This window comes from Caulobacter sp. P1_D6 (assembly GCF_056406095.1).
Genome location: NZ_JBFUAW010000047.1, coordinates 1 through 52777, shown reverse-complemented (window position 1 = coordinate 52777; position 52777 = coordinate 1). Strand labels below are relative to the sequence as shown.

59 protein-coding genes and 1 tRNA gene are annotated in these 52777 nt (G+C 69.1%); 28 read left to right on the top strand and 32 right to left on the bottom strand.

Annotation, left to right across the window (positions count from 1 at the left end; translation table 11 throughout):
* Nucleotides 1-366 precede the first annotated feature (366 nt).
* Nucleotides 367-1800 carry an alpha/beta fold hydrolase gene (locus tag AC1DYP_RS21945; RefSeq protein ID WP_477048113.1) on the bottom strand — a complete coding sequence of 478 codons (1434 nt, stop codon included), beginning with the start codon at nt 1798-1800 and terminating at the stop codon, nt 367-369.
* Between the two features lie 161 nt (nt 1801-1961).
* Here AC1DYP_RS21945 and AC1DYP_RS21940 point away from each other — a divergent pair, with 161 nt between their 5' ends.
* Genes AC1DYP_RS21940 through AC1DYP_RS21930 form a run of 3 tightly spaced genes read left to right on the top strand, consistent with a single transcriptional unit; the run spans nt 1962 to nt 4160 of the window.
* Nucleotides 1962-3170 (top strand): acyltransferase family protein, encoded by a 1209-nt coding sequence (locus AC1DYP_RS21940; protein ID WP_477048112.1) that lies wholly within the window; start codon nt 1962-1964, stop codon nt 3168-3170.
* A 35-nt stretch (nt 3171-3205) separates the two neighbouring features.
* Nucleotides 3206-3841 carry a hypothetical protein gene (locus tag AC1DYP_RS21935; protein ID WP_477048111.1) on the top strand — a complete coding sequence of 212 codons (636 nt, stop codon included), beginning with the start codon at nt 3206-3208 and terminating at the stop codon, nt 3839-3841.
* Between the two features lie 7 nt (nt 3842-3848).
* Entirely contained in the window at nt 3849-4160 is a 312-nt protein-coding gene (locus AC1DYP_RS21930) for a winged helix-turn-helix domain-containing protein (RefSeq protein WP_477048110.1), read from the top strand.
* On the opposite strand, the gene gluQRS is transcribed toward AC1DYP_RS21930, so the two are convergent.
* Both gluQRS and AC1DYP_RS21920 read right to left on the bottom strand, forming a co-directional pair.
* Nucleotides 4157-5011, bottom strand: coding sequence for a tRNA glutamyl-Q(34) synthetase GluQRS (gluQRS, locus tag AC1DYP_RS21925; RefSeq protein WP_477048109.1), 855 nt, complete (start codon nt 5009-5011; stop codon nt 4157-4159). The genes AC1DYP_RS21930 and gluQRS overlap by 4 nt on opposite strands.
* 6 nt (nt 5012-5017) lie before the next feature.
* On the bottom strand, nt 5018-5641 hold the full coding sequence (locus AC1DYP_RS21920) for a TetR/AcrR family transcriptional regulator (protein ID WP_477048116.1): 624 nt from the start codon (nt 5639-5641) through the stop codon (nt 5018-5020).
* A gap of 532 nt (nt 5642-6173) precedes the next feature.
* Between AC1DYP_RS21920 and greA the strand changes: the two genes are divergently transcribed.
* Nucleotides 6174-6653, top strand: a complete 480-nt coding sequence (gene greA, locus AC1DYP_RS21915; protein WP_477048108.1) for a transcription elongation factor GreA — start codon at nt 6174-6176, stop codon at nt 6651-6653.
* 2 nt (nt 6654-6655) lie between these two features.
* Here the strand turns inward: greA and AC1DYP_RS21910 are convergent, their stop codons facing one another.
* A complete protein-coding gene (locus AC1DYP_RS21910) occupies nt 6656-7495 on the bottom strand; it encodes a TolB family protein (protein ID WP_477048107.1) in 840 nt (279 codons plus the stop codon).
* A gap of 239 nt (nt 7496-7734) precedes the next feature.
* Here AC1DYP_RS21910 and AC1DYP_RS21905 point away from each other — a divergent pair, with 239 nt between their 5' ends.
* The 3 genes from AC1DYP_RS21905 (at nt 7735) to AC1DYP_RS21895 (ending at nt 8934) form a co-directional block, all read left to right on the top strand.
* A complete protein-coding gene (locus AC1DYP_RS21905; RefSeq protein ID WP_089930049.1) occupies nt 7735-8298 on the top strand; it encodes an HNH endonuclease in 564 nt (187 codons plus the stop codon).
* Between the two features lie 116 nt (nt 8299-8414).
* Nucleotides 8415-8576 carry a hypothetical protein gene (locus tag AC1DYP_RS21900; RefSeq protein WP_477048106.1) on the top strand — a complete coding sequence of 54 codons (162 nt, stop codon included), beginning with the start codon at nt 8415-8417 and terminating at the stop codon, nt 8574-8576.
* Between the two features lie 73 nt (nt 8577-8649).
* On the top strand, nt 8650-8934 hold the full coding sequence (locus AC1DYP_RS21895) for a hypothetical protein (protein WP_477048105.1): 285 nt from the start codon (nt 8650-8652) through the stop codon (nt 8932-8934).
* A gap of 63 nt (nt 8935-8997) precedes the next feature.
* On the opposite strand, the gene AC1DYP_RS21890 is transcribed toward AC1DYP_RS21895, so the two are convergent.
* The 5 genes from AC1DYP_RS21890 to AC1DYP_RS21870 all read right to left on the bottom strand — a co-directional run bounded on the left by AC1DYP_RS21890 (nt 8998) and on the right by AC1DYP_RS21870 (nt 13318).
* Nucleotides 8998-9531: a VanZ family protein gene (locus AC1DYP_RS21890; RefSeq protein ID WP_477035990.1), complete on the bottom strand. Its 534-nt coding sequence runs from the start codon at nt 9529-9531 to the stop codon at nt 8998-9000.
* A 131-nt stretch (nt 9532-9662) separates the two neighbouring features.
* Nucleotides 9663-11468, bottom strand: a complete 1806-nt coding sequence (locus AC1DYP_RS21885) for a M1 family metallopeptidase (protein WP_477048104.1) — start codon at nt 11466-11468, stop codon at nt 9663-9665.
* Nucleotides 11469-11581: 113 nt separating this feature from the next.
* Nucleotides 11582-12142, bottom strand: coding sequence for a demethoxyubiquinone hydroxylase family protein (locus AC1DYP_RS21880; RefSeq protein ID WP_477048103.1), 561 nt, complete (start codon nt 12140-12142; stop codon nt 11582-11584).
* 1 nt (nt 12143) lies between these two features.
* Entirely contained in the window at nt 12144-12716 is a 573-nt protein-coding gene (locus AC1DYP_RS21875) for a disulfide bond formation protein B (protein WP_477048102.1), read from the bottom strand.
* Nucleotides 12713-13318: a YqaA family protein gene (locus tag AC1DYP_RS21870; RefSeq protein ID WP_477035986.1), complete on the bottom strand. Its 606-nt coding sequence runs from the start codon at nt 13316-13318 to the stop codon at nt 12713-12715. The genes AC1DYP_RS21875 and AC1DYP_RS21870 overlap by 4 nt, the downstream gene beginning before the upstream one ends.
* A 159-nt stretch (nt 13319-13477) precedes the next feature.
* Between AC1DYP_RS21870 and AC1DYP_RS21865 the strand changes: the two genes are divergently transcribed.
* Together AC1DYP_RS21865 and AC1DYP_RS21860 are read left to right on the top strand one after the other, a co-directional pair.
* The gene (locus tag AC1DYP_RS21865) at nt 13478-13732 is read left to right on the top strand and encodes a DUF3297 family protein (protein ID WP_007664089.1); all 255 of its coding nucleotides are present in this window, start codon (nt 13478-13480) and stop codon (nt 13730-13732) included.
* Nucleotides 13733-13736: 4 nt separating this feature from the next.
* Nucleotides 13737-14159, top strand: a complete 423-nt coding sequence (locus tag AC1DYP_RS21860; protein ID WP_477035985.1) for a hypothetical protein — start codon at nt 13737-13739, stop codon at nt 14157-14159.
* Between the two features lie 60 nt (nt 14160-14219).
* Here the strand turns inward: AC1DYP_RS21860 and AC1DYP_RS21855 are convergent, their stop codons facing one another.
* Complete coding sequence (locus tag AC1DYP_RS21855; protein ID WP_018112967.1) at nt 14220-14402, bottom strand: DUF3606 domain-containing protein; 183 nt, start codon at nt 14400-14402, stop codon at nt 14220-14222.
* Nucleotides 14403-14509: 107 nt separating this feature from the next.
* Between AC1DYP_RS21855 and AC1DYP_RS21850 the strand changes: the two genes are divergently transcribed.
* From AC1DYP_RS21850 to AC1DYP_RS21840, 3 genes are all read left to right on the top strand, one after another.
* Nucleotides 14510-14755, top strand: coding sequence for a hypothetical protein (locus AC1DYP_RS21850; RefSeq protein ID WP_477048115.1), 246 nt, complete (start codon nt 14510-14512; stop codon nt 14753-14755).
* Between the two features lie 73 nt (nt 14756-14828).
* A complete protein-coding gene (locus AC1DYP_RS21845) occupies nt 14829-15593 on the top strand; it encodes a hypothetical protein (RefSeq protein WP_477048101.1) in 765 nt (254 codons plus the stop codon).
* 214 nt (nt 15594-15807) lie between these two features.
* Nucleotides 15808-16317 carry a MarR family winged helix-turn-helix transcriptional regulator gene (locus AC1DYP_RS21840; RefSeq protein WP_477035983.1) on the top strand — a complete coding sequence of 170 codons (510 nt, stop codon included), beginning with the start codon at nt 15808-15810 and terminating at the stop codon, nt 16315-16317.
* Nucleotides 16318-16323: 6 nt separating this feature from the next.
* Here AC1DYP_RS21840 and AC1DYP_RS21835 read toward each other — a convergent pair whose 3' ends face one another.
* Nucleotides 16324-17337, bottom strand: coding sequence for a P1 family peptidase (locus AC1DYP_RS21835; protein ID WP_477048100.1), 1014 nt, complete (start codon nt 17335-17337; stop codon nt 16324-16326).
* 166 nt (nt 17338-17503) lie between these two features.
* Between AC1DYP_RS21835 and AC1DYP_RS21830 the strand changes: the two genes are divergently transcribed.
* Nucleotides 17504-17588, top strand: a tRNA-Leu gene (locus AC1DYP_RS21830).
* Between the two features lie 13 nt (nt 17589-17601).
* On the opposite strand, the gene AC1DYP_RS21825 is transcribed toward AC1DYP_RS21830, so the two are convergent.
* The 5 genes from AC1DYP_RS21825 to kduI all read right to left on the bottom strand — a co-directional run bounded on the left by AC1DYP_RS21825 (nt 17602) and on the right by kduI (nt 21807).
* A complete protein-coding gene (locus tag AC1DYP_RS21825; RefSeq protein WP_477035981.1) occupies nt 17602-17769 on the bottom strand; it encodes a hypothetical protein in 168 nt (55 codons plus the stop codon).
* A gap of 63 nt (nt 17770-17832) precedes the next feature.
* Nucleotides 17833-18783 (bottom strand): DUF4861 family protein, encoded by a 951-nt coding sequence (locus tag AC1DYP_RS21820; protein WP_477048099.1) that lies wholly within the window; start codon nt 18781-18783, stop codon nt 17833-17835.
* Nucleotides 18784-18812: 29 nt separating this feature from the next.
* Nucleotides 18813-19574, bottom strand: a complete 762-nt coding sequence (locus tag AC1DYP_RS21815) for a FadR/GntR family transcriptional regulator (RefSeq protein ID WP_477048098.1) — start codon at nt 19572-19574, stop codon at nt 18813-18815.
* A gap of 122 nt (nt 19575-19696) precedes the next feature.
* Nucleotides 19697-20902, bottom strand: coding sequence for a glycoside hydrolase family 88/105 protein (locus tag AC1DYP_RS21810; RefSeq protein WP_477048097.1), 1206 nt, complete (start codon nt 20900-20902; stop codon nt 19697-19699).
* 62 nt (nt 20903-20964) lie between these two features.
* Nucleotides 20965-21807, bottom strand: a complete 843-nt coding sequence (kduI, locus tag AC1DYP_RS21805; protein WP_477048096.1) for a 5-dehydro-4-deoxy-D-glucuronate isomerase — start codon at nt 21805-21807, stop codon at nt 20965-20967.
* Between the two features lie 395 nt (nt 21808-22202).
* Between kduI and AC1DYP_RS21800 the strand changes: the two genes are divergently transcribed.
* Nucleotides 22203-24587: a TonB-dependent receptor gene (locus AC1DYP_RS21800; RefSeq protein ID WP_477048095.1), complete on the top strand. Its 2385-nt coding sequence runs from the start codon at nt 22203-22205 to the stop codon at nt 24585-24587.
* Nucleotides 24588-24733: 146 nt separating this feature from the next.
* Nucleotides 24734-27019, top strand: a complete 2286-nt coding sequence (locus AC1DYP_RS21795; RefSeq protein WP_477048094.1) for a transglycosylase domain-containing protein — start codon at nt 24734-24736, stop codon at nt 27017-27019.
* 30 nt (nt 27020-27049) lie between these two features.
* On the opposite strand, the gene AC1DYP_RS21790 is transcribed toward AC1DYP_RS21795, so the two are convergent.
* From AC1DYP_RS21790 to AC1DYP_RS21770, 5 genes are all read right to left on the bottom strand, one after another.
* Nucleotides 27050-27418 (bottom strand): YciI family protein, encoded by a 369-nt coding sequence (locus tag AC1DYP_RS21790; RefSeq protein WP_477048093.1) that lies wholly within the window; start codon nt 27416-27418, stop codon nt 27050-27052.
* A 102-nt stretch (nt 27419-27520) separates the two neighbouring features.
* Nucleotides 27521-28225 (bottom strand): FadR/GntR family transcriptional regulator, encoded by a 705-nt coding sequence (locus AC1DYP_RS21785; protein ID WP_477048114.1) that lies wholly within the window; start codon nt 28223-28225, stop codon nt 27521-27523.
* Nucleotides 28226-28333: 108 nt separating this feature from the next.
* Complete coding sequence (locus AC1DYP_RS21780; protein WP_477048092.1) at nt 28334-29905, bottom strand: DHA2 family efflux MFS transporter permease subunit; 1572 nt, start codon at nt 29903-29905, stop codon at nt 28334-28336.
* Between the two features lie 36 nt (nt 29906-29941).
* Nucleotides 29942-31069 (bottom strand): EmrA/EmrK family multidrug efflux transporter periplasmic adaptor subunit, encoded by a 1128-nt coding sequence (locus tag AC1DYP_RS21775; protein WP_477048091.1) that lies wholly within the window; start codon nt 31067-31069, stop codon nt 29942-29944.
* A 57-nt stretch (nt 31070-31126) separates the two neighbouring features.
* Nucleotides 31127-32608 (bottom strand): efflux transporter outer membrane subunit, encoded by a 1482-nt coding sequence (locus tag AC1DYP_RS21770; protein WP_477048090.1) that lies wholly within the window; start codon nt 32606-32608, stop codon nt 31127-31129.
* 101 nt (nt 32609-32709) lie between these two features.
* Here AC1DYP_RS21770 and AC1DYP_RS21765 point away from each other — a divergent pair, with 101 nt between their 5' ends.
* From AC1DYP_RS21765 to AC1DYP_RS21755, 3 genes are all read left to right on the top strand, one after another.
* Nucleotides 32710-33333: a TetR/AcrR family transcriptional regulator gene (locus AC1DYP_RS21765; protein ID WP_477035969.1), complete on the top strand. Its 624-nt coding sequence runs from the start codon at nt 32710-32712 to the stop codon at nt 33331-33333.
* Between the two features lie 92 nt (nt 33334-33425).
* On the top strand, nt 33426-34055 hold the full coding sequence (gene upp, locus AC1DYP_RS21760; protein WP_477035968.1) for a uracil phosphoribosyltransferase: 630 nt from the start codon (nt 33426-33428) through the stop codon (nt 34053-34055).
* A gap of 54 nt (nt 34056-34109) precedes the next feature.
* Complete coding sequence (locus AC1DYP_RS21755) at nt 34110-34490, top strand: response regulator (protein ID WP_477048089.1); 381 nt, start codon at nt 34110-34112, stop codon at nt 34488-34490.
* 8 nt (nt 34491-34498) lie between these two features.
* Here AC1DYP_RS21755 and AC1DYP_RS21750 read toward each other — a convergent pair whose 3' ends face one another.
* The 4 genes from AC1DYP_RS21750 to AC1DYP_RS21735 all read right to left on the bottom strand — a co-directional run bounded on the left by AC1DYP_RS21750 (nt 34499) and on the right by AC1DYP_RS21735 (nt 37952).
* Nucleotides 34499-35950 (bottom strand): M6 family metalloprotease domain-containing protein, encoded by a 1452-nt coding sequence (locus AC1DYP_RS21750; RefSeq protein ID WP_477048088.1) that lies wholly within the window; start codon nt 35948-35950, stop codon nt 34499-34501.
* An 87-nt stretch (nt 35951-36037) separates the two neighbouring features.
* The gene (locus tag AC1DYP_RS21745; RefSeq protein WP_477048087.1) at nt 36038-36691 is read right to left on the bottom strand and encodes a hypothetical protein; all 654 of its coding nucleotides are present in this window, start codon (nt 36689-36691) and stop codon (nt 36038-36040) included.
* 65 nt (nt 36692-36756) lie between these two features.
* Nucleotides 36757-37713 carry a KpsF/GutQ family sugar-phosphate isomerase gene (locus AC1DYP_RS21740; protein ID WP_477048086.1) on the bottom strand — a complete coding sequence of 319 codons (957 nt, stop codon included), beginning with the start codon at nt 37711-37713 and terminating at the stop codon, nt 36757-36759.
* Nucleotides 37710-37952 carry a hypothetical protein gene (locus AC1DYP_RS21735; RefSeq protein WP_477048085.1) on the bottom strand — a complete coding sequence of 81 codons (243 nt, stop codon included), beginning with the start codon at nt 37950-37952 and terminating at the stop codon, nt 37710-37712. The genes AC1DYP_RS21740 and AC1DYP_RS21735 overlap by 4 nt, the downstream gene beginning before the upstream one ends.
* 122 nt (nt 37953-38074) lie before the next feature.
* Here AC1DYP_RS21735 and gpmA point away from each other — a divergent pair, with 122 nt between their 5' ends.
* The 3 genes from gpmA to AC1DYP_RS21720 all read left to right on the top strand — a co-directional run bounded on the left by gpmA (nt 38075) and on the right by AC1DYP_RS21720 (nt 41587).
* Nucleotides 38075-38785, top strand: coding sequence for a 2,3-diphosphoglycerate-dependent phosphoglycerate mutase (gpmA, locus tag AC1DYP_RS21730; RefSeq protein ID WP_477048084.1), 711 nt, complete (start codon nt 38075-38077; stop codon nt 38783-38785).
* A 123-nt stretch (nt 38786-38908) separates the two neighbouring features.
* A complete protein-coding gene (locus AC1DYP_RS21725; RefSeq protein ID WP_477035961.1) occupies nt 38909-40168 on the top strand; it encodes a pentapeptide repeat-containing protein in 1260 nt (419 codons plus the stop codon).
* A 156-nt stretch (nt 40169-40324) separates the two neighbouring features.
* On the top strand, nt 40325-41587 hold the full coding sequence (locus AC1DYP_RS21720) for a pentapeptide repeat-containing protein (protein WP_477048083.1): 1263 nt from the start codon (nt 40325-40327) through the stop codon (nt 41585-41587).
* Between the two features lie 127 nt (nt 41588-41714).
* Here AC1DYP_RS21720 and AC1DYP_RS21715 read toward each other — a convergent pair whose 3' ends face one another.
* Entirely contained in the window at nt 41715-42182 is a 468-nt protein-coding gene (locus AC1DYP_RS21715) for an Hsp20 family protein (protein WP_477035959.1), read from the bottom strand.
* Between the two features lie 241 nt (nt 42183-42423).
* Here AC1DYP_RS21715 and AC1DYP_RS21710 point away from each other — a divergent pair, with 241 nt between their 5' ends.
* The 6 genes from AC1DYP_RS21710 (at nt 42424) to AC1DYP_RS21685 (ending at nt 46681) form a co-directional block, all read left to right on the top strand.
* Complete coding sequence (locus tag AC1DYP_RS21710; protein WP_477048082.1) at nt 42424-43266, top strand: class I SAM-dependent methyltransferase; 843 nt, start codon at nt 42424-42426, stop codon at nt 43264-43266.
* 93 nt (nt 43267-43359) lie between these two features.
* Nucleotides 43360-44262, top strand: a complete 903-nt coding sequence (locus AC1DYP_RS21705; protein WP_477048081.1) for a class I SAM-dependent methyltransferase — start codon at nt 43360-43362, stop codon at nt 44260-44262.
* Nucleotides 44259-44933: a hypothetical protein gene (locus tag AC1DYP_RS21700; protein ID WP_477048080.1), complete on the top strand. Its 675-nt coding sequence runs from the start codon at nt 44259-44261 to the stop codon at nt 44931-44933. The genes AC1DYP_RS21705 and AC1DYP_RS21700 overlap by 4 nt, the downstream gene beginning before the upstream one ends.
* A gap of 90 nt (nt 44934-45023) precedes the next feature.
* Nucleotides 45024-45332 (top strand): SCP2 sterol-binding domain-containing protein, encoded by a 309-nt coding sequence (locus AC1DYP_RS21695; RefSeq protein WP_477035955.1) that lies wholly within the window; start codon nt 45024-45026, stop codon nt 45330-45332.
* A 3-nt stretch (nt 45333-45335) separates the two neighbouring features.
* Entirely contained in the window at nt 45336-46307 is a 972-nt protein-coding gene (locus tag AC1DYP_RS21690) for an alpha/beta hydrolase (RefSeq protein ID WP_477048079.1), read from the top strand.
* Complete coding sequence (locus AC1DYP_RS21685) at nt 46304-46681, top strand: hypothetical protein (protein WP_477048078.1); 378 nt, start codon at nt 46304-46306, stop codon at nt 46679-46681. The genes AC1DYP_RS21690 and AC1DYP_RS21685 overlap by 4 nt, the downstream gene beginning before the upstream one ends.
* A 7-nt stretch (nt 46682-46688) precedes the next feature.
* Here the strand turns inward: AC1DYP_RS21685 and hisN are convergent, their stop codons facing one another.
* Both hisN and AC1DYP_RS21675 read right to left on the bottom strand, forming a co-directional pair.
* On the bottom strand, nt 46689-47525 hold the full coding sequence (gene hisN, locus AC1DYP_RS21680) for a histidinol-phosphatase (protein WP_477048077.1): 837 nt from the start codon (nt 47523-47525) through the stop codon (nt 46689-46691).
* Between the two features lie 55 nt (nt 47526-47580).
* Nucleotides 47581-47964, bottom strand: a complete 384-nt coding sequence (locus tag AC1DYP_RS21675) for a helix-turn-helix domain-containing protein (protein WP_477035951.1) — start codon at nt 47962-47964, stop codon at nt 47581-47583.
* Between the two features lie 139 nt (nt 47965-48103).
* Between AC1DYP_RS21675 and AC1DYP_RS21670 the strand changes: the two genes are divergently transcribed.
* A complete protein-coding gene (locus AC1DYP_RS21670) occupies nt 48104-49030 on the top strand; it encodes a lysophospholipid acyltransferase family protein (RefSeq protein WP_477035950.1) in 927 nt (308 codons plus the stop codon).
* 1 nt (nt 49031) lies between these two features.
* On the opposite strand, the gene AC1DYP_RS21665 is transcribed toward AC1DYP_RS21670, so the two are convergent.
* The 4 genes from AC1DYP_RS21665 to xseA form a co-directional block, all read right to left on the bottom strand.
* Nucleotides 49032-49535, bottom strand: a complete 504-nt coding sequence (locus AC1DYP_RS21665) for a response regulator (protein ID WP_477035949.1) — start codon at nt 49533-49535, stop codon at nt 49032-49034.
* Nucleotides 49536-49637: 102 nt separating this feature from the next.
* On the bottom strand, nt 49638-50378 hold the full coding sequence (locus AC1DYP_RS21660) for a M23 family metallopeptidase (RefSeq protein ID WP_477048076.1): 741 nt from the start codon (nt 50376-50378) through the stop codon (nt 49638-49640).
* 122 nt (nt 50379-50500) lie between these two features.
* Nucleotides 50501-50722: a DUF2093 domain-containing protein gene (locus AC1DYP_RS21655; protein WP_477035947.1), complete on the bottom strand. Its 222-nt coding sequence runs from the start codon at nt 50720-50722 to the stop codon at nt 50501-50503.
* A gap of 56 nt (nt 50723-50778) precedes the next feature.
* On the bottom strand, nt 50779-52368 hold the full coding sequence (gene xseA / locus AC1DYP_RS21650) for an exodeoxyribonuclease VII large subunit (protein ID WP_477048075.1): 1590 nt from the start codon (nt 52366-52368) through the stop codon (nt 50779-50781).
* Nucleotides 52369-52777: the final 409 nt, after the last annotated feature.

Below are 52777 nucleotides of genomic sequence, written 5' to 3'. Positions count from 1 at the left end.
CCATTGGCCCGCGCCCTCGGCGGCTGGTCCCCTCGGAAACGACAGGGAYCGGGTCCGGCTAAGCCTCAACAGGGCTGCCCACCGGATGCTGGCGGATAACGATGGCGCGGAGCGATCGGCTTCGTCGAAACGGTATTCATTCAAAGAWCTCCGGACGTCGTCCGGCGCTCCGCGACCCTTTCCGTTATCTCACAGCCAGATTGGCGTGGGATCACACCCACTTGCCCCCACCTGACCGCTTCGCGGTCTGTCCGCCCCCGTAGGGGGCGGAGGAGAACGCGCGCCCTCTTCCCCCTATGGGGGAAGACGACCGCGAAGCGGTCCGTAGGGGGCAAGTGGTCGCCACAACAGCGTCTCAGGAGGCCCCTAATCCAGATCGAACACGAACTTGTCGTGCTCCGGATGCAGGCAGCTCTGGTCGATCGGCGCGGTCGGATCCGCCAGGAAGCCGCGGATCATCCTGCGGGCGCAGGCGCTGCCGCGCGAGACGCCGTGGGTGGTGTTGGGGATGATCGTCAGCTGGCCCTTGGGGAAGCGGCCGACGGCCGCCTTGGCCACGGCCGGCGGGCAGCCGGGATCGATCTCGGCGGCCAGGAACAGGGTGGGGATCGAACTGGAGACCGGCTGGGCCTCGACCGGGTCGGGCGCGCCGACGTCGTAGGCCTTGCAGACGGTGAAGTAGCGGCCCATCGAGGCCTCGAGCAGGCGCGAGACCGGGTCGCGCTGGGCGCCCTTGCGCATGGCCGCCTCGCTCTCGAACGGGAACTCCTCCTTGCACAGGTGGGTCAGGTGCTGGGCCTCGTTGTAGCCGCTGCGGTCGGCCATCTGCTCGGCCAGGGCGGTCATGTCGCCGGCCGCGAACTTGGCGACGGTGGCGGGCAGGGCGCGGGCGTCGGGGCCGCTATAGGCCGCGTCCATCAGGAAGCCGCCCAGGTCGTCGGCGGTGTAGACCTTGCCGCCGATGGTCTGAGGGGCGGCCAGCAGCTTGGTCGCCACCGCGTCGAGATCGGCGCCCGGATGCGGATACTTGGCGTTGCAGGCGGCGTCCTCGGCGCAGCGCTTGAAGATCACCTTCACCGCGTCCGAGACCATTTCCGGCCCGCCCTCGGCCCACTTGGCCTCCGGCGTCCAGGGCGAGTCCAGCACCACGGCGCGAACGCCGGTCGGGTCGTGCTTGACCACGGCCAGGGCGATGCGGGTGCCGTACGATACGCCGAACAGGTCGATCTGCTTCAGGCCCAGGGTCTTGCGCAGGTCCTGGATGTCCTTGACCACCTCAACCGCGTTGTAGCGCGACAGGTCGACGCCGGAATCCTTCAGGCGCTGGGCGCAGGCGACCAGTTGCTGGGCGGCCGCGTCGTTCAGCGGGCCGGCGTCGTTCAGGGCCACGCCGCCGCAGTCGAGGATCGGCGAGGCCACCCCGCCGCCGCGCTGGTCGAAATAGATCCAGTCCTGGTCGACGGCCACCAGTTCGCGGGCCGGGCCGCGCAAGCTGCGGGCCACGTTCTCGACCACCCCGCCGCCGGGACCGCCGTGCAGATAGACCACCGGCGGCAGGCCGGCCTTGGGCGCGCTGGCCTTGACGATGGTCACCGGGATGGCGCCGCGCCGCGTGCTGGTTCCGCCCCGGATCTCGTCGACGACCAGGGTCCCGCACTGGATCTTGTTGCTGACGCCCGAATAGTCGCCGGCGCACGGGCCGGGCGTGAACTTCGGCTCGGCGGCTTGCGCGCCGGTCGCCGCCAGGGCTCCCGCCGCCAGTCCCATCGTGAGGCCGGCCGCCAGCATCCATCCGCGCATCGTCGTCTCCATGGCGATCGTCGCCTCCGGTCATGCTTAGAGCCGCCGGCGATCGATCCGCAAGAGCGGCCGATCGAGCTGTTTCGATATCGGCGTTCGTCAACTAGTTTACAAAGCAAACCAGTTGATACATGGTCCAGCCATCGCAACGGAGCCCGGCCATGCACGCGCCTCTCAAATCAATCGACGTCACCGCCTCGGCGGAACGCAACGCGCCGATCGGCGCCGTGCGGGCCTTCCTGACCCTGCTGGTCGTCGCCCATCACGCGGTGCTGACCTACCATCCGTACGCGCCGCCTCCGAAAGGCTTCACCGAGCCGCCGATCCTGTGGACGGCGTTCCCGGTGGTGGACCCGCAGAAGTTCGCGGGCTTCGGCCTGCTGACCCTGGTCAACGACATCTTCTTCATGTCGCTGATGTTCCTGGTTTCCGGCCTGTTCGTCGCCGAGAGCCTCAAGGCCAAGGGGGCGGGCGGGTTCCTGAAGGGCAGGGCGCTGCGGTTGGGCGTTCCGTTCGTGGTCGGCGCGGGGCTGCTGGCCCCGCTGGCCTACTTCCCCGCCTGGCTGCAGGCGGGCGGGGCGCCGTCGCTGTTCGCCTATGCGCAAGCCTGGACCAGCCTGCCGTTCTGGCCCAGCGGTCCTGCCTGGTTCCTGTGGGTGCTGCTGGCGTTCGGCGTGGTCGCCGCGGCCCTGGACGGCCTGTTTCCCCGCCTAATCCCGGCGCTGGGCCGCTGGACGCAGGGGGCCGCGCGCCGGCCGGGCCGTGCGTTCCTGATCCTCGTCGCGGCCAGCGCCCTGGCCTATGTGCCGCTGAACATGGTCCTGCCGTTCGGCCACTGGACAACCGAGGGGCCGTTCCTGATCCAGACCGGGCGGGCGGCGCACTACCTGGTCTATTTCCTGGCCGGCCTGGCGTTCGGCGCGGCGGGCGTGGGCCAAGGGCTGACCGACCCGCAAGGCCTGTTGGCCCGGCGCTGGTGGGCCTGGCTGATCCCGCCGGTCCCGGCGGTGATCGCGGCCGTGGCGACCTTCATTGTCGCCTTCTCGCCCAATCCGCCGCCCAAGCCGGTGCTGGACGTGGTCGGCGGCCTGGCCTTCGTCCTGGCCTGCGCCACCCTGTCGTTCTCGGTGCTGGCGGTGTTCCTGCGCTTCGTGCGCAAGACCGGTCCGGTCGGACGCAGCCTGCAGGCCAACGCCTACGGCATGTACCTGACCCATTACATCTTCACCGCCTGGCTGGGCTGGCTGCTGCTGCCCCAGGCCTGGGGCGGGCTGGCCAAGGGCGTGGTGGTGATCGCCGGGGCGGTGATCCTCAGCTGGCTGACGACGATGGCGCTGCGCCGCATGCCGCTGTTGGGACGAATCCTGTGAACGGCCATGATGCGGCGCTGAAGGGGACCTTGCCCATGAACGACAAGATCAAGTCGGTCCAGGACGACCTGGCCTTCCTGCGGACCGTCGCCGAGGGCGGCGGCGGCGGGATGGGCGTGGCCGGCAGCGCGCTCTACGGCTCGGCCGGGGTGCTCTACGGCATCCAGTGCCTGAGCTACTACCTCCAGGAGATCGGGCTCATCCACCTGTCGCCGATCGCCAACATCATCATGGCCTGGGCGCCAACCTTGATCTTCCTGGTGCTGATGACGATCGTGATCATCATCGACCGGAAGCGGCCGGCGGTCGGGGTCACCAGCAAAGCGATCAATTCCGCCTTCGCCGGAGCGGGCATAGCGAACCTGGCCCTGGTCCTGGTCTTCGCCAGCGCCGCCGCGCGCCACCAGGACTTCCACTACTGGCTGTTCCACCCGGCCGTGGTCTTCGTGCTGCAGGGCGCGGTCTGGTACGTGATCTTCATGCTGCGCAGGCGGTCGTGGATGGCGGTGGTGGCCGTCGGCTGGCTGGTCTCGGGCGTGGCGCTGGGCATGCTGATCGAGCGCGGGGACCTGTATCTGCTGATCGCCACCGCCAGTCTCTTCCTGCTGATGGGGGTTCCGGGCTTCGGGATGATGCGCCAAGCCCAGCGCCAAGCGGCCCGGCCGGCCTGAGGCGAGCGTGACCGGCAAGTTCGACATCAGCGGGTTGGACGACGTCATCCACGGCCGCGTGCGGCTGGGGATCGTCGCCTACCTGGCCAGCGCCGAGGTGGCGGACTTCACCGAGCTGAAGGACATGCTGGAGGTGACCCAGGGCAACCTGTCGGTCCACCTGCGCAAGCTGGAGGACGCCGGCTATGTGGCGATCGACAAGAGCTTCGTCGGCCGCAAGCCCCTGACCCGGGTCCGCCTGACGGACACCGGCCGCGAGGCTTTCGGCGCCTATCTGCGGGCGATGGGACAGCTGGTCGAGCAGGCGGGGGGCGGCTAGAGGCCCATCTCCGTCCGCAGCCGCTCCGGCGTCATGCCCGCCGCCCGAAGCTCCCGCAGCGTCTGGGCTTTGTCGCGCTTGGCGTAGCGCTTGCCGTCGGGACCGACCAGCAGGCGGTGGTGGCGATAGGTCGGGGTCGGCAGGTCCAGCAGGGCCTGCAGCAGGCGCTGGATGTGGGCGGCCTCGAACAGGTCCTGGCCGCGGATCACGTGGGTGATTCCTTGCAGGGCGTCGTCCAGCACCACGGCCAGGTGGTAGGCCACCCCGACGTCCTTGCGGGCCAGGACGATGTCGCCGGCGGTCTCGGGGCGGGCCTGGATCAGGCCTGTCTCGCCGTCGGGGCCCGCACCCTCCTCGACGAAGTGTAGGTTCTCGAAGCCGCCCAGCGCCCCACGGGCCGCGTCCAGCGACAGCCGCCAGGCGAAGGCCTCGCCGCGTTCCAGCCGCGCGGCCTCCTCGACGGGATGCAGCGGGCCGCCGACGAAGGGCTGGGCCGGCTCGTGCGGCGCGCGGCCGATGTCCAGCTCCTTGCGGGTGCGGAAGCAGCGATAGACCAGGCCCTTCTCGCGCAGCACGTCGACGGCCCGGTGATAGTCGGTCAGGTGCTCGGACTGGCGGCGGACCGGTTGCTCCCACTCCAGGCCCAGCCAGGCCAGGTCCTCCAGGATCGCGGTCTCGAATTCCGGCCGGCTGCGGGTGGCGTCGATGTCCTCGATCCGCAGCACGAACCGGCCGTCTGCGGCCCCATTCTTGGAGTTTTTGGCGGCGTCGAAAGCGGTCAGGGCCGAGAAGGCGTGGCCGCGATGCAGGTGGCCGGTCGGGGAAGGGGCGAAGCGGGTGGCGAAGTTCAAGCGGACCTAGGCCTGATCGAGCTTGGCGAACATGCCCAGGTGTTCGAACACGCCGCGCAGGAAGGCTTCCTCGCCGCCCAGCGCTTCCTTCAGCGGCTCGAACTGCTTGAAGCTGATCATCTCGGCCAGGCCGTGGCCGGCGCACCAGGCGGCGATGGTCGCCAACTCCAGGTCGATCGGCGTGGCCGTCCCGCCGCTGCGCTCGTCGATGGTGTTGCGCACCTGGCAGTAGGCGCCTTCTTCCTTCATCTGCTCGGGCAGGGCGTCCTTGTCGCGCGAGCAGTCGTACATCACGCGATAGAGGGCGGGATTGTCGCGGGCGAAGCAGACATAGGCCACGCCCAGGCTGGTCATCCGCTCCTTGCTGTCGGCTGCCTTGGTTCGGGCCTCGGTCAAGGCGACGTCCAAGGCGGCCCAGCCTTCGTGGGCGACGGCGTCCAGCAGTTCGCCCTTGTCCTTGAAATGGTGATAGGGCGCGGCCGGGCTGACGCCCGCTTCCCGCGCCACGGCCCGCAGCGAAAGCGCGGCCGGGCCCTCGGTTTCGAGGATGCGCCGAGCGGCCTCGACCAGGGCGCGGCTGAGGTCGCCATGGTGGTAGGGGCGGGCTTCGGAGGAGGCGGTCTGTGTCATCTCGGACACTGTAACCGTTCCTGTTCAAAAATCCATCCTAACGGCGTAAAGATTCATCTTGACGCCGTTTAGATCGATGCTATCTAAGCACTGTCCAGATCGGGCTCGGTCTGGACCGGGGAAGCGGCCCTTGATGGCCGCGCTCCGCAACCAGAACTCAAGGACGTGTGTGATGACCAATACCTTCTTCGCCTTCGAAACCGCTCTCGACCGCATGGCCGTCGGCTTCTTCCTGGCCGCCGCCGTCGGCGTCGCCGCCGCCCTGATCGGCGTGGCGATCTAAAGCCCGGCGGCGTTCGTGGCCGACGGGGCCGGCGGATCCCCACGTCGTCCCGCCGACGCGATCGCCCCCAGTCCGGTCCGCCGGACCCTTGTCTGAAGTGTTCGAAGCCGCCCGCGCGTGATCGCCGGCGGCTTTTGCATGTCTTGATCCCGCCGCCATGCGCGCCTAGGTCGGATGCTCCCGAGGCGGAACATCCCACGACGGGCCGGATTTCCCAGACATGACCCTTCCTTCTCCAAGGACGCAGCCATGAGCGTCGCCTTCACCAAGGAAGGCGACAGCGAGGCGTTCGCCGCCGATCTGCTGGACCGTCCGATCTCGCCGCACCCGAATCTGGTCACGCCGGAGGGGCTGGCCCAGATCGAGGCGGCCTTGGCGCAAGCGCGCGCCGCCTACAGCGCCGCCCAGGCCGGCGGCGACGTGGCCCAGGACCGCACCGCCATGGCCCGCGCCACCCGCGACCTGCGCTACTGGTCCGCCCGCCGCGCCAGCGCCCAGCTGCGCGAGCGCGATGGGTCCGTCGAGGGTCTGCAGTTCGGCGGGACCGTGACCTTCGATCGCGAGGACGGCCGCCGCCAGACCTTCCGCATCGTCGGCGAGGACGAGGCCGATCCGACCCAGGGTTCGGTCTCCTACGTCTCGCCGGTGGCCCGGGCCCTGCTGGGCAAGGGCGTGGGCGACACCGCCATGGTGGCCGGCGGCGAGGTCGAGATCGTCGCCATCGACTGAGGTCAGGGCGCCGGAACCTCGAAGATGTCCATCCGGCCCGGACCCAGGGTCGGGCAATAGGCCGAGTAGAACAGCACGCCCGGTCGTTTGGGATCGACGGCCGGCCCGTTGTTGATCGCCTCGGAACAGTTGACCGGCGGGGCCAGGGCTTTGCGCGGGCCGAAGCGTCCGTCGTCGCCGCGCCTGGCGCTGTGCAGGGTCACCCGGGTCTCGGCCTTCAGGTCGCCCGAGGCGAACACCAGGGTGCGGCCGTCGGCCAGCAAGGCCGCGTCGAAGTCGTCCAGCGGGCCGTTGACCTCGGGCCCGAGGCCGCGAACCGGGGCGTCGCCCATGAGGTCGCCTTCGAACAGGTCCTGCCTGCCCAACCCGCCATGGCCGTCGGACGAGAAGATCAGTTTCCCGTCGGCGGTCGGGGAGGGCGCCCACTCGTCGCCGGGGGTGTTGAAGCGCGGGCCCAGGTTGCGCGGCGTTGCGAAAGCCCCGGTCGGCGGGTCGCGATCCACGGCGTAGAGGTCGTCGCCGCCCTGGCCGCCCGGGCGGTTGGAGAAGAAATAGACCGTGCGGCCGTCAGGCGAGAAAGCCGGGTCGAAATCGTTGTCGGGGCCGTCGAACGACACGGGTTCAGGCTTGGACCACCCCGCGCCGTCGCGGCAGGTCTGCAGGATGCGCCAGGGCGTCTTCGGCGCGCCGATCGAGCCCCAGAGCACGCAGCGGCCGTCGGGACTGAAGGCGGGGCGGACCTCGGTGTCGGCCGAATCGACAATCCCGGGGAGCAGGGGGACGGGCGGTCCGGCCGCCAGGAATCCGGCCAGGGCGATCACGGCGAAGACGGGCGTCGGCATGGCGAAAGCTCTCGAATGTCCGTCGTCGACCATAGCCGCGATAGTTCATGCGCCAAGTGCAAGGATGTCTTGGTTCTGTCGTCGAGTTGGCTCATCTTTTTCATGCGTTCGGGAATGAATGGCGATTCCTGAGAATGCGTAGGAAGGAGGCCCGTCTTCAGTCCGACCGCGTATCCGCTTCATAGGGGCCTGTTCGGCCCACATCGTCGTGGGAGCCCCCAGGGTTCCCGAGGGAGGACCTGATGCAGGTGCTGTCCCGCCCCCCGTCCGGCATGCCGGCGCTCGTCCTCAACGCCGATTATCGGCCCCTGAGCTACTACCCGCTGTCCCTCTGGCCCTGGCAGGAGGTGATCAAGGCGGTGTTCCTGGAACGAGTGGACGTGGTCTCGACCTACGACCACGTGGTGCATTCGCCCTCGTTCGAGATGAAGCTGCCCAGCGTGGTGTCGCTGAAGCAGTACGTGCCGCAGGATCGTCCGCCGGCCTTCACCCGCTTCAACCTGTTCCTGCGCGATGGGTTCTCCTGCCAGTACTGCGGTTCGCCCGACGAGCTGACCTTCGACCACGTGATCCCCCGCTCGCGCGGCGGCCGGACCACCTGGGAGAACATCGTCACGGCCTGCGCGCCCTGCAATCTGCACAAGGGCGGCCGCACGCCGCGCGAGGCGGGCATGCATCCGTTCCACACCGCGCGCCGCCCCAGCATGCACGAACTGCAGGACCGCGGCCGCCGGTTCCCGCCGGGACACCTGCACGCCAGCTGGTTGGACTACCTCTACTGGGACATCGAACTGGAAGCCTAGAACGCGACGAAGCCGAGTCGCGAAAATGTCCAGAAAACAAAGCCTTGTGGCTATGCTTGCATCGACTCGCCGCTGGGCGGACCCAAAGGACGGGGGCCGTCCAGCGGGAGGGTTCGATGCTTGCCAATCTTTCGACGCCTTCAAGGCCTTCGGTGTTTTCCAGTCCGACGCTTCACGAGCACGGACGCGCGCTGAGCGTCAAACGCCGGCTGCGGTGGCTGATGGCCGCCATGACGCTGGCCAATGTGGTCCTCTGGTCCATCGTGTTCGGGCTCTGACGGCGCAACCTGGGCGCCGGCTCAAGGGTTCTATCCCCCGACGTCCCTCCGGGACGACGAACGGGAGAGACCCATGATCTTTGGCCATAAAAAAGAAGAAACCGGCCGCCACTTCACGCACGGCACCAGCGCCTCGACGGCCGACATGGCCTGCGACGGCAAGGTCCGGCACGAGGACAAGCATTTCGACGCGCCGCATTCGCGCGAAGCCGAGAGGCCGCTGGCCGACGGCGAAAAGCACGATCAGCTGGCCGAGAAGCTGGAATGCTCGGAAAGCCGCCAGGAAGCCCTGCTGGACGAGGGCCTGGAGGAAAGCTTCCCGGGCAGCGACCCGGTCAGCGTCAAGCGTATTACTTGACGGGTTTATTTGGAGCGTGACGGTCGCCGAAACCGGCGTCCACTTTCGGCTGTCACGCTCTAGTCAGGCCTGGCGCGGAAAGCGTCGGGCCGCCCGGCTGGCGAAGCTGGCCGGGCGCTCGGCCTCCGGCGTTTCGGCCGGCGAGGGGAAGACGGCCTGGATCACCGGCGCCAGGCGGCGGGCGCCGCGGCGGCGATCCTGGGCGGCGATGTCGGCGAAGGTCGCCGAGCCGCGCTGACGCGCTAGGGCCCGGAGATTTTCGATATGGCTAGCCAGATAGACGACGCCCACGCCGGCGGCGTCGGCCGCCAGGTCGCTGATCGTGCCACTGCGGTCGGGGGTGAACAGCTGGGCCACCTCGACGCCGGCGCCCAGCAGCACGGCCGCCAGGGCCAGATCGTTGCGGCGCATGCGGGGGAAGGCCAGGAACGAGACGGCGACGAGGCCGCCGAAGGCGATGGCGTGGGCGGCCTCGTCGCTCAGGCCGAACGCCTGCTCCAGACCCTGCCAGGGGCCCAGCATCAGCGCCGCGGCGGTCAGGGCGCCGACCACCAGAACGGCGCGGGCGGTGGTCACGACATGGTTCGGCGTCAGCATGGGCTTCCTGGCTCGCGATGAGCTGAAAGCCTTACGGCGCCTTGGCCTACAAGCCGTGAAGGAACAGGGTCAACGGAAGATGACCAGGGCCCCGCCGCCCCCGGAAACCGGGGCGGCGGAGCGTCAGGCGGTTATTTTTTCTTCGCCGGGGCGGTGGTCGCCTTCTTGGAGTCCTCGGCCTTCTTGGCGGCTTCGTCGGCGGCCTTCTTCCAGACCGCGTAGTCCTCCAGATAGGGCTGGCGGCGCAGGATCTTGGACGCCGGGTCGACGATCACCGGCACGGCGTCGCCCACCTTGATGCGGCCGGTGTTGTCGGTCATCGGCGCGGTGACGATCTTGTCGCCGACCTTGACCTCGACCGGCATCGGGAAGGCCTTGCCCGAGGGCGTCTTCCAGCTCAGCACCAGGTCGTCGCCGTCGCGCGTGGTCCGCAGCTCCGGCAGCTTGGCCTGGTAGAAATAGGCGTCGAAGAACCACTGGTAATCCTTGCCCGTCACGTCGTTGACGATCCGGATGAACTCCTTGGTGGTCGCGTAGCGCGGCGCGAAATTGCCGGGCTTGGGGTCGGGGCGGCCGTAGACCAGGGTGCGCACTGACTTGAAGAACGCCTCGTCGCCGATCGTCGCGCGCAGGGTGTGCATGATGTTCGAGCCCTTGGCGTAGATGTCGTTCGCCGGGCCGCCCTCGGGCTTGTAGACCTGATCCTCGGTCATCACCTTGTCGGAGACGATCGGGAACAGGTTCTTGCTGCCGACCCGCTGGGCGTTCAGGCGGGTCATGTATTCCATGTCGCCGTGCAGCCATTGCGAGAACAGCGGCTGCATGTAGCTGCCCAGGCCCTCGTGGATCCACATGTCGTCCCAGTCGACATTAGTCACCTGGTTGCCGAACCACTCGTGCGACAGCTCGTGCTGGAACAGCCAGTCGTAGCCGTAGACGTCCTTTTTGTACTCGTTGCCGTAGGCGTTCATGGTCTGGTGTTCCATGCCCAGGTGCGGCGTCTCGACGACGCCCAGCTTTTCCGAGCGGAACGGGTAGGGGCCGATCATCTGCTCGAAGAAGTCGAGCGTGGTCGGGAACTCGGCGAACAGGGCCTTGGCCTTCGCCGGGTCGTCGCTCTTCAGGTACCAGTATTCGATGGGGAAGCTGTCGCCGAACCGGCTCTTGTAGGTGTCTTCCAGCTTCACATAGGGGCCGACATTGACCGCGACGGCGTAGGTGTCGGGCTGCTTCTGACGCCAGTGGAAGGTGCGCCAGCCGTCCTTCTCCTCGACGCCGACCAGCACGCCGCCGGCCGGGGCCGACAGCGGGGCGGGCACGGTGATGTAGAAGTCGACCAGCAGCGGCTCGCCCGTCGGGAAGTCGATGCACGGCCAGAACAGGTCGCAGCCGTCGCCCTGCACGGCGCTGGCGATCCAGGGCTCGCCTGTCGGGGTCTTCTTCCAGACGAAGCCGCCGTCCCACGGCGCCTTCTCGGCCTCGTGCGGCTGACCGGCGTAGCGGATCTGGACCACCGTCTTGGCGCCGGCGGCGATCGGCGCGGGCGGGGTGATGGTCAGGCGGCCTTCAGGGTTGGTCCAGGCCGAGGCGGGCAGGGTCTTACCGTCGACGATCAGGGCGCTGACCGTGAAGTTCTTGTCGAAGTCCAGGACGATGCGGGGCAGGGCGCTCTTGGCCGCCAGGGTCAGGGTGGCGTCGCCCTCGATCGCCTTGCGGTCGGGAATGATCTTCAGCTTCAGGTCGACGTGCTCGAGGGTGACCGCGGCTTCCTCGGCGGGCATCTGGCCGCCGGTGCCCAGGGTCAGGGCCGTGGTCGGCACGGGCTTGGGCGGGTTGACCGGCTTGGCCGGCGTCGCGGCGTGGGCGGCGCCGGCCAGCGCCAGAAGCGAAACGGCGCACAGGGCCGCGGCCCGACGGCGGTAGGACTGGGTAGGCAAAGCGAAACTCCCCTCGCGACGCGATTTCCGGCGACATGGGTAAGCTCGGCCACGCACGTCGCCAAGCAGGAAGTTTCAGGGATGGTTCTCCCGACGTTTTCAGCGAACGCCGGTCAGATTTTCTCGCTGATCTTGATGGCCGCGCGGCAGCCGGCGCGGATCACCGCCGACAACAGCGGGTAGGCCGGAGCCTCCAGGGCCCCTTCGCCGATGGCGATGTCCTTGTGGTGCAGCTCGTCGTCGCGGAACTGGCTGAGTTCGGCGGCCAGCGACGGGTCGCGCGTCTCCAGCTCGGCGATCTGACCCGCGTAGTGCTGCTCGATCACCGTCTCCACCGCCTCGGTGCAAGCATGGGCGGCCTTCTCGCCCAGCAGGGCGGTGCCGGCGCCCAGGGCGAAGGCGGCGGCGCGCCAGACGGGCGACATCAGGGTGGGGCGGACTTGCCGCTCGCCCAGCAGTTCGTTGAAGCGGCTCAGGTGGACCTGTTCGTGGCCCTCCATCTCCTGCAACTGGTCGGCGATCCGCTCACGACCGGGGGCTTGGCGCATCACCGCCTGCTGGCCGCGGTAGATGTGGACGGCCGCCAGCTCGCCGGCCTGGTCGACCCGCAGGATCTCGGCCAGTCGCGCCCTCTGGGCGCCGGCGCCGGGGCGGGGAGGGACGGGGCGGTCCATCTCAGAGGTTCTTGCGGAAGGCGGCGAAGCCCGAGGCGATCGCCAGGCCCAGCGAGATCACGGCGTTCCAGCCGGCCATCGACAGGCCCAGGAAGATCCAGACGGCCTTGTCGCACGACGGGGCGGCGATCTTGACGCCCTTCAGCATGGCCACCAGGTCATCGGCCGAGGCCGCGCCGCCGGCTGCGCAGGCGGTGGGGCCGGGCCACCACTTCCACTCGGCGCCGGCGTGATAGGCCGCCAGGCCCGCCCCGTAGAGGAAGCCGATCCCCAGCAGCAGGATCAGCGGCTTGCGCACCCGGTCCGCCCAGGCGGTGCGCGTCAGTACGACGGCGACCAGCGCCACCGAGCCCGTCACCCAATAGACTTCCCGCTGCTTGAGGCACAGGAGGCACGGCGCCAGCTTGCCGAAGGTCTCGAAGGCATGGGCCGCGCCCAGCATGATGGCGCAGGCGGCGAAGGCCAGGGCCGGCCATTGCTCGGCGATCAGGTCGAGCGGGCCGCGCACCGCCGGCGTCACGGGGCCGGTGGCGCGGATCCGGGTGACCTTGTTCTCGACGTTCTCGATCGTCATGCCGCGCACGCTCCGCCGCTGCTTCCACCCAAGAAGTGGCTCGCCGTGAGGCCGATGACAAGCAGGGCGATCAGGAGGCCCGCGAACAGGGCCAGGCGCTTTTCGATCACCGGCATCATCGTCGGGCCGAATTTCTTGACCACCCAGGCCACGAGGAAGAAGCGGGCGGCGCGGGTCAGCACCGAGGCGAAGATGAACATCGGGAAGCTGAAGGCGGCCAGGCCCGAGGCGATGGTCACCAGCTTGTAGGGGATCGGGGTCACGCCCTTGGCCAGGATCACCCAGACGCCGTACTGGTCGTACCAGCACTTGAACTCGGTCATGCCGCCCGCGTGGCCGGTGACGCTCATCAGCCAGACGCCCAGCGGCTTGAGGAAGAAGCCGATCGCGTAGCCCAGGATCCCGCCCAGCACCGAGGCCAGGGTGCACAGCGCCGCGTAGCGCCAGGCGCGGTCGGGGCGCGCCAGCACCATCGGGGCCAGCATCACGTCGGGGGGAACGGGAAAGAACGAGCTTTCGGCGAACGAGACGGCGAACAGACCGACCGAGGCGTGGCGGGAGGCGGCCAGGCCCATGACCCAGTCGTAGAGGCGACGCAGCATGCGGACTCCGAAATAAGGACGGCCGTAGCTAGCAGGCGACCGTGACCTTGTCGCGGCGGTTCGCGCGATCGCGTGCAATCCTATTGGAATTGCGGCCTTGGGTGGCTATCACGCCCGTTCGACGGCTCTAGCTGTCCAAATTCTTCGAAAGACGATCCCATGAGCGATACGCCCCCCGACCGCCTGGCCTCCAATCCCTCGAGCCCGCACTACGACGCCGACATCCTCGAGCGCGGCGTGGGCATCGTGTTCAACGGCGTCGAGAAGACCAATGTCGACGAGTACTGCGTCAGCGAGGGCTGGATCCGCGTCACCGCCGGCAAGGCGGTCGACCGCAAGGGCAACCCGATGACCATCAAGCTGCAGGGCGTGGTCGCGCCGTACTGGCGCAACGACAACGCCGAAGAGGCCTAGCGCCATGGCCCCGCGCCGCCTGATCGACCTGCCCGGCTTCGCCGACCTGGAGACCCGGGCGCTGATGAAGCCGTCGTTCGCCGATCCGGAAGCGCGGGTCCAGTTCCCCGAGATCGACCAGTTGGCGCGCGACACCTTCGGCCTGACGGCCGACGAGGCGGCCGTGATCCCCGATCCGCCGGGCTGGGACGGCATCGACGTCAAGTCGCTGCGCGAACAGGCCGACGCGTTCGAGCTGGAGGGCTGGGACGTCATGGACGACAAGCGCCGGCCGCTGCGCATCCTGGGCCATTTCAGCCATCCGCTGTGGCTGGCCCTGCGCGGCGTGGCCGGCCACCTGCCGTTCGAGCCCGAACCGGACGAGCATGATCCCTCGGCGACGTCGCTGGCGGCCGAGGCGGCGAAGTTCCGGCGGGATAAGCGCTAGAGCGTGACAGCCGAAAGTGGATGCCGGTTTCGGCGCCCGTCACGCTCTAAATGCTGGAATCTAGCGCTTCTTGCCCAGCTCGGCGCCGATGTCCTTGATCGAGTTGCCGACCTTGCGGTGAGCGGCGACCAGTTGATCCTTGGTCACGCCCCAGCGCTTCATCCAGTATTCGACCTGATGGCGTTCGCGCGGGTCCAGGCGGTCCTCGTCGCGGAAATCGCGTTTGCCTTTCGGGGCGCCCATCGTTGTCTCCTTGAATTCCGTTCGCGGGCCTATCCTGCGCCACGGATGTTGTCGAGGCGACTGGCAGACACGGAAAGATCCCCATGAGCGATCCCGACCTAGAAGCCATGGCCCAGGACGAGCTGTCGCGCGCCATGACCCTGACCTGGCGCGACCTCAACAAGGTGATTCCCTGGGGCGACACCTTCGAGGGCATTTCGCCGGCCGGACGCAACGTCGAGGTCGAGCGCAACTACCTGTGGGTCAGCGAACCCGGCGGCGACATCCTGTGCGAAGTCGCCGTCTATGGCGGCCCCAGCCGCTACGACCAAGGCGCCAAGGCCCGAGGCGTGATTTCCAGCCCCATTGCATAACCTTGGTCGTGCAAGCTGAGCCATCATGCGTTAACCATATGACTCTTGTTTGCCTGCTGCTGGAGGGGGTCCGGTGTACCAGTCAGAGTTTCCCGTCGATACGCCGGTTCCGATCTTCGATCCCACCCTGCTGGCGGGGATCGCCCTGGTCGTGCTGGCCGTCGCCATCCTGACCTACTACCTCGGTAAGTACGTGGGCGGGCGCGGGCGGGACGAGCGCTGGCGCGAGGTTCCCAAGACCATCCACGAGGCGATCAAGGCCAAGTGCGTGGCGGCCACCAGCGCGCCGTCGGGCGAGCTGCTCTACAAGGCCCAGGACCTGGTCGAGGAAGTGCAGCGCCGGATCGGTCCCGTGCTGGCGTTCGGCGGCCCCTGCGCCAAGGCGCTGAAGGGCATAACCGAGGCCCTCAAGGGCGAACCGGTCGAGGAGAAGCCCCAGGACAAGCCCGCCAAGGGGGCTCATGGGGGCGCTCACGGCGGCAAGAAGGACGACAAGCATGGTCACGGCGACGGCCATGGCGGCCACGGCGCGCACGGCGTCGGCCACAAGCCGGAGACCGAGCTGGAACTGGCCGCGGCCAATGTCACCATCCTGGGCGGCCAGACCCTGGTCCTGACCAGCCACCGCCCGGCCGAGCCCGACCACGGGCGCGACGAGCACGAGGAGGAAGCGCCGAAGGTTCTTGACCACAAGGACTATTCTCGCCAAGTCCGCATGGCTGTTGTGGAATTTTCCGATTTCTGGAGCCGGGGCGATTGTCTCAACGAACTGCAACGCTGCCAGACGGCGCTGACCAAGACCGAGGCGTTCAAGTCCAAGGCGACGGACGAGCACTGAGCCGTCCGTTCCAACTTTTGCGGGCGCTCCATCGCCGGGCGCCCCTTCGCTGGGCGTCTAGGCGGCCGAATGCACAACCACCAAGCGAAATGTCCGCTTTCCTGTCCCCAGGCTTGGCCATGATTGAGCGGGGCTGTCACGCCGCGCCAGATCGGGTCTTGTCGACGCGAGCGACCGCCAGAGTCGCGGGCGTATGGAGGACGAAAGGAAGGCCATGGCCGCGACGGTCTCACTCATGACTCAGATTCCCCCCGAAGGCGCCGCCGATCACGTCTCGCTGGCCGACTATCTGCCCTACCAGCTGGTGGTCGCCGCCAACGCGGTGACCCGCCTGGTCTCCCGCGCGTACGAGGACCGGTTCGGCCTCAGCATCCCGCAGTGGCGGCTGATGTCGGTGCTGGCCGAAGGGCCGCTGACCCAGCAGGCCGCCGTCGTGCGTACGGCCATGGACAAGGTGCGGGTCAGCCGCGCCGCCCAGGACTTGGTCGAGCGCCGCCTGGCCGTTCGGCTCAGCAACCGCGTGGACCGGCGCTCGCACAGCCTGGAGCTCACCGCCGCCGGCCGTCGCCTGTTCGCCGAGATCGTGCCCCTGGCCCGCGCCTACGAGGCCGCCCTGCTGGCCGGCCTGCAGCCCAGCGAGGTGACCACCCTCAAGCGCCTGCTGGGTCAGCTGGAGAGCGCGGCGGGCACGCTCTACGGAGCGGACATCGCGCCGGGCTCCTAGAGCCGCCTAGCGCGCCGAATAGACCCCGCGCGCGATCGCCCGGGCCAGGGTGTCGGCGGCCGCCGAGCCCAGCCGGGCGATCGTCAACGACCGCTGCGGACCCTCGCCGAGCTCGACCGCGCCTGAAGACAGGGCGAAGACCACGTCGCCGTCGAACGGGGTGTGGGCGGGACGGATGGCGCGGGCCAGGCCGTCCTGGGCCATCATCGCCAGGCGCGTCGCCTCGGCGGTGGTCAGGGACGCTGTCGTCGCCACCACGGCCAGGGTGGTGTTGGCCCCGGCGTGGAACCGGCCCAGCGCCGCCAGCTTGGTGTCGTCGGGGATCGGCTCGACCGCGCGGGCCGACGGGTCCGGGGCCCCTTTTCCCGAGGACTGGTCGCCGAACTCGCCGTCGATCTCGAACGGCCAGGCCCAGAACGTTTCGCCGCCGGGCATGTAGACCGATCCCACCGGATTGACCGCCGCCAGGACGCCGACGATCAGGCCGTCGCCCAGGTCCAGCGAGGCCGAGCCGACGCCGCCCTTCTCGACGCCGGCCATGGCCCCGCGTCCGGCCCCGACCGAGCCCAGGGCGAAGTCCTCGCCGGCCGCCGCGACGGCGGCCAGGCCCAGGGCGCGATAGGGCTGATCCAGTCCCCAGGCCTTGTCGCCGCCGTTGGCCAGGTCGTGCAGCACCGCCCCAGGCACGATCGGAATGGCCGGCGATCCCGCGACCAGCCGCAGGCCGTGCCCCGCCGCCGACAGCGCCGTCGTCACGCCGTCCGCCGCCCCCAGGCCGAACACCGAGCCGCCCGACAGGGTGATGGCGTGGGCCCGGGTGAAGTTGTTCTCCGGCCGCAGCACGTCGCTCTCGCGGATCCCCGGCCCGCCGCCGCGCACGTCCACCGCCCCGATCCAGCCCTCGGGGCAGAGCAGGGCGGTCACCCCGCTGCGCACGGCCTCGTCGGTGGCGTGGCCGACCGTCAGGCCGGGCACGTCGGTGATCAGGTTGCGGGGACCGGGGCGGGGAGGATGGGGCAAGGCGCTGTGTCTCCTGCGGGAGCGGGAGCATCGGCGAGATGGTCCGATGTGGAAAGCGTCCCAAGGCGTCTGGAACTTCGCCCCCGCCTTTGCTAGGAAGCTCTCCCCTCGTCGAGACGTCCAGTCGTCCGGTGGGGAGGCGGCCTCGATCGAGGGCCGACGCCGTGCGGGCGTGGTGGAACTGGTAGACGCGCCGGACTCAAAATCCGGTTCCGAAAGGAGTGCCGGTTCGACCCCGGCCGCCCGCACCAATCCTCTTCTGAATTAGGACTTGTCCCGGCGACGCGGCCGCCAGGTGGTGACCACCAGCGCCACGGTGGCGGCGCCCAGCGCGGCCAGGGTCGCCCAGTCGACGACCAGGGCCGCGGTCGACAGGGACGCGCGCAGCGGCCGCTTGGCCGCCGTCGCTATCGCTTTGGATCGTTTGCCCACGGTGGTCTCGTCCGTTCGCGCCTCTCCGGGGAGCGTGCGCCGGCCGCCGGCGGTTCCCCGAGCCTAGTGCGCCGGATCGAAATCCGGCTTCTGGTCCCTCACATAGGTTTCCCAGCCGGCCCGGTCGTGGAAGTCGAGGCCTTTGTCCCAGGCCGCGCCCATGTAGTAGACGAACGGCTTGCCGGCCTCGACCTTGACCAGGACGATGTAGTTGTCAGCGTCCTGGCGCACCTCGACCAGGGCCTTGGGATCGACCATCAGGGCGATGCCCATCGTGCCCTTCACCGGATCGCTCGGCTCCCAGTACGAGACCCGCCCGGCGCCCAGGTCCTTGGTGAACACGCCGCCCGCGCCCTGGTGGGTGGCCTTGCGCTTGCTGATGCCGATGCCGACCACCAGCGGGCCGGGCTTGTCGGAGCTGATGGTCGAGACCATCCGCGTGAAGTTGGTGCCCAGCGGCAGGGTGAAGGTGCGGGTCTCCCAGACCTTGCGGTCCACGTCGACCGGCCAGGGGGCGTAGTCGACCTTGAACTGGGCCACGTCGCCGCCGGTCTTGAGGATCTCGTAGGACTTCCAGTTGCGCGAGGTCCACAGCTTGTTGTCCTGCCAGACGCCCAGGCCGCCGGCCCCCCGGAAGGTGTTGACGTCGTAGAAGTCCAGGCCCTCGCCGTGGAAGGAATGCTGGTCGCCGGTGCGCAGCTGGCGGTCCATGAACGGCCAGCGGACGCTCTTGCCCCAGGCGTCGATCCCCGAGGTCGAGGGCGGCTCGGCCGCCTGCAGCGCCGGGCCGTAGATGCGATGGGCGGTGCGGTCGTTCTCCCACAGGATGTCGTCGAAGCGGTAGTCGGCATAGACCACGACCGCGCGCGGCTTCTGGCCCTCGGCGTCGGGCTTGGGCAGCGGCTTGACGATCGGCGGCATCGCCGGCGGGGTCTGGCCCCCCGACTGGGCGAAGGCCACGACGGGCGCGACCAGGGCGGCGGCCAGGGCGAGGCAAAGCAGGGGCTTGGTCATGGGGCGACCTCGTGACGATGGGTGGGGAGTCAGATTTCGGTGCGCCGAGCCAGCTCGCGTCGCTGCTCGGCCATTTTCTGGCGGGTCTGCTGGAGTGCGTCGAGTTCGGTCACGGCCAGCAGGTCGTCGATCACCTGGGCCAGGTGGGCGTGGATCGCCTGGCGGGCGGCCTTGGGGTCGCGCTGGCGCAAGGCGGCGATGATCTGGCGGTGCTCCTCGACGAAGTCGCCGCCGCCATGGGCGCGGGCCCGCCGCAACATGGCCACGCAGGCCGGCGACTGCTGGCGCAGGGTCCACAGGTCCTCGACCCCGGCCTCGATGGCGGCGTTGCCGGTGGCGCGGGCGATGGCCAGGTGGAACTCCTGCTCCAGCCGCTCGACCTCGTCGGGCGCGAAGCTGCGGGCCATCTGGCCGACGATCTGGTCCAGCAGGGCCAGGTTGTCGTCGGTGACGGTGGCCGCCGACAGGGCGCAGGCCTCGCCCTCGAACAGGCGTCGCGCCTCGGTCAGCTCCAGGGCCCCGACCTCCATCTCGGCCGGATCGTCGGCCACCGGCGCCGCCACGGCGGTGACATAGACCCCCGATCCCTGGCGGGCCTCGACCAGACCCTGGAACTCCAGGGCGATCATGGCGTCGCGAATGGTCGGACGACTCACGCCGAAGTCATCGGCCAGTTCGCGCTCGGACGGCAGCTTGTCGCCCGGTCCGTAGCGGCCGTCGTTGATGGCCGTGGAGATCGCGCGGGCGATCTGCTGGTAGAGTTTCTGCGGATCTGAGGCGCCGGTGGTCATGTCGATCATCCTAGAGCGTGGCAGCCGAAAGTGGAGGCCGGTTTCGGCGCCTGCCACGCTCTAAATGTCTGAAAGGAGCCCGGGACGGGCTCCGGCGGGAACGGGCGGCGGAGCAATCGGCGTCACCGCTTGGCCGGGGGCAGCTTCGAGACCTCGCTGACGGCCAGCAGGAAAGCGCCGACGCCGTACAGCTGGGTGTCGTCGGGACCGACCTGGTCGGGCGCGGCGCCGACGCGCTGCACCCAGCCCAGCTTGCCGTCCGGCTCGACCGCGGCGGCCAGGGCGGTCCAGCCCTTGTCGACGGCGGGGCGATACTGGGCGGCCGGCAGCAGGCCGTGATTCACGCCCCAGGCCAGGCCGTAGACGAAGAAGCCCGTGCCGCTGGTCTCGGGAGTCTTCTGCGGCTCCAGCAGCGACACCGGCCAGTAGCCCTGCTCGCCCTGCAGAGTGACGATCTTGGCGGCCATCTCCTTGAACAGCTGCTCGTAGCGCGGACGGCTGGGATGGTCCTTGGGCAGGTCCTGCAGGATGCGGGCGACGCCGGCGAAGGCCCAGCCGTTGCCGCGGCCCCAGAAGATCTTGGCGCCGGCGTCGCTGCGCCTCGCGATGAAGCGGCTGTCGCGGAAATAGAGGTGGTCGGCCTTGTCGTAGAGCAGGTCGGTGGTCGCCCAGAACTCGCTGTCGGCATGGGCCAGGTAGCGCGGATCCCGGGTCTCCTTGGTCAGGGCGATCCAGGCGGGCGGGGCCATGAAGATGGCGTCGCTCCAGCACCAGCGGGCCTGGCAATAGGGATCGCCGCCCTGGGGCGGCTTGGCCTCGAAGCCCAGGTCGACGGTCGAGGGATCGGCCAGGACGGCGTCGAAGCGGGCGCGGGTCGGCGCCAGCTTGGCCGCGTCGTGCGTGCGGGCCGCCGACCAGATCCAGACCGCGCCGGTGGCGTCGGCGTCGGCGTGGCGGGGGCGCTTGTCGAAGCCCCAGCCCTCGGCCTGGCCGTGGGCGAGGATCGCGTCGGCGTACTTGGGGTCCTTCTGGGCGTCCGCGAAGGCGGTCAGGCCGATGTAGAACGCCGCCTGGATCCAGTCGCGGGGGGCCTCGGTGTCGCGCCGGAACTGCGAGGCGGGCACGTAGTCGAAGTTGTCCATGTGGGCCAACTGCCAGTCGGCGACATGGGCGCCGGCCGCGAGGACGGCCGCGTTGGCCTTCGCGGCTTTGGTTTGGGCGGCGGCCGCGGGCTTGGCTCCGGATTGGGCGGGAGTCGCCGCGCAGGCCTGCATCGGGCCCAGCAGGGCGGCGGTGGCCAGAAGCGTTCCGGTCAGGCGTCGCAACATCGTCTCGTCTCCCCAATCGTTCTTGTACTTGTCTTCGGTCTGTTGTCCCGGCCGCCCGCGCCCTAGCGCAGGTCGGCCAGGGTCAGGTGGTCCATGTCGTCGAAGTCCAGGTTCTCGCCGCCCATCGACCAGACGAAGCGGTAGTCGGCCGTGCCGACGCCGCTGTGCATCGACCAACTGGGCGAGAACACCGCCTCGCCGTCGTCCATGAACACCGTCCGAGGGTTCGAAGGCTCGCCCATGATGTGCATCACGCGAGCCGGAGCGGCGTCGAAATACATGTAGATCTCGCTGCGACGCCCGTGGGTGTGCGGCGGCATGGTGTTCCAGACGTTGCCGGATTCCAGCTCGGTGAAGCCCATGACCAGCTGGCAGGTCTCGACGATGCCGGGGCGGATGCTCTGGCGGATGACCCGGCGGTTGGCGGTCTTCTGGTCGCCGGCCTGGATTTCCCGGGCCTCGGCCTTGCGCACCACCCGACTGGGGTGGGCGGCGTGGGCCGGATAGCTGACGAAGTAGAACTTGGCGGGCGCATCGACCGATGCGCTGGCGAAGGTCACGGTTTCGACCCCGCGACCGACATAGAGGCTGTCCAGGTTCTCCAGATCGTGGCGCGCCCCGTCCAGCTCGACCCAGCCGGGACCGCCGATATTGATCACGCCCAGCTCGCGACGCTCGCAGAAATGGGTCGAGGCCAGGCGGCGGTCGGTGGGCAGGGGCAGGGGGGCGGCCAACGGCGCGGCGGAACCCACCACGGCGCGGTCGACCTCGACATAGGTCATCGAGACCTGGCCGGGCTGGAACAGGTCGTCGATCACGAAGGTGTCGCGGATGTCCTCCGCCGTCATCCGACGCAGGCCCTCGCGGTCGGTGCTGGGGCGCAGCTTCATGCCGGACCCGCTCATCGGACGGATCCCGGACGGCGGCCGATGGGCCGCGCCTGGGGGATCGACGCCGTCGCGCGCGGTGGTGTTCGGATCATTCGCCCCTCAATCTTGTGACCAATCTGGCATTACCAATTTGCCGTCTGGCCGCAAGGCTAAATGACCATATTCCACAGCCGTACGCAAAGGGCTGTCGCCGGCCGCTCATTCGGTGTCGTTAAATAGCTGCATTAAATCGCCGCGTTTTCAGTAAGTTGTGACGAAATGACAACGATGTCACTACTTACTTGACAAATTGCCTGACCACTGGCCAATTTTGGCCTTACCAAATTGGCGCTGATAATTGACCGGATGAACCGGCCTGGCGCCGCGCGAGGAAGCGAGGGGAAGTTATGAGAACGATCCAGCATGCCCTGTTGGCGTCTACCGCCGTGTTCGCCGTCATGGCGGCCACCGGCGCCGCCCACGCCCAGTCCTCGGGGGGGCAGTCCGCCGGCTCCGATCCGTCGATCCAACTGGAAGAGATCATCGTCACCTCGACCAAGCGCGCCGAGCGCCTGCAGGACGTGCCGGTGTCGGTGACCGCCCTGACCCAGGACGTGATCGACCGCAACAACGTCCGCGAACTGGGCGACGTGGTGAAGCTGTCGCCGGCGATCTCGATCGACTACGGCTCGCAGCCGGGCAATTTCAGCATCAAGATGCGCGGCATCGGCACCTTCTCGAACGGCATCGCCGTGGAGTCCGACGTCGCGGTGGTCATCGACGACGTGCCGATCGGCTTCCAGGCCGCGGCCTTCAAGGACCTGATCGACGTCGAGCGCGTGGAAGTGCTGCGCGGTCCGCAGTCCACCCTGTTCGGCAAGAGCGCCATCGCCGGCGTGCTGAACATCGTCACCGCCGCGCCGTCCGACACCTTCGGCGGCAAGGCCATGCTGCTGACCACCGACGACGGCGAGAAGCGCATCGGCTTCACCGTCACCGGTCCGATCAACGACACCGTGCGGGCCCGCCTGACCGTGGCCAAGAGCGACTACGACGGCAACCTCAAGAACCTGACCACCGGCAAGAACGTCAACGGCAGCTCGGGCCTGACGGTCACCGCCAAGATCGAGTGGACCCCGACCGAGAACCTCAAGCTCAGCCTGGCGCCGCGGTTCAACCACAACGTCTCGAGCTGCTGCGCCAGCGCGATCACCGAGCTGACGCCGGGCCTGTTCTACCAGGGCGAGCCGGGCTTCCCCGCGACCACGACCCTGCGCGGCATCACGATCGACAAGAACAACCACTTCATCCGGGCCGACGACCGCATCGGCGGCGGCAATTCCGAGGTGTTCGGCGGCACGGCCCGCCTGGACTACGACTTCGGCGAGGGCTCGGTCCTGAAGGGCCACACCTTCTCGTCGATCACCTCGCAGGACCGCTGGAAGATGCGCGACTTCCAGGACATCGACGGCACCGACGTGCCGTTCCTGATCGGTTTCCCGGTGGCCAACCCGTCGGGGATCAACAGCGGCGCGGTGATCAACGGCTATTTCCACGCCAAGTCGGTGACCCAGGAGTTCCGCCTGACCTCGCCGGGCGGCACCCGGTTCCGCTACGTGGCCGGTCTCTGGTACGCCAAGAACGATCTGGACCGCTTCCTGGATCGCGGCCCGGTGCTGCAGCTGGCCCGCTATCTGGCCGAGAGCACCAACGAGAACTATTCGGCCTTCGCCAACGCCACCTTCGACGTGACCGACAAGCTCAGCCTGACCGGCGGCGCGCGGGTGAACCGCCAGAAGATCAGCTACAAGTTCGACAAGACGATCTTCGCCAGCACCACGCCCGGCGCGGCCACCACCCATCAGTATTTCGGCAAGTCCGACGAGGACGACGCGGTGACCGGCAAGGTCGGTGTCCAGTACAAATGGACGCCCGACATCATGACCTTCGCCACCTATTCGACCGGCTACAAGGGTCAGGCCTACGACCTGGTCAGCACCTTCGACTCCCGGATCGCCGCCCAGATGCCGGTGCCGCCCGAGACGGCCAAGAACTACGAGCTGGGCTTCAAGAGCAGCCTTCTGGACCGCCGGGTCTATTTCAACGCCACCCTGTTCAACGCCGACTATTACGGCTTCCAGACCTCGGTGACCTCGTTCCTGCCGGACGGCACCTTCCTGACCTTCCTCAACAGCGTCGGCCACCTGCGGACCCGGGGCCTGGAACTGGACGCCGTGGCCCGGATCACCTCGAACTTCCGGCTGAACGGCGCCTTCGCCTATACCGACGCCACGGTGATCGATTTCCCGAACGGCCCCTGCTACAGCGGCCAGCCGACGGTGGTCAGCGCCGACCCCGCCTTCGTCGGCGCGCCGGGCGTCTGCTACAACACGCCCCGCACCAACGGCCGCGTGCAGAACCTGCACGGCAAGCGCCTGAACAACGTGCCCGAGTACAAGTTCAGCGTCGGCGGTCAGTACGACATCGACCTGCCGGACAACGTGCCGTTCAAGGGCTTCATCGCCGCCACGCTGCGCTGGCAGGACGACATCAACTTCGGGCTCAGCCAGGATCCGCGCACGATCCAGAAGGCCTACAGCATCACCGACCTGAGCGCCGGGATCACCGACCGCGACGGCAAGTACAAGCTGACCGCCTTCGCCAACAACCTGTTCGACAAGCGCTACGCCCAGGGCCTGGGCAACGGCACCTCGGGCTACAGCAACCCGGCCATCCCGACGGCCCAGGGCAAGACCTGGTTCCCCGGCCGCGACGCCTTCCGCTACTTCGGCGCGCGCCTGGACGTGAACTTCTAGAACCTCCCCGTTTTATCCCCCCACTGTTGGCCGGTCCCGTTCGCGGGTCCGGCCAATTTTTTGCGTCCCGCGCCATCCGCTCGCCGGATCGTCTGTGCTATTGCCGCGCTCTTGCTGGCGATTTCGCCCGAACGAGTCCGATCCGAATGTCCGACGCCGCCGACGACCGCGAACCCATCGATCCGACGATTCCGGGGGAGGTCCCGGTCGAGGAGGTCGTGGACGCGGTGACGCCCAAGCGCAAACCCGCCCGCCGCCGGTCCAGGGCCAAGGCCGCCGCCGAGCCGGTCGAAACGGTCGCCGTCGAAGAACCCGCGGTCGAGGCCACGCCGGCGCCCGAGGCGCAAGCCGACGACGCCGCGATCCCGCCGCTCGAAACCCCCGACGCCGCCGAGCCGGCCGAAGCGGGCGAGGCGGAGGCCGTCGAAGCGCCCGTCGCGGAGGTCGCCGAACCGCCGTCGCCGGCCAAGCCGCCGATCTGGAAGCGGCGGCCCTGGCAGATCGGCGCGGCCGCCTCGGTGGCGATCGTGATCGCGATCGTCGTCTCGCTGCTGTGGTCCCTGCCGCTGGGCCGGGCGCTGGAGCCCCTGGCCAATCCGACCTTGGTGATCGTGGCGGCCGACGGCTCGCCGATCGCCCGTCGCGGCTCGTACAAGGAGGCCCCCGTCGAGGTCGCCAAGCTGCCCGCCTACGTGCCTGGCGCGTTCATCGCCATCGAGGACCGGCGCTTCTACAAGCACATGGGCATCGATCCGAAGGCGATCCTGCGGGCCGTGGGCGCCAACGCCAAGGCCGGCGGGGTGTCCGAGGGCGGCTCGACCATCACCCAGCAACTGGCCAAGAACGCTTTCCTGTCCAACAAGCGCACCTTCCGGCGGAAAATCCAGGAGGTGCTGATCGCGCTCTATCTGGACGCCCGCCTGTCCAAGGACGAGATCCTGTCGCGCTACCTGTCCTCGGTCTATTTCGGCGACGGCACGTTCGGCCTGGGGGCGGCGTCGCGGCACTATTTTGACAAGGCGCCCGAGCAGCTGAGCGTCGGCGAGGCGGCGATGCTGGCGGGCCTGGTGAAGGCGCCGTCCCGCTGGGCCCCGACCGAAAACTTCGACGGCGCCAAGACGCGGATGAAGACCGTGTTGGGCGCCATGGTCGACACCGGGGTGATCACCCAGGCCCAGGCGACCAGCGCCGTGCGGCAGGTCCACGTCCGGGCGGGGCGTCCCAAGCTGCCGGTCGGCTCGTACTTCGCTGACTGGGTGTTCCCCCAGGCCAAGGCGGTGTTCGAGAACACCTATGGCGAGACGGTGGTGCGCACCACGTTGGATCCCCGACTGCAGGCCCAGGCCGAGAAGATCCTCGACCAGGCAATCGCCCGCGACGGCAAGGTGCTGAACGTCACCCAGGGCGCGATCGTGGCCATGCGCACCGACGGCCGGATCGTCGCCATGGTCGGCGGCCGTGACTACAAGGTCAGCCAGTTCAACCGCGCCGACGCCCAGCGCCCGCCCGGCTCGGCCTTCAAGCTGTTCGTCTATCTGGCGGCGCTGCGCCAGGGCATGACCACGACCAGCCCGATCCTCGACGCGCCCGTCGTGGTCAGCGGCTGGACGCCCAAGAACCACGAGGGCAAGTACGCCGGCCGCGAAGTGCCGCTGATCACCGCCTTCGCCGGCTCGTCCAACGTGGCGGCCGTGCGCCTGGCCCACGACATCGGCCGCGACCCGATCGTCCGCACCGCGCGCGACCTGGGGATCACCGACCCGATCCCGGACGACCTGACCCTGGCGCTGGGCACGGGGCCGATGAGCCTGGTGCATCTGACGGCCGCCTATGCGGCGATCGACGCCGGCGAGGCGCCGGTGATCCCGCACGGCCTGGCCGACTGGAAGAAGCCCGCCAACGTCAAGAAGCTGAGCAAGGCCGAGCTGGCCGGCATGCGCGACCTGCTGCGCTCGGCCACCCAGCGCGGCACTGGCATCGAGGCCGCCATCCCCGGCGCCTTCGGCAAGACCGGCACCAGCCAGGATTATCGCGACGCCCTGTTCGTCGGCTATGTCGGCGACCTGGTGATCGGGGTCTGGGTCGGCAACGACGACAACAGCGCCATGAACGGCGTGGTCGGCGGCGGCCTGCCGGCCAAGATCTGGAAGAGCGTGGCCACCTACGCTGTCAACCGCGACGCACCCAAGGCGGTCGAGCCCGAAGGCGACGACGCCGTCTCGGCGGCCGAGGATCCCACCTTGGTCGGACCCGACGGCCTGCCGATCAACGGGGCTATCCCGCTGGAAGGCCAGCCGGCCCAGCCGATCGACCCGAACGCGCCGCCGGCTCCCGCTGGACCGGCGCCCGCGCCGGCGCCGCCCGTCATAGGCGTGCCCGCGGCCCCGGCCCCGGCCCCGGCCGCGCCGACGTCGGATCGACCGGCGGGCTAGGACCGGTCGTCGGAGGATGGCGCGGGGACCTCATTGCAGATCTTCGATCTCGTACAACGGCCGGATCTCGATCTCGCTGGGTCCGGGCATGGGGTTGGGGCAGCGCTTCACCCAGGCGACGGCCTCGTCCATGTTCTTGACCTCCCAGAGCCAGAAACCGGCGACCAGTTCGCGGGTCATGGCGAAGGGCCCGTCGATCACCGTGCGGCCGGCGCCGTCGAAGGCGACGCGCTTGCCTCGGGAGGAGGGTGTGAGGCCGTCGCCGGCCCGCAAGACGCCGGCTTTCGTCAGTTCGTCGTTGTAGCGGCCCATCGCCTCGAGCATCGCGTTCGTCTCGGCGGTGGGGAAGAAGCCCTTTTCGCTGTCTTCGGTGGCTTTCACGAGCACCATCACGCGCATCGTCCTTCTCCATGTTCGAGCCGATCCCATCGGCCTGACACTGGAACGACGAACGACGCCCGCGGGGACCGACATCGCCCCGCGAAGATCGGGATGGGTCGTTTACTTCGCCGCGCTGGCGGCCCGCAGGGCGATCTCTTCGCGCTTGCTGGCCAGGCGTTCGCGGGTCTGCTCCATAGCCTCCAGCTCGGCGGTCAGCAGCAGGTTCTCGATCAGCCCGCCCAGGTGGGTCTGCATGGCGGACCGGGCGGCCTTGGGATCGCGAGTGCGCAGGGACTCGATGATGTCTTGGTGCTCGTCGTTCAACGGCCGCTTGCGCACGTGCCGGGCCTTTTCCAGCATCTGCATGCACAGGCGCGACTTGTAGCGCAGGTCCCAGGTGTTCTCGACCACGCGGACGATGGCGCTGTTGCGGGTGGCTTGGGCGATGGTGATGTGGAACTGGCGGTCGGCCAGCTCGGACTGTTCCTTGGTCGACTTCTCGCTGTTCATCTCGGCGACCAGGGTCTCGAGATAGGTCAGCTCCTCGTCGGTGATCAGGGTGGCGGCCAGGGCGGCGGCTTCGCCCTCGAACAGGCGGCGGGCCTCGGCCTGGTCGAAGGCCCCGATGTCCAGGTCGCGCGGCGGAGGCGGCGGCTGGCCCCCGGCGCGGACATAGACGCCCGAGCCCTGCCGGGCCTCCAGCAGGCCGCGCATCTCCAGGGCGATCACGGCGCGGCGGATGGTGGGACGGCTGACGCCGAACTCCTCGGCCAGGTCGCGTTCGGAGGCCAGGCGCTGGCCGGGCTGGTGACGGCCGTCGGCGATTTCGACAAGCTCAGGATGAGGTCTTCTGTTGCCCGACCCGTGAAATGGTCCTCATCCTGAGCTTGTCGAAGGACGAGGACCACGCACGGCGCTAAGCATTGACTGGCCTTAGTCGGCCGGGGGAGGCCCGCCGCTGCTCATCGCCTTGTTGGTCATCCAGACCAGGGGGATCAGCAAGACCGCCAGCCAGGCCGAGGCGCGGAAGAAGTCGATGGTCGACAACAGATAGGCCTGGTTGACCACCTGGCTGGTCACCGCGCCCACGGCCTGGGCGTGGCTCAGGCCCGCGGCCTGAAGGCGTTCGAGGGCCGTCAGCCAGATCGGGTCGTTGGAGGCCATCGACTCGGCGAGGCGGTTCTGGTGCAGGCTCTCGCCTCGGTCCCAGATCGTCGTGGTCAACGAAGCCGCGAAGCTGCCGGCGGTGATCCGCGAGAAGTTCGACAGGCCCGAGGCCGAGGGCAGTTGATGGGGCGGCACGCCGTTCAGCGAGATGGTCACCATCGACAGGAAGAAGGTGCTCATCGCCACGCCCTGAACCAGCATGGGCCAGACTAGGGCGCTGAAGTCGGCGTCGGAGTTGAAGCCCGAGCGCATGAAGAACGACAGGCCGAACGCGGCCAGCGACAGGGTGGCGGCCCAGCGGGCGTCGACCTTCTGCATGATGCGGGCGGCGAACGGGGTCAGCAGCACGGCCACCACGCCGCTGGGGGCGGCGACCAGGCCGGCCCAGGTGGCGATGTAGTGCATCTGGGTCTGCAGCCACAGCGGCTGCAGCAGGTTGCTGCCGAAGAACACCGCGTAGCCCAGGCAGAAGGCGACGGTGCCCAGGGCGAAGTTCTTGGACTTGAACAGCGACAGGTCGACGATCGGGTGCTTCTCGTTCAGCTCCCAGATCACCCAGGCGATGAAGCCGACGATGGCCACCAGGGTCTCGACGACGATGGCCGGCGAGTTGAACCAGTCGGCGTCCTTGCCGGTGTCCAGCATCACCTGCAGGGCCCCGACCCAGACCAGCAGCAGCATGAAGCCGGTGGTGTCGATCGGCACCTTGCGGGTCGGGGTCTCGCGGTTGCTCATCCCGCGCCAGCACAGGAAGGCGCAGAGCAGGCCGACGGGCACGTTGATCAGGAAGATCCACGGCCAGGCGAAGTTGTCGGAAATGTAGCCGCCGAGGATAGGTCCGCAGATCGGCGCCACCAGGGTGGTCATCGACCAGATGGCCAGGGCCGTCCCGCGCTTGTGCGCCGGGAAGATCATGATCAGCAGGGCTTGCGAGCCGGGGATCATCGGCCCCGAGACCAGGCCTTGCAGGATGCGGAAGCCGATCAGCGACGGCAGGTTCCAGGACACGCCGCACAGGAACGAGGCCAGGGTGAACAACAGCACCGAGGCGACGAAGGTCTTGACCACGCCATAGCGACCCATCAGCCAGCCGGTCAGCGGCACCGACACGCCGTTGGCCACGGCGAACGAGGTGATCACCCAGGTGCCCTGGCTGGTGCTGACGCCCAGATTGCCGGCGATGGTCGGGATCGAGACGTTGGCGATGGTGCTGTCCAGCACCTGCATGAAGGTGCCTAGCGCCAGGGCGATCGAGGTGACCGCCAGCATCATGCCGGCCATCGGCGCGGGGCCGGCGGCGGCCGGTGCGGCGGCGGGTGAGGAATCCTGGTCGGCCATGCGGCGCTTCCTTGGAGGGGCTTTTAAGGGCGCGGACTACTTGGAGATGTCGATGGCGGCCTTCATCGACAGGCCGACCCGCAGCGGGTGTTCCTTCAGCTCGGCCGGGTCCAGCTGGATGCGGACCGGAAGACGCTGGACCACCTTGATCCAGTTACCGGAGGCGTTCTGGGCGGGGATCAGCGAGAAGGCCGAACCGGTGCCGCCCGACAGGCCCTTCACCCGGCCGTGGAACTTCACGCTCCCGCCGTAGAGGTCCGAAGTCAGGGTCACCGGCTGGCCGATGCGGACCTTGTCCAGCTGCACTTCCTTGAAGTTGGCGTCGACGAAGGCGTCGGTGGTCGGGACGATGGCCATCAGCGGCGCGCCGATGGTGACCTGCTGGCCGACCTGGACGTTCTTCTTGGACACCACGCCGGCCAGGGGCGCGCGCAGCACGGTGCGGTCCAGGGACAGCTGGGCGCTCGCGAGACGCGCCTCGGCCGCCGCGATTTCCGGGTTCTTGTTGGCGGGCAGGCCCGAGATCAGGGCGGTGTTGACCTCGCGGTTGCCTTCGGCGGCGACGCGGCTGGCCTTGGCCTGCGCCAGGGCGGCGCGGGCTTCGGTCACGGCCGACTGGGCGTTGGTGAACTGGCTCTGGGCGATGGTCAGCTCCTCGCCGGAGACCGCGCCGGAGTCCGACAGGGCCTTGCGGCGCGACAGCTCCAGCCGGGCGCGCTCGAGGCTGGCCTGGGCGCCCGTCACGGCGGCGGCGGCGCGGGCGATGTCGGCGTCGCGGGCCGCGACCTGTCCGGCCAGGGCGTCGTCGCTGGCGAAGTAGCCGTTGACCTTGCGCTGGGCCTGGCCGAGGGCGGCCTGGGCGGAGAGAACTGCGATCCTGGCGTCGGCGTCGTCGATCACCACCAGCGGCTGGCCGGCGGCGACGACCTGGGTCTCGGAGACCAGCACCTTGGCGACCGGCCCGCTGATCAGCGGCGTCACCTGGGCGACCTCGGCCCCGACATAGGCGTTGTCGGTCTCGACGTGGCGAGAGCCGATGAAGACGGCGTAGAGCACCCAGAGCACGACGCCGACCACGACCACGGCGGCGAGGCCGGTCAGCAGTTGTCTGCGGTTTCCATTGGGCTTGCCCGTGGGCTGGGCGGAGGAGGCGGTGTCGGCCATGGGGGGAGGTCCTGGAGGCGCGAAAAGCGAAGGGGCGAAGAAGGGTTCAGACTGAAATCAGACCGGGGCGAAGCCGCCGCCCAAGGCGCGCACCAGGGCGACGTCCAGGGTCAGGGCGCGGCTTTCCAGGTCGGCGACATTCCGGCGTTGGGCCAGAACCGCCAGCTCGGCGATCAGCACGTTCTGATAGGTGGAAAGGCCGCCCTGGTAGCGGAGGCGGGCGATGCGGAAGCCGTCCTCGTTGGCGGCCAGGGCGGCGCGGCTCTCGGCCAGCCGGGTGTTCAGGGCCCGCTCGCTGGCGGCCACGTCGGCCACGTCGCGGAGGGCCTGGGTGACGGCGGAGTCGTAGGCGGCCACGGCGCCGTCGCGGTCGGCCTCGGCGGCGCGGAGGTTGGCCTTCAGCCGTCCGCCTTCGAAGATCGGCAGGCTGACGGCGGGGCCGACGCTGCCGACGTCCGAACCACTGTCGAACAGCTTGTCCAGGTGCAGCGACTGCACGCCGATGGCGGCGGCCAGGTTGACGTTCGGATAGAAGGCCGCCTTGGCCTGGCCGATCCGCTTGTTGCTGGCCTCGGCCCGCCACTTGGCGGCGACCACGTCGGGTCGGCGGCCGATCAGATCGGCGGCGAGATTGGCGGGCAGGCCGAACGGCTTGAGGTTGGCGACCGAGGGACGGGCGATGGCCAGGCCGCGGTCCGGACCCGCGCCCAGCAGGGCGGCCAGGCCGTTGCGGGTCTGGGCGATCTGCTCGTCGATGGCGGCCAGTTCGGCGCGGGCGTTGGGCGGTCCGGCCTCGGCCTGACGCAGCTCGCCGCGGGTGTCGAGGCCGTTGGCCACCCGGTCGCTGACCAGGCTCAAGGTCTCCAGCCGCAGGGCCACGGAGCGTTCGGCCACGTCGCGCTCGGCGTAGAGCCGGGCCAGGTCGGCGTAGGACGCGGCGACCGAGGTGGCCAGCATCAGCCGGGCCTGGGCGGCGTCGGCCTGGGCGGCCCGGGCTTCCGAGGTGGCGGCGGCGACGGCCGCGCGGTTCTTGCCCCAGAAGTCCAGCTCCCAGCTGAAGTCCAGGCTCAGCCGGCCGTAGTCGTTGTAGCCCTGGGGCACGAAGTCGGCGGGGATGCCGTTGTTGTAGCTCTGCTTGGCGCGCTCGACGCCGCCGTTGGCGCCGACGCTGGGCAGTTGGGCGGCCTTGGCCTGGCTGGCCAGGGCCTGGGCGCGGCGCAGGCGGGCCTCGGCCTGGGCGAGGGTGGGGGAGCCGGTCAGGGCCTCGTCGACCAGGGCGTCCAGCTGGGTGTCGCCATAGGCCTTCCACCAGGCGTCGGCCGGCCAGGCGGCGGCCTCGGCGGTGGTCAGGGTCTGGGCCGCGGCGTAGGCCTCGGGGGCCTTGGCGACCCGGGCCGGCGTCGGGGCGGGCATGGTGGCGCAGGCGCTGGTCAAAAGGGCGGCCAGCAGGATCGAAACGGTGACGCCGACCTCGCGAGACCTTGGCGACCCTGAAGCGGTTGGAGAGGCGATGGGCTTGTCCAGGGCGTTGGTAGTCATGAGCGCCGACCTTGAATTGACCGTACTGTACGGTCATATGATGGCGCTGATATAACCGTGAGCTTGACGGGATCAAGGGGGACCCCGAAGGAAAAGAAATGATGCAGGACGTGAAACCGCGTCTCGACCGAGACGCCCGCCGTGAAGCCATCCTGGACGTCGCCAGCGACGTGTTCCTGGAGGAGGGCTATGCCAATGCATCCATGTCGACGATCGCGGCGCGGGTCGGCGGCTCCAAGGGCACGCTCTACAACTACTTCAAGAACAAGGAAGAGCTGTTCGCCGCCTATGTGGTGCGCCACTGCGCCTGGCAGCGCGACGCCATGTTCGAGATCGAGTCCGAACTGGGCGACATCCGCGAAGCCCTGATCAAGACGGGGCGCATCTATCTGTCGATCGTGCTGAGCGACTTCAGCATGGCCAATTTCCGGGTGATCGTCGCCGAGGCCCAGCGCACGCCCGAGATCGGCCTGGCGTTCTACGAGGCCGGTCCCCGGAGCGGATCGAAGCGGCTGGGCGCGGTCCTGCAGAAGGCGGTCGACGGCGGCCAGCTGAAGATCGACGACCCGGTCCACGCCGCCCGGCAATTCATCGGCATGTGCCAGAACCACCTGCTGAAGGCGCGGCTGTGCAACGCCATGGCCGCGCCGACGTCCGAGGAGATCGACCGCGAGGTGCTGCCGGCGGTCAACATGTTCCTGGCCGCCTACGGAACCGGCCGCTAGGCGATTTCCGCTTGGCGTTGGGGGCTTAAGGCGGCACTTGGTCCGGCGAGGGGACGCGGCTGTCCGGCGTCCCGCAAGAGGAAAGCCCGGCCATGCAAGGCGTCACCATCGTCGACCACCCGCTGGTCCGCCACAAGCTGACCCGGATGCGCGACAAGCAGACCTCGACCAAGACCTTCCGCGCCCTGATGCGCGAGACGGCGACCTTGCTCTGCTACGAGGTCACCCGCGCCCTGCCGACCCACACCGTCGAGATCGAGACGCCGGTGGCGCCGACCCAGGCCGAGGAGATCTCCGGCAAGAAGCTGGTCTTCGCCCCCATCCTGCGGGCGGGCCTGGGCATGGCCGAGGGCATGCTGGACCTGGTGCCCTCGGCGCGGGTGGCGCACATCGGCCTGTTCCGCGACCCGGCGTCGCTGGAGGCGGTGGAGTACTACTACAAGACGCCCGAGGACATCGCCGACCGTCTGGTCATCGTGGTCGACCCGATGCTGGCCACGGGCCATACGGCGGTAGCGGCCCTGAACCTGCTGAAACGCTCGGGCGTCACCGACCTGCGCTTCGTCTGCCTGGTGGCGTCGGTCCAGGGCGTCGAAACCCTGCGCGCCGCCCATCCCGACGTGCCGATCTGGACGGCGGCCGTGGACGCCGAGCTGAACGACCACGGCTACATCGTGCCCGGCCTGGGCGACGCCGGTGACCGGACTTTCGGCACGCGCTGACGAAAGTCCGGCGGTGGTCTTCCGCTGGCCAAGCTTGGGCGTTAAGGCTTTCGCATGCTGTTCGCGCCGCCCCTGATCTTCGTCGCCGACGATGATCCCGTCACGCTGGAGGTGATCCAGATCACGCTCGAGCGCGAGGGGTTCGCCGTGCGTGTCTTCGGAGCGGCGGAACCGCTGATCGCGGCCCTCGCCAGCGAGACTCCCGTCCTTGTGCTGCTGGACGTGCGCATGCCCGGGCAGAGCGGTCTGGACGGCCTCAAGGCGATCAAGGAAGCGTCCAACGATCCGGCGCCGCCTGTCCTGATGCTGACCGGCGACGGCCGCCTGGACCGCATCGTCCAGGCCATGCAGCTGGGCGCGGCTGGCTACGTGATGAAACCGTTCGAACCGCGCCACCTGGCGGCCAAGGTGCGCGAGACCCTGGCCGCGCTCTAGTCCGCGTTCTACGCGTCCAGGGTGATGTCGATCTTCATCTGATCGTCGCCCGGATTGCCGACCACCTTGATGCTGACGCCGGACCATTTCGAACGCGGCATGTTCAGCGCCGGCTTAGTCTTGCGGCCCAGCTCGGCGTTGCCCAGCGAGGGGTAGAGGTCGTTGGAGTCGCCGCGATTGCCCTGGCCGAAGATCTTGGCCAGGTCGCGCCGGTTGTCGGCCTGCATCAGCTCGATGGCCAGGCGGCCCTCGTCGTTGACGTCCTCGACCGCCTCGTCGACCACATAGACCGCCACGCCCTGGTCGGGGAGGAAGGCGTCCTGGCTGCGCTTTCGTCGGTACTCCACCAGCAGATACTGGCTGTCGGTCATGAAGGCCGAGTTGCGGATCACCACCGGCGCGCCGCCCTCGGCGGCCGGTTTCAGCACCACGCCCTTCTTGCTTTCCATGATGATCTGCGGCTCGACCCAGCCGTGGAACATCCGCAACATGCCGTTGGGATAGACCGGCGTCAGGCCTGAATTGCCCCACGACCCGGCCGCCATCAGGCAGTAGTTGCCAAGGCCGTTGGACTGGGTGCTCTGGGTGGCGCCGGTGTCGTAATAGTCGGCCCAGCGCGCGGCCAGGTGGCCCCATTCATGGGCGCAGACGCCCACGCGGCAATCCTCGGGCACGGTCAGGTAGGTGCTGACCGAGATGCCGTGGCCCACCTCGACGCCGTCCGGGATGATCCACTTGTGGCTCCAGATGTCGTTGCGGTCGCCCGTGGTCTCGGCCCCGCCGCCGGCGTGGATCACGAACAGCGCCGTGACGGTCCCTTCGCCCAGGGCGTCGAAGGCCCCGAAGTCGACGCCGGCGAACTTGGCGGCCAGCACCGCGTCGCGGGCCAGGGCCGGCGCGTTGCGCGGGAAGTTGTCGCTCATGCCGGAATTGCCGTCGGCGTAGAAGGTGATCGGGTTGGGCATCCGGAACCAGCCGTGCACCTCGCCGGTGACGTCGATGCCGGGGCCCTCCGCGCCGCTGTCCTTGTTCCAGCCGCTGATCTGCCGGTAGAAGTCGCGCATGCTGCCGGACGGGAACTTCCCGACGCTGAACAGCATCTGCTCGTACATGCCGGGGCTGTGGTCGTCGGCGTGCGGACGATCCGGGAAGTCGACCAGCAGCACCATGGTGCGGATCTCGCCGGCCAGCTTGCGCGCCGGCTGGTCGATCCGCAGGGGGCCCTTGGTCCCGCCCAGCCGCACCTCGCCGTCGTCCAGCCCGACATTGTTGGGACCGCGCCGGCTGGCCCGCCAGACCTTGTAATAGGCTTCGAAGGTCATGTCCTTGTCGAGCCGGCCTTCGGCCAGCAGCGACAGGTACCGCGCGTAGAGCTGGGAGATCAGCCCCGGCGAGGCGGGCACCGCGCACTGGGCCCGCCGGCAGGCGCATCCGGAAAACGGCTTGAACGCATAGCGCATGGAACCCTCCACGAGACGCCCGACGCGGCTCGCACAGTGTCCTAAAAGTGCATGTCAGGCAAACTCAACCATATGGAGATGTTCGCGCTAGAACGGCCACCAGCCGCGCCACCAGTTCACCACGCCGTCCCAGAAGGCCGCCAGCCGGTCCAGAGGGCCAGGCGCGGTCGGCGTCGCGACGGGCTTCGGCGGCGGGGCGGGCACGAACCAACTGGGGGCGGCCGGCGGGGCGCAGTTCATCCGCATGCCCACGCCCTTCAGATAGCCCCGACGAACGGCGCCGGCCTGGATCGCCGCCTGCACCGCCCGGTCGTGCCTGGCCGCGCCGGTCAGCCTGCGCACCCAGCCACGGAAGGGCAGGGCGTGCTGGGTGGTGTTGCGCACCTCGCCTACGCCCGCGCCATAGGCGGCGTCGGCGACCTTCTTGCCGCGCGAGCGGGTGTCGGGCGGCGGGGCCTCGTCCAGGTCCGGCCCCAGGGCCGCGTCCAGCCGGCCGATCTCGCCGGCGACGCCCTCGCAGCGGGTCAGGTCCGTCAGGTCGTACGGACTCTCGACCGCGCGCAGCAGCACGGGAGGGATCGCGGCCCGCTTGAGGTTCAGGTCCTCCAGCGGCGCGGCCACCGCGTCGCGCAGGGTGTCCTTCTGCTGCATCGTGCCGGGGTCCGACGCTCCCAGGGCCGGCGCGGCCGGACCGGCAAGCAGCAGGGCCGTGATCAGGAGCGGAAGGGACGAGCGGCGCATGCCCCGAGATCGCCCGTCTTAGCTTCGCCGTGCAAGGGGAATCGCCTGCTGGGGAGCGGGCGGCCTCAGATCACGCCGGCCCGCAGCAGGTCGTGGACGTGCAGGATGCCGACCGGGCGGCCTTGGTCGACCACGAACAGCACGGTGATGCGCCGCTCGTTCATCACCGCCAGGGCCTCGGCCGCCAGGGCGCCGGGGGTGATGGTCAGCGGGGCGCGGGTCATGACCTCGCCGGCCAGGTGGTCCATCAGCCCGTCCATGTGGCGGCGCAGGTCGCCGTCGGTGATCAGGCCGCTGAGCGTGCCGTCCGGGGCGATCACCCCGACCGCGCCGAAGCGCTTCTCGCTCATCTCCAGCAGCGCCTCGGGCATCGGGGCGTCCTCGCGGGTCAGGGGCAGTTCGCCCTCGCCATGCATCAGGTCGCCGACCGTGCGCAGCATGGCGCCCAGCTTGCCGCCGGGGTGGAACACCCGGAAGTCGCTGGCGGTGAAGCCGCGGCGCTCCAGCAGGGCCACGGCCAGGGCGTCGCCCAGGGCGATCTGCAGGGTGGTCGAGGTGGTCGGGGCGTTGACTTCCGCCGTGGCCTCGGGCGCGTCGGGCAGCAGCAGAAGGATGTCGGCGGCCCGGCCCAGCTGGCTGTCGGCGACGGCGGTGATGGCGATCAGCGGGATCGAGAACCGCTTGGCGTAGGCCAGGCTGTCGGACAGCTCGCGGGCCTCGCCGGACTTGGACAGGGCCAGCACCACGTCGCCCTGGCCGATCATGCCGAGGTCGCCGTGGCTGGCCTCGGCGGCGTGCACGAACATGGCCGGCGAGCCGGTCGAGGCCAGGGTCGCGGCGATCTTGCGCGCCACGTGACCCGACTTGCCGATGCCGGTGCAGACCACGCGGCCCTTGGCGTCGAACAGGGCCTCGACGGCGCGCACGAACGATTCGTCGAGGGACGCCGACAGCAGCGCCAGGGCCTCGGCCTCGGCGTTCAGGACCCGCTGGCCGACGAGGATGGCGTCGAAGGCGCTCATGGCCCGGTCGACGCCGCGGCGCGGGCGTCGCTCACCTGCTGGCGGGCCTGTTGATCGCGCAGGGCCGCGGCGTCCTTTTCGCGCTGGATCTTGACCCGCATCTCCGGCGTCTGCTGGATCGGAACCGTGCCGAACGGGGCCGGCGAACGGGCGCCGTAGCCCTGCGGCCAGACAAGCGAAAACGCGATCAGGGCCAGGCCGATGAGCGCCAGGAAGGGCATGAGGATGCGATCGGGCATGGCCTGCCTATAGCATGCCCCCCAAAGGAGAGAAGGGCGAGAGAACGGCAATGCAAGGGCAGGGCGCTTGACGCGGGGGCGGCCGGGGCTTAGCCCGCCCTCCGACACATCTTGGAGGTCCGATGCCCGTTCTCGTCCTGCTCCGCCACGGCCAGAGCCAATGGAATCTCGAAAACCGCTTCACCGGCTGGGTGGACGTCGACCTGACCGCCGAGGGCGAGGCCCAGGCCCGCAAGGGCGGCGAGCTGATCAAGGCCGCCGGCATCGACATCGACGAGGCCTTCACCTCGGTCCAGACCCGGGCCATCCGCACCTGCAACCTGGCGCTGGACGCGGCCAGCCAGAGCTTCGTCCCCGTGACCAAGGACTGGCGGCTGAACGAGCGCCACTACGGCGGCCTGACCGGTCTGAACAAGGCCGAGACCGCCGAGAAGCACGGCGAGGAGCAGGTCACGATCTGGCGCCGGTCCTACGACATCCCGCCGCCGGAACTGGCCCCGGGCGGCGAGTACGACTTCGCCAAGGACCGCCGCTACGCCGGCAAGGACCTGCCCAGCACCGAAAGCCTGAAGACCACCCTGGTGCGCGTGCTGCCGTACTGGGAAGCGGCCATCGCGCCCAAGCTGGCGGCCGGCGAAACGATCCTGGTGGCCGCGCACGGCAACTCGCTGCGCGCCATCGTCAAGCACCTGTTCGACGTGCCCGACGCCGACATCGTCCATGTCGAGATCCCCACCGGCAATCCGCTGGTCATCGATCTGGACGCGGCCCTCAAGCCGACCGGCGCGCGTTATCTGGATGAAAGCCGCGCCCAGCCGCTGCCGGCGCGCTGATCCAGCGTTCGGGACACTCGGGCAAGCTGCGCCCCGGTGTCCCGAAATGCTTGGAAACGCAGCGTTAATCCGGCTCGGCGCATTGTGCGGGTCTAGCCCTTCGGGGAGCCGATACGAGCCGTCATGAACGCCCCTCCCGCGGCAGGCCAAGAGCACAAGCGCCTGACGCAGCACGACGTAGACGTGATCTGCGCCAAGCATGACCGTCTGTGGTCGGCTCGGATGGGAGGCGCACGCGCCGTCTTCGCCTTCTGCGATCTCTCGGGCCTGTCGGTCACCGGCCGCAATCTCTGCGACGCCGACTTCACCGGCGCCCTGTTGGTCGGCTGCGACATGCGGCGCACCAAGCTCGACAACGCCACCCTGTACGGCGCGGACCTGCACGGCTCGGACCTGACCGACGCCTCGATGCGGCGCTGCGACCTGCGCGGCTCCAGCCTGCGCGGCGCCAACCTGACCGGCGCCGACCTGTTCGAGGCCGACCTTCGCGAAGGTCAGATCGCCGCCGCCGACCGCAAGGAAGGCTATCGCGTCATCGAGCCGGTGCAGCGCGAAGCCCAGGCCCACGGCGCTATCCTAGCGGGCGCCAACCTCGAACGCTCGCGCTTGTCCGGCATCATCGCCACCAAGGCCGACTTCAGCGACGCGATCCTCAAGGACGCCAAGCTGGTGCGGGCCAACCTCAAGCAGGCCAATTTCAACGGGGCCAACCTGGCCGGGGCCGACCTGTCGGGCGCCAACCTGTTCGGGGCCGATCTGCGCAACGCGGTCCTGGTCGGCGCCAAGACCATGTCCTGGAACATCAACGACACCAACATGGACGGCGCCCTGACCGACAAGGCGTCGGGCAAGGACGTGTCCGACATGCCCTACGAGCAGATGATCGCCGACCACGCCAAGTGGTGCGAGACGGGCGGCGCCGAGGGCAAGCCCTCGGTGTTCGACAAGGCCGACCTGCGCAACCTGAAATCCGTGCGCGGCTTCAACCTGACGGCCCTGTCGGCCAAGGGGGCGGTGTTCTACGGCCTGGACATGGAGAGCGTGCAGATGCAGGGCGCGCAGCTGGAGGGCGCCGACCTGCGCTCATGCAACCTGCGTCGGGCCGACCTTCGCGGGGCGCGTCTCAAGGGGGCCAAGCTGGCCGGGTCGGACCTGCGCGAGGCCCAGCTGGGGCCGCTGCTGATCGGCCGCGACCGCCTGCTGCCCAGCGACCTGACCGGGGCCCTGCTGACCAATGCGGACCTGGCCCGGGCCGACCTGCGCCAAGCCTGCCTGAGCGGCGCCGACCTGTCGCGCGCCAACTTCACCAACGCCCTGCTCAAGGACGTCGACATCACCGGCGCCATCCGTCAGGGCGCTCGCGGCCTGGACGACGTGATCTAGGGCTTGGGTGATCTGGCGCCTGGTAACGCTAACCACGAATTTTCGACACCACCTCGCGAAAGTTGCGGCAAAACGGCGCGGCCTTAACGGTTCGCTTGTCGATCGCCGTTATTCCTGAGCGGGATCAATGGGTTTCTCGGGGGAGAAGCGTAGGACATGAGCGCGGCGCAGAGCATTGCGGGACGGCGGCGACTTAGCCAGGCCGAGCTCGACATGATCGTGTCGGCGCACGAGAAATTCGTCACGGGCAAGCAGGGCGGCAAGCGGGCTTCGCTGCGCTTCATGAACCTGTCGGGCCTGGACCTGTCCTTCCGCAATCTGGCCGACGCCGATTTCTCGGCCTCCATCCTCGACGGCTGCCGCATGGTCCGCACGCGGCTGGAGCGGGCCAATCTGTTCGGCGCCGACCTGCGCAAGGCCGACTTGCGCCAGGCGGTGCTGGTGCGCGCCGACCTGCGCGGCGCCTGTCTGCGCGGCGCGAACCTGTCGCAGGCCGACCTGACCCAGGCCGACTTCCGGGAAGGCCAGGTGGCCATCCCGCATCCTCGCAAGGGCCTGGAGACCGTCCGCCACGAGACCCGCAACGGCGAGGTCGACGAGGTCAACTTCTCGGGCGCGACGCTGGACGGTTCGCAGTTCACCGGCGTCTCGGCCTTCAAGGCCGACTTCAGCGACTGCTCGCTGCGCGGCGCCAAGCTGGCGGGGGCCAACCTCAAGGAAGCCAATCTGAGCGGGGCCATCATGGACGGCGCCGACGTCAAGGGCGCGAACCTGGAAGGCGCCAACTTCACCGGCGCGGTGATGGCGGGGGTCGACACCTCCACCGCCCGCACCAGCGGCGCGGCGATGCAGGGCTGCCTGGCGGCCTCGACCGAACGGGCCCTGTCGCGCGTCGAGGAAATCCACCAGCGCTGCCTGGCCAACCAGGCCTGGTGCAAGACCGGCGGCAAGGAGGGCGAGCCCGCCCGGCTGGACGGCGAAGACCTGCGTCCGCTCGGCGATCGGCTCAAGGGGCTGAGGCTGACGGCTATGAGCGCGGCCGGCGCCTGCATGGTCGGGATCGACCTGTCCGGAACCCAGCTCCAGGGCGCCGACCTGCGCAACGCCGACCTGCGCATGGCCAATCTGCGCGGCGCGGACCTGCGCGGCGCCAAGCTGTCTGGCGCCAACCTGACCAAGGCCGACCTGCGCCAGGCGTTCCTCTCGCCGCTGCCCCTGGGTCCCGAGCGCAAGACCCTGGTCAATCTGAAGGCCGCCCGGATGCGTTACGCCCTGTTGCAGGCGGCCGACCTCAGCGAAGCGGTGCTCGACGGCGCCGACCTGCGGGGCGCCGACTTCACCGGCGCTCGGCTGAGCAAGACCAGCCTGCGCGACTGCGATCTGACCCAGGTGCAGGGGCTGGATTTCGCGCCGGCTTAGGCCGGCGGCGATCCGGAGGATCGGCCGCGTCCATGAGCGCGCCATTCCGGCCAGAAAAAAGGGCGACGCCTGATGGCGTCGCCCTGAAAGTCATAGAGGGGAGATACAGTAACGCGCGAAGGTGGTGTTAGGCTGCCTTCTCGCCTTCGACCTTGTCGCCTTCGATCAGGGGCGCGGCCGACTTGATCTCGATCGTGCGGGGCTTGAGGGCCTCGGGCAGCTCGCGCTTCAGCGAGATCGACAGCAGGCCGTCCGACAGGGCGGCGTCGGTCACCACCACGTAGTCGGCCAGCTGGAAGCGGCGCTCGAAGTTGCGCTCGGCCAGGCCGCGGTGGAGATAGCGCTTGGCCTCGTCATTGGCCGGCTTGCGGCCGGTGACGGTGAGAAGGTTCTCCTTCACCTCGATGCCAAGCTCTTCCGACTTGAAGCCGGCGACGGCGATCTCGATGCGGTACGCGTTCTCGGCGGTGCGCTCGATGTTGTAGGGGGGATAGCCCGACGCGGCTTCGTTCGAGGCGGCGGCGTCCAGCAGGGCGGCCAGGCGGTCGAATCCGACGACGGAGCGATACAGGGGGGACAGGTCGATCGTACGCATGATGACATCCTTCTTTCAAAGCAAGGTTGTTCAATAGATTCAGACCCTTGGCGACCCGAAATGGCGTCGCCGGCGGTCCGGAAGGCCCGGGTTTCCAGCGCCTTCGAGACCAAGGTGGTGAGCCGAAATTCGACTTCAAGGGGTTGAATGAGCGACTTGGCGGTGAATCGCTTGATCGCCGTTCGGTCACGGCTAAGGTCGGCTCGCCCGGTCCCCCGGCCCACCTTGGAGAGCTCCGACGATGACCTGCCGCCGCCATCTCCTCCTTGTCGCCGCCGCGACGCTTTGTCTTTCCGCCTCGCCCGTGTTCGCCGCCGACGCGGCGTTGCAGGCGGCCGTCGCCTCGCCCGACCGGACGCCGGCCAACGTGGCCCGCGACGGCGCTCGCCATCCCTACGAGAGCCTGACCTTCTGGGGGCTGAAGCCCAAGCAGACCGTGGTCGAGGTGTCGCCGGGCGGCGGTTACTGGACCGAGATCCTGGCGCCCTACGCCAAGGCCACCGGCGGAACCTACGTCGCCGGTCTCGCCGACCTGGCCAATCCGAAGATCTCGGACGGGGCTCGAAAGGGCAGGGCGAACTTCGAGATGCGCTTCCTGGATCCCGCCAAGTACGGGACCGTGCGGTTCGTGAACTTCGGGCCGGTCGCCGGACCCCTGGGCGCGGCGGGCTCCGCCGACCTGGTCCTGACCGCCCGCAACGTCCACAACTGGACCGGCCAACCGGGCGTGGCCGACAAGATTTTCAAGGACTTCTTCGACGTGCTGAAGCCGGGCGGCATCCTGGCGGTCGAGGACCATCGCGCCGATCCCAAGTCCGAGACCGACAAGGGCGCGGACGGTTATCTGGCGACGGCCACGGTGGTGGCGCTGGCGGAAAAGGCCGGCTTCAAGCTCGACGCCAAGTCCGAGATCAACGCCAACCCCAAGGACACCAAGGACCATCCGTTCGGCGTCTGGACCTTGCCGCCGGTCAGGCAGACCGCGCCCAGCGGCCAGCCGGCCGATCCGACCTTCGACCGCACGAAGTACGACGCCATCGGCGAGAGCGACCGCATGACGCTGCGCTTCCGCAAGCCGAGCTGAACCTTGCCAAGCTGAAAACTGGGCTGATCCGGGCGAAGTTTCGCCAAGGTCGGGTGCATGATCGGGGGCTGTGAATTGATGGTGGGTGGCGGCATGGGTTCAGGACTTCGATGGTCGCGGCGGGGGCTGCTCACCGGCGTCGCCGCGCTGAGCCTGGCGGGCTGCGGCCGCAAGCCGGCCAAGCCGGACACCGAGGCTGGCGCGGGCAAGCCGGCGGACAAGGTCGGAACCATGACCCTGAAGGCCGCGACCGAGGGCGACTGGCGCTCGCCGGCCGACAAGGCCCGCGACGCTTCGCGTCATCCCGTCGAGAGCCTCGAGTTCTGGGGCCTCAAGCCGGGGCAGACCGTGGTCGAGTTCTGGCCCGGCTCCGGCTGGTACACCGACATCCTCGCCCCCTATCTGGCGGCGACCGGCGGCAAGCTCTACGCCGCCTCGCTGCAGACCGACCTGCCGGATGAGCCCAGCGCCAAGGCGTCCGTCGAGGCCTACCAGCGCAAGCTGGCCGACAAGAAGAAGCTCTATGGCGAGGTCGTCGTCACGGCGTTCGGACCGTCCAGCGGCCCGGTGGCTCCGGCCGGGTCGGCCGATCTGGTGCTGTTCCTGCGCAACCTGCACAACTGGATGGCCGCGGGCCTGGCCGAGAAGGCCTTCCGGGAAGCCCTGACCGCGCTCAAGCCGGGCGGCGTGCTCGGGGTCGAGGAACATCGCGGCGAACCCGGGCGCGTACAGGACGTCCTGGCCGCCGACGGCTACGTGCAGCAGGCCTATGTGATCGAGATGGCCAAGGAGGCCGGCTTCGTCCTGGCGGGCGAAAGCGAGATCAACGCCAATCCCAAGGACACCAAGGATCATCCGTTCGGCGTCTGGACCCTGCCGCCGACCCGACTGTCGGCCCCGCGCGGCGAGCCGGCCGAGCCCGGCTTCGACCACGCCAAGTACGACGCCATCGGCGAGAGCGACCGCATGACCCTGAAGTTCGTGAAACCGAAATGAGCCTGGACCGGCGCGCCGTCGCCTCGGCCCTTATGACCCTGGCGCTAGCGGCCACGATCCCTTCGACGGCGCGCGCCGAGGCGGGCAAGTTCGCGCCCGCCACCAAGGTCTTCTCGTTCCTGGAGGCCTTTCTGAAAGTGCCGGCCGCCGAGCGGTCCAGGATCAAGGTCACCTACGCCCTGATGCGCGAGGGCAAACGGGCGGCCGGCGTCAAGGCGACCCTGATCGAGGCCAACGGCGTCCGCACCCCGCTGCCGATCGACGGCGAGGGGCGTTTCGAGCGCACGCCCACCCTGGCCCAACTTCAGGCCAAGGCGCAGGTCAGTTTCGACGTTCCCGCCGACACCAAGCTGGGTTCGACCATGCTGCTCGATCCCGTGCTCAAGCCGGCCGCCGAGTACGATGCGCGAGAGTTGGTCGCCACGGTCGAGGACTCCAACAAGGCCATCCGCAAGGCCGCCGGCCCCATGGCCCTGATGGCGCCGCAGATGGACGGCCTGAAGTTCCTGACGGTCGATTCCGGCGTGGCGATCTTCCCCAACGGAAGCTCCAGGCCGCTGCCGGTCATCGCCGGAGGCGTTGTCTTCGAACCCGGCCAGTTCAAGGGCGCGTCCCGCGTCCGTTTGGCCAAAACCCCGTCGGCGGTGGACTATTACGTCACGAAGAAATAGCCGCCGGCGCGTCTGAACAGTGTTTACTCGCCGCGATCCAGCGGCCAGTCTGCCGCCCAGAATCCACGCGCCACAGAGGGAGACGCGCTAATGGCTACGTTGCAGGAAATCACCGATCGTATCAAAGGCGCCGTAGGCGACGACAGCGGCCTGGGCAAGAGCCTGAAGTTCGACCTGAAGGAAACCGGCGTCATCCACATCGACGGTGGTTCGGTCACCAACGAAGACAAGCCGGCCGACCTGACCATGACCCTCTCGCTGGACGACCTGCTGGCCATCGGCGCCGGCTCGCTCGACCCGACCATGGCGGTGATGACCGGCAAGCTGAAGCTGTCGGACATGGGCACGGCCATGGCCCTGCAGTCGAAGATGGCGGCCCTCTTCGCGAAGATGCGCTGATCCATGGGGGATGCGGCGCCGCTGGTCTCGATTCCCGAGGCGCCCGTCCCCGACCATGGCAAGGCAGAGTGGTTCAGCGGCGCGGACGGGGCGACCCTCCGCGCCGCTTTCTTTGCGCCGGAAGGTTCGCCGCGCGGCTCGGTGGTGGTCAGCCCCGGCCGCAGCGAGCCGATCGAGAAGTATTTCGAGGTCGTGCAGGATCTGCTGGACCGCGGCTTCGTGGTTCTGGTCCATGATTGGCGAGGGCAGGGGCTATCGCACCGCGCCTTGCCGGATCGCCTGAAGGGCCACGCGGCCGGGTTCAAGGAATTCCTCGGCGACTACCAGGCGCTGCTGGCCGCGTTCGAGGCGCGGCTGCCCAAGCCCTGGATCGCCCTGGGGCACTCGATGGGCGGCTGCCTGACCATGCTGGCCCTGGCCACGGGCGAGAGCCGCTTCGCCGCCGCCGTGCTGTCCGCCCCGATGCTGGGCCTCAACACCGGCGGCAAGCCCGCCGGCGGAGCGCGGGCCTTGGCCTGGCTGATGAGCCGCTCGCGCTACAAGGGCGACTACGTGCTGGGCGACGCCGGCGACCCGTTCGTCCAGAGCTTTCCCAAGGACGCCCTGACCCACGACGCGGCCCGCTACGCTAGCCATCGGGCCCAGATCCACGCCAATCCCGACATCGCCCTGGGCGGCATCACCTGGGGCTGGACCGACTTCGCGTTCTCGGCCTGCGCCTTCCTGCGCCGGACCAAGGGCGTCGAGGCCGTGTCGATCCCGGTGACCATCGTCGCGGCGGGCCAGGACAGCCGGGTGCTGATCGCCGACGAGAAGTCGACCGCCGCCCGCATGCCGAAGGGCCGCTACGTCGAGATCCCCGACGCCTTCCACGAGATCCTGATCGAGACCAACGACCGCCGGGCGGTGTTCTGGAAGGCGTTCGACGAGACGGTGGACGGGGTCGCGCCCTTGCGCGACGGCGGGTCCGAATGAGTTTCTGGACCTGGCTGAAATCGCTGGGCGGCCTGGCTCCGGAGCGCCGAGCCGAACCCGAGACTGAATACGTCATGTTGCTCATCGACGAGGTCATCGCGGTCCGAGATCCTGATGGTCAGGAGCATCGGTTGGCGATCTCGGATCTTCGCGGCGTCATTGTCGAGACCGACGACTCCGGTCCCTGGGGAGCGGACCTTTGGTGGTTGCTGTTCGGCTTGGACGACCGCGTCGCCGTCGCGTTTCCAGGCGGCGCCGCCAACGAGCAGATCGTTATCGATCGCCTGATGGCCCTGCCCGGCTTTGACTTTGAGGCCATGACCAGGGCCATGGGGTCAACCGATGTAGCGGTGTTTCCGTTGTGGCGCGCCTAGGCGCCGGCTACTTCGCCGACCGGCGCAGCGACACCAGCGCCTCATCCAGGCAGCGGCGGTCGCCGGAGATCACCATCTGGCCGCCGTCGGGGCCGATCGGTTCGCCGCGCCAGTCGGTGACGATCCCGCCGGCGCCTTGGATCAGGGGAATGGCCGCCTCGACGTCCCAGGACTTCAGGCCGGCCTCGATGACCATGTCCATCTTGCCCATGGCGACCATGGCGTAGGCGTAGGCGTCGCAGCCCAGGCGCGCCAGCTTGGCGGCGGCGCGCACCTGCAGCCAGGCGCCGCGCTCGGCACCGTCGAAGCAGGCGTCGGGGTCGGTGGTGGCGATGATCGCGTCGGTCAGCTTGGGGCACTCGCGCACCCGGATCGCCCGCTCGGCGCCCCGCGACAGCAGACGCGATCCAGCGGCCGAGCCGATGAAGATCTCGCCCGTATAGGGCTGGCCGATCGAGCCCAGCACGGAACGTCCCTGATGGCGCAGGCCGATCAGGGTGGTCCACAACGGCAGGCCCGAGATGAAGGCGCGCGTGCCGTCGATCGGGTCCAGAACCCAGACGAACTCGGCGTCGGGGCGGTCTTCGCCGTACTCCTCGCCGATCACCCCGTGCTCGGGATAACGTTCGGCGATCAGCTTGCGGATCGCGGCCTCGGCGCCGCGATCGGCTTCGGTCACCGGATCGAAGGCGGCGTGGCTGTCGCGCGGCAGGTTCTTGCCGGCGCCCTTGTCTTCCAACCCGTGGTCGGCGCGGAACAGCGGCAGGATCGCCGCGGCCGAGGCGCGATTGAGGTCAACGACGAAGGCGTCGAGCTGAGCGAGGTGATCGGAAGCGAGGGTCATGGGGCGAGGATTAGCCCGCCCTTCGACTCGACGCCACCGTTCGCGATCCCCAAACTCAGGCTTCGATCGCCTCGCCGCCGTTCAGCGACTTGGCCAGATCCAGCAAGCGACGACGCGGACGCTCGCCCAGCAGGTAGTAGGCGCGGACCAGGTCCAGCGTCTCCTTGCGGGCGAACATCTCGCCGCCTTCGGCTTCGGTGGTGGTTTCCTTCAGCGCACGGTCCGACAGGCCGTCGTAGAAGTAACCGACCGGAACCTCCAGCGCCTCGGACAGCTGCCAGAGGCGAGCGGCCGAGATGCGGTTGGCGCCGCATTCGTACTTCTGGATCTGCTGGAAGCGCACCCCGACGGTGCCGGCCAGCTGTTGTTGAGTCAGGCCCAGCAGACGGCGACGACGCCGCAATCGCTTGCCCAGATAAACATCAATGTCGTTGCCCATGATGACGCCCCGATTTCATGTTCCCGTCCCGAAACGGAACGGTCTGGGCTGGCAGCCGCAAGTCGCGTGCCGGGCGAACCACGCGAGTCGACACACGCTCCGAGTCCCACTCGTCCACGAAGCAGGCTACTAAGGGTTCATGTCGGATAAGCGTCGGCCCTTGGGCCAGGATCTCCTGTGGCGCGCGGAAGCGCTGGGCTTTGACCTCTTCATAGGCGTGGTGCGCCTGCTGGGCGTCGACGCCGCTTCAGCGTTCGGCGGCTGGCTGGGCCGCACGGTCGGACCGTTGAGCGGCGCGCACAAGGTGGCGACCCGCAATCTCAAGCTGGCCTTTCCGGACAAGGACGAAGCCTGGCGCGCGGCCATGCTCAAGGCGCAGTGGGACGGCCTGGGCCGTACCTTCGCCGAGTTCCCGCTGATGGACAAAATCCTGCCGTCCACCGGGCGGGTCGAGGTGGTCAACCAGCAGCGGCTGTTCCAGATCGCCGCAGAGAAGACGCCCGTGGTCTTCGTTTCGGGACACTTGTCGAACTGGGAGGTGATGCCCGCGGCGATCGTGGATTCCGGGGTCGTCTGCGAGATGACCTATCGCGCGGCCAACAATCCGTATGTCGACGAGCGCATCAAGGCCAGCCGCTTCCGCTACGGTGTGCGGCTGTTCGCGCCCAAGGGCGGCGACGGGGCTCGAGAGCTGCTGGAAGGCATGAAGCAGGGCAAGTCCGTTGCGCTGATGAACGACCAGAAGTTCAACAACGGCGTCGAGGGGCTGTTCTTCGGCCATCCGGTGCGCACGGCGCCGGGGCCGTCGCGCCTCGCGATCCGTTTCGGCACGGTGCTGCAGCCGATGTCGGTGCAGCGCACCGAGGGGGCGCATTTCCGGGCGGTGGTCCACGATCCGATCCATCTGCCCGACACCGGCGACCGCTCCGCCGACATCGAGGCGGGCGTGAAGCTGATCAACGCCTTCATGGAAGACCGCATCCGCGAGCGGCCCGAGGAATGGTTCTGGGTCCACCGGCGGTGGCCGAACGAGGTCTATGCCGAGCTGGCGGCCCGGGGCGAGTGAGCTAGAGCTCCAGCATCCGCTCGTTGCCGCGCCGGCGGGGCCCGTCGTACTTGGGGTCGTCGCGGCGACGGCGGCAGGGCCCGAAATAGTCCTCGGTGCGGATGAACGGCCGGGGCTTGAAGATCACCGCATCGATGCGGTCCAGCAGCGAGCGGGCGGTGACCGGCTTGACGACGATCTCGGTGACTCCGGCGTCGCGGGCCTCAAGCACCCGATGCCGCTCGGCGAAGCCGGTCAGCATGATGATCGGCAGGAACGGGTCCGGACTGTCGGGCGACTGGCGGACCAGCTGGGTGAACTGCACGCCGTCCAGGGGCGCCATCCGGAAGTCGACGATGGCGATGTCGATCTGGTGGTCGCGGACGACCTGCAGGGCTTCGGCGCCGTCCATGGCCTCGAACACGTGCCGCACGCCGACGCCCTTGAGGATCGTCGAGACGATCGCCCGCATGTGATGGTTGTCGTCCACCAGCAGAAAGCGCAGCTGATCGAGCGTCGCGGACATGCGGGACAAGACCTCCATCACGGCAAGGGGGATGGCGGGCATACTGTAGAGCTAACGGGCTGTCGATCCCCTGGCAGGGGAATTGAGCTAACAAAGTTCTCCCTACGCGTGTGGTTGCGGCTTGCCGGCCATCAGGCCGACCATCAGGGACGGGTCGAGGTTCTGGTCGCGCCACTTCATGCGCCAGCACAGGTGCGGGCCGGTGGCGCGGCCTTCCTGGCCGACCGCGCCGATCCGCTGGCCCTGGGCCACCGACTGGCCGGCGGCGACGTCGACGCGCGACAGGTGCAGATAGGCGGTGATCAGGCCCTGGCCGTGGTCGATCAGGATCAGCCCGCCTTCGAAGTGCAGGCCGGTCTCGGCGAAGCTGACCACGCCGGCGGCTGGAGCCACCACGGGCGTCCCGATCGGGGCGGCCAGGTCGACGCCGTAGTGCGGGCGCTTGGGCTCGCCGTTCAGGATGCGCTGGCCGCCGAAGCTGGACGAGCGGCGCGTGGCCTGGACGGGCCAGATGAAGCCGGTGCGGAACCAGTCGCCGTCCACTCGGCTGGCGAAACCCGCCGATTTGCGCGCGCCCTCGGCGGCGATGCGGGCCAGCAGGGCGGGATCGCTGGGCGCGACCTGGTCCTGGGCCAGGCCGTCGATGCGTTGGATGTCGAAGACGCCCGGCGCGATGGTCGCCTGGTGGCTGGCCGAGCCGTCGGCGGTCTCGACCTTGATCAGGGCCGGGGGCGGGGCGTCGCGATCGAAGCCGATCACGAACCAGCCGTCGGCCGAGGCCTGGGCGGCCGGCGCGCCGTTCAGCAGCACGGTGGCGCGCGGCGCGGTATGGCCGACGACCATGCCGCCCTGGACGAAGCGGCCCGACAGGGTCAGGCCGGGCGCGGCGGCGCGGGCGAGGGTCGGGAAGCCCAGGGCGAGCGTCAGGCTACCGAGCGTCAGGCCGGCAAGCGCCCCCCGCCGGTTCAGCCCCGGCTCTCCCGCCAGCGCTTCAGGGCCTCGGTGGGGCCGGCATAGGCCTCCTGCAGCTCCGGGCTCCAGTAGCGCAGGTTCTCCAGCGACACCTTGGCGCCGGTGACCGCGCACAGCACGTATTGGCCTGGGCTCATGATGGCGAACTCGCCGTCGCCGTAGTGCAGGGTGGCCGGGCCGCCGGATTTGCCGAGATTGGGATCGAACGCGTTCATGAGGCTCTTTTACGCCAGTTGAGGTCGGGGGAACAGGTGGGCGGGCGGAAGCCGGATCAAAAGAGGCTGCCCTGATCCGTGGGCGGCGGTGGGGCCTTGGGCTTGGGCGCCGGACGCGGCGCGGCGACCGGCGCGGGGGGGACCGGCGTCGAACCCTCGCCGTCGATCACCGCGTCGCGCTCGCCGGCCTTGAACTTCAGGCTGACGCGCTCGCCGCTGGTCAGTTCGGCGGCCGAGCGGGCGATCGAGCCGTCGGCCCTGTGCACCAGGGCGAAGCCCAGCTCCAGCGGCCGTTCGGGATTGAGCGACAGCCGCAGCTTGTCCAGGCTGGTCAGGCGGTCGGTCTCGCGCTCCAGCCGTCGCCGGGCCACCGCGTTCAGCCGTTCCTGAAGGGCGGGCAGCCGGGCGTGCTGGGCCACCCGTTCCGGGACCCGACGGGCCGCCAGGTCCAGCCGTCGGCCCAGGTCCTCGACCCGGCGGCCGCAGTCGGCGCGCTGGCGGTGCAGGGTCTCGGGCGACAGGCGGGGGGTGACTTTCAGCAGGTCGCGGGCGTGGATGTCGGTGTTGCGCTGCAGGGCCGCGTCCAGGCGGGCGGCGACCTCCTTGAAGCGGCGTTCGGCCGGGGCGGTCAGGTCGTCGAGACGCGGCAGGCCGCGCACCGCCAGGTCCAGGCGCTGCTGGGCCAGGGCCAGCAGGTCGGCGGGCCGGGGCAGGCCGCGGGCGGCGCTGATCAGGCGGGTGCGCCGCTCCTCGATCACCCGGCCGCCGCAGGTGTTCAGGCGGCGATCGTAGTCGCTGACCAGGGCCCGCAGCTCGGCCAGCACCGGCGTGGCCATCTCGGCGGCGGCGGTCGGGGTCGGGGCGCGACGGTCGGAGACGAAGTCGATCAGGGTGGTGTCGGTCTCGTGGCCGACGGCCGAGATCAGCGGGATCGTCCCCTCGGCCACCGTGCGGGCCAGGCCCTCGTCGTTGAAGGCCCACAGGTCCTCGACCGAGCCGCCGCCCCGGGCGACGATGATGATGTCGGGGCGCGGTACGGGACCACCCGGCGCGATGGCGTTGAAGCCACGGATCGCCGCGCTGACCTGGCCGGCGGCGGCGTCGCCCTGGACCACGCAGGGCCAGACCAGCACCTGGCAGGGCCAGCGGTCGCGGATGCGGTGCAGGATGTCGCGGATCACCGCCCCGGTCGGGCTGGTGATCACCCCGACCACGGCCGGCATCGAGGGCAGGGGGCGCTTGCGCTCCGGCGCGAACAGGCCCTCGGCGTGCAGCTTGGCCTTGAGGCGTTCCAGTTGGGCCAGCAGGGCGCCGACCCCGGCGGCCTCCATGGTCTCGATGACGATCTGGTAGCGCGACCCGGCCGGATAGGTGGTGATCTTGCCGGTGACGATGACCTCCAGCCCGTGTTCGGGCCGGATCTGCAGCTGGCGGACATTGCCCTTCCAGACCACGCCGTCGATCGCGGCCTTGTCGTCCTTGATGGTCAGGTAGACGTGGCCGTTGGAGTGGTGGGTGACCTTCGACAGCTCGCCGCGCAGCCGCACGAAGCTGTACCGGTCTTCCAGCGTGCGCTTCAGGGCGAAGGCCAGTTCCGAGACGGAATAGGCCTGGGCGTTGGAATCGGGGGCGGCGACGTCGGTCATGGGGTTCTAGATAGGACGGAAGCTGGATTGGGTGAAATGGGATGCTCCGTGCGGCGACCACTTGCCCCCTACGGACCGCTTCGCGGTCGTCTTCCCCCCAGGGGGAAGAGGCGCGTCCTCCGCCCCCTGTGGGGGCGGACAGGCGGCGAAGCCGCCAGGTGGGGGCAAGTGTTAGCGGGCACGGCGCTGCAAGCTCACGCCTTCGGCTGTGAGAGGGAATGGAAAGGGTCGCGGAGCGCCGGACGACGTCCGGAGATCTTTGAATGAATACCGTTTCGACGAAGCCGATCGCTCCGCGCCATCGTTATCCGCCAGCATCCGGTGGGCAGCCCTGTTGAGGCTTAGCCGGACCCGGTCTCGATCCCTTTCGGGAGAAACCGGCCGCCGAGGGCGCGGGCCAATGGGTGGG

Excerpts from the sequence above, each read along its gene's own strand:
- AC1DYP_RS21875 (WP_477048102.1), bottom strand. The coding sequence starts at position 12,716 with ATGACGATCGAGAACGTCGAGAACAAGGTCACCCGGATCCGCGCCACC.
- AC1DYP_RS21795 (WP_477048094.1), top strand. The coding sequence starts at position 24,734 with ATGTCCGACGCCGCCGACGACCGCGAACCCATCGATCCGACGATTCCG.
- AC1DYP_RS21695 (WP_477035955.1), top strand. The coding sequence starts at position 45,024 with ATGGCTACGTTGCAGGAAATCACCGATCGTATCAAAGGCGCCGTAGGC.
- AC1DYP_RS21900 (WP_477048106.1), top strand. The coding sequence starts at position 8,415 with ATGCTTGCCAATCTTTCGACGCCTTCAAGGCCTTCGGTGTTTTCCAGT.
- AC1DYP_RS21895 (WP_477048105.1), top strand. The coding sequence starts at position 8,650 with ATGATCTTTGGCCATAAAAAAGAAGAAACCGGCCGCCACTTCACGCAC.
- AC1DYP_RS21765 (WP_477035969.1), top strand. The coding sequence starts at position 32,710 with ATGCAGGACGTGAAACCGCGTCTCGACCGAGACGCCCGCCGTGAAGCC.
- AC1DYP_RS21700 (WP_477048080.1), top strand. The coding sequence starts at position 44,259 with ATGAGCCTGGACCGGCGCGCCGTCGCCTCGGCCCTTATGACCCTGGCG.
- xseA (WP_477048075.1), bottom strand. The coding sequence starts at position 52,368 with ATGACCGACGTCGCCGCCCCCGATTCCAACGCCCAGGCCTATTCCGTC.
- AC1DYP_RS21935 (WP_477048111.1), top strand. The coding sequence starts at position 3,206 with ATGAACGACAAGATCAAGTCGGTCCAGGACGACCTGGCCTTCCTGCGG.
- upp (WP_477035968.1), top strand. The coding sequence starts at position 33,426 with ATGCAAGGCGTCACCATCGTCGACCACCCGCTGGTCCGCCACAAGCTG.
- AC1DYP_RS21740 (WP_477048086.1), bottom strand. The coding sequence starts at position 37,713 with ATGAGCGCCTTCGACGCCATCCTCGTCGGCCAGCGGGTCCTGAACGCC.
- AC1DYP_RS21790 (WP_477048093.1), bottom strand. The coding sequence starts at position 27,418 with ATGCGCGTGATGGTGCTCGTGAAAGCCACCGAAGACAGCGAAAAGGGC.
- AC1DYP_RS21780 (WP_477048092.1), bottom strand. The coding sequence starts at position 29,905 with ATGGCCGACCAGGATTCCTCACCCGCCGCCGCACCGGCCGCCGCCGGC.
- AC1DYP_RS21860 (WP_477035985.1), top strand. The coding sequence starts at position 13,737 with ATGGCCCCGCGCCGCCTGATCGACCTGCCCGGCTTCGCCGACCTGGAG.
- AC1DYP_RS21720 (WP_477048083.1), top strand. The coding sequence starts at position 40,325 with ATGAGCGCGGCGCAGAGCATTGCGGGACGGCGGCGACTTAGCCAGGCC.
- AC1DYP_RS21940 (WP_477048112.1), top strand. The coding sequence starts at position 1,962 with ATGCACGCGCCTCTCAAATCAATCGACGTCACCGCCTCGGCGGAACGC.
- AC1DYP_RS21745 (WP_477048087.1), bottom strand. The coding sequence starts at position 36,691 with ATGCGCCGCTCGTCCCTTCCGCTCCTGATCACGGCCCTGCTGCTTGCC.
- AC1DYP_RS21660 (WP_477048076.1), bottom strand. The coding sequence starts at position 50,378 with ATGGTCGTCGGCCATACCGCGCCGCGCGCCACCGTGCTGCTGAACGGC.
- AC1DYP_RS21945 (WP_477048113.1), bottom strand. The coding sequence starts at position 1,800 with ATGCGCGGATGGATGCTGGCGGCCGGCCTCACGATGGGACTGGCGGCG.
- AC1DYP_RS21750 (WP_477048088.1), bottom strand. The coding sequence starts at position 35,950 with ATGCGCTATGCGTTCAAGCCGTTTTCCGGATGCGCCTGCCGGCGGGCC.
- AC1DYP_RS21910 (WP_477048107.1), bottom strand. The coding sequence starts at position 7,495 with ATGCCGACGCCCGTCTTCGCCGTGATCGCCCTGGCCGGATTCCTGGCG.
- AC1DYP_RS21880 (WP_477048103.1), bottom strand. The coding sequence starts at position 12,142 with ATGGACCGCCCCGTCCCTCCCCGCCCCGGCGCCGGCGCCCAGAGGGCG.
- AC1DYP_RS21715 (WP_477035959.1), bottom strand. The coding sequence starts at position 42,182 with ATGCGTACGATCGACCTGTCCCCCCTGTATCGCTCCGTCGTCGGATTC.
- AC1DYP_RS21755 (WP_477048089.1), top strand. The coding sequence starts at position 34,110 with ATGCTGTTCGCGCCGCCCCTGATCTTCGTCGCCGACGATGATCCCGTC.
- AC1DYP_RS21770 (WP_477048090.1), bottom strand. The coding sequence starts at position 32,608 with ATGACTACCAACGCCCTGGACAAGCCCATCGCCTCTCCAACCGCTTCA.
- AC1DYP_RS21655 (WP_477035947.1), bottom strand. The coding sequence starts at position 50,722 with ATGAACGCGTTCGATCCCAATCTCGGCAAATCCGGCGGCCCGGCCACC.
- AC1DYP_RS21810 (WP_477048097.1), bottom strand. The coding sequence starts at position 20,902 with ATGTTGCGACGCCTGACCGGAACGCTTCTGGCCACCGCCGCCCTGCTG.
- AC1DYP_RS21870 (WP_477035986.1), bottom strand. The coding sequence starts at position 13,318 with ATGCTGCGTCGCCTCTACGACTGGGTCATGGGCCTGGCCGCCTCCCGC.
- AC1DYP_RS21690 (WP_477048079.1), top strand. The coding sequence starts at position 45,336 with ATGGGGGATGCGGCGCCGCTGGTCTCGATTCCCGAGGCGCCCGTCCCC.
- AC1DYP_RS21670 (WP_477035950.1), top strand. The coding sequence starts at position 48,104 with ATGTCGGATAAGCGTCGGCCCTTGGGCCAGGATCTCCTGTGGCGCGCG.
- AC1DYP_RS21920 (WP_477048116.1), bottom strand. The coding sequence starts at position 5,641 with ATGACACAGACCGCCTCCTCCGAAGCCCGCCCCTACCACCATGGCGAC.
- AC1DYP_RS21775 (WP_477048091.1), bottom strand. The coding sequence starts at position 31,069 with ATGGCCGACACCGCCTCCTCCGCCCAGCCCACGGGCAAGCCCAATGGA.
- AC1DYP_RS21855 (WP_018112967.1), bottom strand. The coding sequence starts at position 14,402 with ATGGGCGCCCCGAAAGGCAAACGCGATTTCCGCGACGAGGACCGCCTG.
- AC1DYP_RS21710 (WP_477048082.1), top strand. The coding sequence starts at position 42,424 with ATGACCTGCCGCCGCCATCTCCTCCTTGTCGCCGCCGCGACGCTTTGT.
- kduI (WP_477048096.1), bottom strand. The coding sequence starts at position 21,807 with ATGAGCGGGTCCGGCATGAAGCTGCGCCCCAGCACCGACCGCGAGGGC.
- hisN (WP_477048077.1), bottom strand. The coding sequence starts at position 47,525 with ATGACCCTCGCTTCCGATCACCTCGCTCAGCTCGACGCCTTCGTCGTT.
- AC1DYP_RS21665 (WP_477035949.1), bottom strand. The coding sequence starts at position 49,535 with ATGTCCGCGACGCTCGATCAGCTGCGCTTTCTGCTGGTGGACGACAAC.
- gpmA (WP_477048084.1), top strand. The coding sequence starts at position 38,075 with ATGCCCGTTCTCGTCCTGCTCCGCCACGGCCAGAGCCAATGGAATCTC.
- AC1DYP_RS21840 (WP_477035983.1), top strand. The coding sequence starts at position 15,808 with ATGGCCGCGACGGTCTCACTCATGACTCAGATTCCCCCCGAAGGCGCC.
- AC1DYP_RS21685 (WP_477048078.1), top strand. The coding sequence starts at position 46,304 with ATGAGTTTCTGGACCTGGCTGAAATCGCTGGGCGGCCTGGCTCCGGAG.
- AC1DYP_RS21675 (WP_477035951.1), bottom strand. The coding sequence starts at position 47,964 with ATGGGCAACGACATTGATGTTTATCTGGGCAAGCGATTGCGGCGTCGT.
- AC1DYP_RS21725 (WP_477035961.1), top strand. The coding sequence starts at position 38,909 with ATGAACGCCCCTCCCGCGGCAGGCCAAGAGCACAAGCGCCTGACGCAG.
- greA (WP_477048108.1), top strand. The coding sequence starts at position 6,174 with ATGAGCGTCGCCTTCACCAAGGAAGGCGACAGCGAGGCGTTCGCCGCC.
- AC1DYP_RS21735 (WP_477048085.1), bottom strand. The coding sequence starts at position 37,952 with ATGCCCGATCGCATCCTCATGCCCTTCCTGGCGCTCATCGGCCTGGCC.
- AC1DYP_RS21890 (WP_477035990.1), bottom strand. The coding sequence starts at position 9,531 with ATGCTGACGCCGAACCATGTCGTGACCACCGCCCGCGCCGTTCTGGTG.
- AC1DYP_RS21865 (WP_007664089.1), top strand. The coding sequence starts at position 13,478 with ATGAGCGATACGCCCCCCGACCGCCTGGCCTCCAATCCCTCGAGCCCG.
- AC1DYP_RS21820 (WP_477048099.1), bottom strand. The coding sequence starts at position 18,783 with ATGACCAAGCCCCTGCTTTGCCTCGCCCTGGCCGCCGCCCTGGTCGCG.
- AC1DYP_RS21850 (WP_477048115.1), top strand. The coding sequence starts at position 14,510 with ATGGCCCAGGACGAGCTGTCGCGCGCCATGACCCTGACCTGGCGCGAC.
- AC1DYP_RS21705 (WP_477048081.1), top strand. The coding sequence starts at position 43,360 with ATGGGTTCAGGACTTCGATGGTCGCGGCGGGGGCTGCTCACCGGCGTC.
- AC1DYP_RS21815 (WP_477048098.1), bottom strand. The coding sequence starts at position 19,574 with ATGACCACCGGCGCCTCAGATCCGCAGAAACTCTACCAGCAGATCGCC.